The following is a 57671-nucleotide window of genomic DNA, read 5'->3' as shown; positions in this document are numbered from 1 at the left end:
TCGTCCCAGAAAGATACTAACTTCACGTTGTATTTTCTCACAAGATCCTTTTGTTTGATAATTTCTTCCTCGCCACATCTTTGATAGAATCTTTTCACTTTGTTGGGATCGGCATTTCTAAGAAATCGCCTCAAATCGGTCTCTGGCTCCAGCTCGGAAATCTTGAAACCACCATACTGAATCAGGAGTGCTATCTCAAGAGGCGTCATTTTTGTACTCCTCGAGAATTTTCTTTATTTTCTCTTCAACTCCTTGGGGTCTTCCTGGCAAACATCTGTTTATCTCCGCCTGGCCTTTCACTATTGCCTTTGCATAAGCTTCACAACCGGCAAAGCCACAGGCACCACAGTTTATTCCCGGAAGAACGTTGACTATCATCTTCACACGAGGATCTTCTTCAACCTTAAATTTCTGAGCAGAATATGCGAGGAAAGTTCCAAAACCAAACCCCAGAATTGCAAGGAGTAGAGTCGAGTACAAAACTTCCAACTCATTCACCTCCTTATAATTTCACCATGCCTTGGAATCCCATGAACGCTAAGGAGAGTAAACCTGCTGTAATCAAAGCTATGGCAGTTCCTTTGAAAGATTCCGGAAGATCATAAAGATCTAGTTTTTCTCTAATCCCAGCAAATATCACTAACGCGAGGGCAAAGCCTAATCCAGAACCCAAAGCATGAAAAATTGCCTCGACGAAACTGAGTTTCATCAAACTGTTCAAAAGCACCATTCCTAAAATAGCGCAGTTCGTAGTTATAAGAGGAAGGAATATTCCCAGCGCTTCGTAAAGATCCGGACTTGTTTTTTTCAGAAAGAGTTCCACAAACTGAACAAAGGAAGCAATAACAAGGATAAAAACGATCGTTCTCAAGAATTCAAGACCGGTGGAAATAAGAAGTTTATCCAAAAACCAGCTGATCGCCGCGGACACTGTCATAACGAAAGTAACAGCAATACCCATACCGGTTGCCGTTTCAAGTCTCTTGGAAACTCCCAAAAAAGGACATATTCCAAGAAATCTTGCAAGAACGAAGTTGTTCACAAATATAGCTGAAAAGAAAAGCAAAAAGATCTTCATTTAGCTTCACCTCGCTTCTTTCGTTTCGTTCCAATGAAGGTGAAGAATGCAAGAAGGAGACCAAGAGTTATGTAAGCGCCGGGAGGGAGTATCTCAAGAAAGATCTTGACTTTCCATACTTCGTAGCCAAAGATCGTACCGCTTCCAAAGATCTCCCTCACACTTCCAAGAAGCACCAAAGATCCTGTGAAACCAAGCCCCATTCCCAGACCATCTAGTAGTGAATCGAACACTCCATGCTTTGAAGCGAAAGATTCAGCCCTTCCCATTATGATACAATTCACCACAATCAATGGAATAAACAAACCAAGAGTTTTCCAGAGCTCATAGGTAAAGCCATGCATGAGCAAATCAATCAGTGTAACAAATGAGGCTATCACGACTATGAATATCGGAATTCGTATTTTCTCTGGAACAGCTTTTCTTATCATAGAAATAACGACGTTCGACATAGTCAAAACTGCCGTCGTAGCCAGTCCCATTCCAAGGCCGTTGATAGCACTTGTCGTTACTGCAAGGGTAGGACACATACCGAGGACCTGAACATAAGTAGGATTTTCTTTTATAAAACCTTTCGTTAACTCCCGCAAACGACTCATTTCAGCACCTCCTCGGTCAGGTACCTGTACATGAGATTTAAAGCCGTCACAACCGCTCTTGGAGTTATGGTAGCACCGGTCATAACATCGCTTACTTTCACAACTCCTTTCTTTTTCAACTCATCGAGCGTTCCTTTAGGGAGCCCAGCGTCTTTATCCACTTTCAGACCCTCTTTCAAACCTTCTGGCGGGATTGGGAAAAACCTTCTTTGAATCTCTTCTTCTCCAATCTTCGCTCCAAGCCCTGGTGTCTCTTGGGAATAGTCTATGACTCTGATGGAATTAAGAATAAGTCCTCTTTGTGACTCTACAAAGCACGCTACAACTGTTACATTCCCGCCAAATCCGGGTGCATACCCTGAAAGAACGTACGCTTTCTTCCCATCTTCGGTTCTGAACACATATAATGGCCCTAACACAACTCCTTCTTTGTATTCTTTCAAAACAACTGCTTCTATTCCCGTCTTCTTTACCTCGTTTTCTATGTTCTCCTTTCTCACAAGATACTCTCCGGTCATAGGATCCTTAAGGACGAACTCTATGGCCTTCAACTTTGCCGAGTTGTCTGCCTCACGAATCTTATCTTTTACACCGACATAAACGAGTCCCAAGAAAAGACCGGCAACTGCTGTGAAAGCCATGAGTATCAAACCAGTTTTCAATATGTCTTTCATTTTTTCACCTCACCGAAAATTCGTGGTTTGGTGTATCTATCTATCAAAGGAACCAAAGCGTTCATGAAAAGAATAGAGAAGGATACTCCTTCAGGATAAGCTCCAAACAGTCTGATCGCCATAGTGAGAACGCCGCATCCAATTCCGAAGATCACCTGACCCTTTGGTGTGATCGGACTCGTGACCATATCAGTGGCCATGAAAAGTGCTCCAAGCATAAGACCCCCACTGAGAAGGTGAAAGAGAGGATCTCCAAACTTTGAACTCACTAGGTATGCTACAGTGGAAAACACGAAAACCGTGCCTATGTAAGAAAGTGGAATGAAAATTTTAATTCTCTTTCTTAGAACCAAGTAGAGGAAACCAATGAGCAAGAGGAGGGCACTTGTCTCGCCGAGAGAACCCCCTACATTTCCAATAAACAAGTCCCAATACGAAGTGATCTGTCCTTGTTCCTTGAACAGAGCGAGGGGCGTGGCTGATGTCATCACATCTGCTGGTGATTTCCAAAAACCAGCTCCTGGTACAACCCAAGTGGTCATGTATGTTGGAAACGAAATGAGAAGGAAAGCTCTTCCGACAAGAGCTGGGTTGAAGACGTTTTGTCCAAGACCTCCAAACGCATGTTTTCCAACACCTAGTGCAAAAACGAGCCCTAAAACAAAAGCCCAGAATGGAAGCCTTGTGCTTACGTTCATTGCGAGAAGCAAGCCCGTGACAGCTCCACTGCCATCGGGTATGAAGTCTTTCACACCCCTCAGATATTTCATAACGAACACGTCAAAAAGTTCACCGATTATTGCTCCTGTGACACAAAGAAAGAGGGCGTACCATCCGAAAAAATAGGCAGCGCCTATCACTGCAGGAGAAAGGGCTATGAGGACGTCTAACATTATTTTTCTTACGTCATCCTCTTCACGCAAATGAGGAGCGTAAGCACTCAACAGCTTCATTTTCTACCCCTCCTCGTGGCCCGATATACGGTCTTTGCGAGTTTTATGTATCTTACATGTTCTATTTTCGAAGGACACGTGTATGTACAGGAACCACATTCAATACAATCCATGAGACCATTTTCCACAGCCTCATCGTATCTTCTCTTAGAAGAAAGAAGATACAAAAGATACGGTTGAAGATTCATGGGACAAACTTGTACACATTCGCTACATCTGATACAAGGTTTTTGCGGTTGGACTTTTCTTGGAAGAAACGCTGTTACCCCAGATGTACCTTTCATGATAGGAATATCCAAATTCGTGATGGCTATTCCCATCATCGGTCCTCCAAGGATTACACGTTCCGTGTTTTCATCTATTCCTCCGCAGTATTCAAGTATGTCTCTCACAGGAGTGCCTATTCTCACAATCAAGTTTTTAGGATTTTTGACGGCATCTCCGCTCACGGTTAAGCCCCTTTCCACAAGAGGTTTCCCATCTACAACCGCTTCTTTCACCGCTACACAGGTTCCTACGTTCTGTACAACAATTCCAACGTCCATGGGCAGGCCTCCACGAGGTACTCTTCTTTTCGTTATCGCATAGATGAGCTGTTTCTCCGCACCTTGAGGATATTTGGTCTTCAACAAAGCCACATCAACCGGGTATCCTTTGAAAATCTTTTTCAAATTCTGGTAAGCATCCATTTTGTTGCTCTCAACTCCAACTATTGCCTTTTCCGTCCCTAAAACTTTCATCATGATGAGTATCCCCTGTAGGATATCTTCCGCTCTCTCCAACATCAATCTGTGATCAATGGTGAGAACAGGTTCACACTCCGCACCGTTGATTATCAGAGTATCCACTCTTTTTTCTGGAGGAGGAGAAAGTTTCACGTGTGTAGGAAACATAGCACCTCCAAGTCCCACTATTCCAGCTTTTTTGATAACATCCAAGATCTCATCCTTCGACATTTGCTCATAATTCCCCGTTCCCAATCTGACCCATTCGTCTTCAGAAGTCCTTTCTATCACGATCGCTTCAATGGGTTTTCCAACAATTGGGTGAAGAATCTTTTTCAGCTCTACCACCTTTCCCGTCACAGGTGAGTGTAAATAGGCAGATATGAAACCCTCTGGTTCTCCTATGACCTGTCCTGTTTTTACCTCGTCACCAACCGAAACAACAGGTTTGGCAGGATTGCCCGCATGGTTCAGAAGGAAAACATAAACCCTTTCAGGCAAAGGCATTCTTTCTATCGATTTTTCCTTCGACCACTCCTTCAATTGGGGGGGATGGACCCCTCCTTTGAAAGTGAGCACGCTTTCACCTCCAATGTAGATTGTAAATAGGGCCTTTTGGACTTTCATTGTAGTAAGGTCTCGTACAATGGGGACAACCTCTCGTTTTAAAGGCCTCTTCTGGAGCTACTCCCGACCACTCGATGTCAACGATTTCATCATTTTGTCCGAAAATAATGTTCTCAAGAGATATCACGTTTTTCTCGAGAAGGAAAGTCGCCAACTGAATCTTTCTGTAACGCTCAAGAGAAGGCTTCTCTTTTCTCTCCAAGGCGGTACCTTTCAGAGGGGTGAAGGCAAAAAGAGAAAGGGTGATCTCTTTTTCCCTCGTCCAAAGAGCAAATTCAACTATATCTCTATCACTCTCTCCAAGACCAACTATAACATGAGTTGTTACTCTTCTTGGAAACAGCGTTGAAGACTTTTCGAGGATTGAAAGAAGTCTATCATAGTCTCCTCCTCTTAACTTTCTAAAGAGAACTCTGTTCGGAACATCGATTGCTATTCCTATTCTATCTATTCCAAGTTCAAAATATTCAATTACTTCTTTCACACTGATTGGCCTCACGCTTACAGAAACAGGGATTCTGAACTTCGGTATGAGAGAGAGAAGGACTTCTTTGTAACCCGGCTGAGAAACAACTTGAATACACACACGTTTGAAATGATAGTTAATCTCTTCAAGATCTGAAATCTCTTTCCAAACAACGCGAGAAAGACGATCTGGAGGGGCTTTAGAAGATCTTGCCTGAGCACAATACAGACAGTTATAAACACATCTTTCCCCCAGCATGAGATATGCTGTGTCCATCTCGAAAGGAAGTTTTCCCACTATCTTCTGAAGCGTTCCTACTGAGGCTCTGAGAACCATTGATCCACCTCGAACCTGTATTCTCTACCGGATTTCTTTAGAAGGATAATTCCACCTTTCACATGAACATCGAAACCATTGTAACATTTGGGTACTTCTTGATTCACCTCGATTCTCATCGCAATTCCTTCTGCTGTTCTTTTTGCGATTTCCCTTTCTCTATACATCAAAAACTGCTTTTTAGCCCAGACCGAAACACTACAGACCATGAAAAAGACCACTGTTACTATGAACAGTGCGAATAAAACCTCCACAACCAAAAAACCTAGCTGAACAGTAGATAAGACAGCACCAACAAGATTCCCATCACAAGCAATGCGAGGACAACGGCTAGAAAAAAATCCGAACTGGTCGCACTTTGAACAGGTTGTGAGCGTTTTTTTGCCTTCATTGCTTCTTCCTGACTCAATTTTTTCTCCCCCTCTAGTATCTCTCCTATCTTTTCCATCCATTCTTCATCAGATGTTTTCACCCTATTTTGTCCAAGTTTTATTTTTAGATTCGGAGACACTAACGCTTTCCCAACAATCCCATCTTCGAATTCCACCTTCAACAGATACAAATTCCCGTTCTTCCCCTTTAAAACTTCCTTCGATATCAGTTTTCCTGGCAAACTCGCAACGTTTTCCGTACCGAATCTTTCCCTCAAAAATTTTTTGAACTTCTCAGAAATTTCACCGCTTCCATAATTGAGAATCACGAAATCTATCTTCTCTTCAACATCTATTTCCCTTATCGTTACCCCATTCAATGGATCAAGAACAGGAAAGACCTCGGGAAGATTCTTGAGGTCCTCTCTTTGGAGAATCTTGAACACTTCATCCGTTGAGATTTCTTCAAAGTGTTCTTTCACAACCTCGAGGGATACATCTTCAAAATCCAAAGGAGTTGCTACAACTTCCACCTCTACCTTTTCAGACCATTCTCTAAGGAGATCTGATAAGAAAACTCTTAACGCTTCGTGATCACCGTTTTCTGTCAATCTGAACAATTCACTTCCCACAAGCCTCAAATTTTGCCTCCTGGATTGAACCAACCAGAAATCAAAAAACTCATCTGTCATAGTAGATGCTTCTGTCACTTCTTTCATTGCGTTCTCCTTCTTTACCGTGAAGTCTTCAAGGAAATCCTCAAATCCTTGGTTGAGATCGATAGAATATTTTCTCCCGTATCTACCGGGAACAACGAAAAAATCATATTCAGGAGCCTGATTTAGCTTTCCAAGAAAGTAACCTTGCACAACTTCTGATGTCAACTTCGATGTGGCTCGAAATTTAACAAAATAAAGGTCCACTCATCATTCCCCCTTGGCTAAAACGTAATCCCCAGATTCCAAGTGCTGAGTTTTAAAGTCTGTACTCGACACTCCAACTCCTATAACACAATTCTTTCCGATGACCATATTGTCTGGTATTTCCGAATTCATCCCCACCACCGTTAAAAGCCCCGTGTATATCTTAGGATTTAATTTACTCCCTGCATCTTCTCCTACTCCTATTTTCACGTTGTTCCCTACTTTCACGTTCTCAGCGATTATCACGTTCTCCAAATAGCAATTCTCTCCAATTTCTGTTTTGGTCATAATCACGGAGTTTCTAACAGTCGTACCCTTCCCTATTTTTACACCTTGAAAGATCACGGAATTCGAAACTTCCCCGTAAATCTCTGCTCCTTCACTTATAAGCGCGGTAATAGTCTTTGCCTCCGAAGATACATACGCCGGGGGCATTTCCTCAGAATGAGTGAAAAATTTCCAGTTGGGGTCGTAGAGGTTGAAAGGAGGAATCGGAAGAAGAAGTTCCAAATTTGTCTCCCAATAAGATCTAAGAGTCCCAACATCTCGCCAATAACCATCGAATCTGAACGCATAGAGAGAACCCTTGTTCTCCTTCAGAATTCTGGGAATCACATCTTTTCCAAAGTCATGAGAACTAGTTGAATCGGTATCATCCTCGATAAGTACCTCTTTTAAAAACTCGTAGTTGAAGACATAGATTCCCAGCGAAGCCAAGTTTGAGCGTGGTTTTGCTGGTTTCTCTTCAAAGTCTACGATTCTTCCCTCAACATCTGTTATCATTATTCCAAATCTACTAGCTTCCTCTAGCGGTACTTCCATGCAAGCTATCGTGCCGTCTGCTCCCTTTGAAAGATGGTAATCTATAAGATCATTATAGTTCATAGCATACACATGATCACCAGAAAGCACCAAAACCAGTTCTGCATTGTTTTCCTCCAAGAACTCCAAATTCTGATAAACAGCATTTGCTGTTCCTTTATACCAATCAGACTCATTTCTTCCAACGTAAGGTGGTAAAATTTCAACACCACCATCCTTTCTATCCAAGTCCCAGGGTCTTCCGATTCCAATATGTTTGGCTAAAACATGAGGTCTGTATTGAGTGAGAACTCCCACTCTGTATATACCCGAATTTACACAGTTGCTAAGCGTGAAATCTATAAGCCTGTATTTACCTCCGAATGGTACAGCAGGTTTTGCTATTTTTTCGGTGAGAACTCCCAACCGCGTTCCTTGCCCCCCCGCCAATATCATAGCCACCACGTTCCCCACAGAACATCACCTCACAAAACAGCTCTTTTTTCGAAAACGGGAATTTGTCTATCACCTTCGATGATCCTACCCTCTCGAATGATGCAATTCTTGTCAACAATAACATTTCTCAAAACAGCCCCTTCTTCTACAACTGTATTTTCCATAATGATCGAATTTTCAACCACCGCTCCCACTTTTATTCTGACGTTCCTAAAGATCACTGAATTTTTCACAGTGCCAGAAATGATACTTCCATCGGCGATCAACGAATTCTCGACAGTCGTGGTCGATGTAAATTTTGGAGGAGGTAGATCCTTCAGTTTCGTATAAACTTTACCGTTTCTATAGAAAAGTTCATCACGAATATCCTTTTTTAAGATATCCATATTTATTCTGTAATACTCATGAATCCCTTTCTTCACGTTACGCCAGTATCCATCGAATCTATATGCAAACACCTTCAGCCTATCTAGATTGGGAATGATTACGTCCAGCAAAAGATCGTATTTCCCCTGTGGCACAGTTGCATAGAGCAATTCTTTGAGTAACTCTTTGTTCATAAAATAAACACCCAGAAACGCCACATTCCCTTTTGGATGTGAGGGCTTCTCTTCTATTTCAATTACTCTCATGTCTTGATCAATCTGAACGATACCATACTCTCTTAAATTGTATGTTTCATCGAGTTCTTTAACAAGTAATGTAACATCTGCATTCTTCCTAAGATGATAATTGAACATATCTCGGTAGATCATTTTGTATATATGATCACCAGAACCTATGAGAACGTGATCTTCTTCACCCCTTCTCAAAATGGTCATGTTTTGAAAAATGGCGTCGGCTGTTCCTCTATACCACACTTCTTTATTGGGACCCACATACGGTTGAAGAATGAAAAGCCCTCCACTCTTTCGGTCCAGATCCCACTCCTTACCCGATCCTAGGTGATCCATCAAGCTCCTAGGATTGTATTGAGTTAGAATACCAACTTTCTTGATACCTGAGTTCACCATGTTGCTCAACGTGAAATCTATGGCGCGATATTTGCCGAACACAGGAACAGCAGCGCTAGCTCTCACTTTTGTTAAAGGCCAAAGTTTATCACTCTTTCCGCCGGCAAGTATCAAACCTAATACCCTCACGTTTTTTCACCCCTCTCGTCCTCACAATGATTCTATCACCCCCATTGACCTTCTATAAAACCATTTGAAAATTTTTTCAAAATGCCGATTACAGTGTTGGTAGTGGCGTCTGGATAATTTCTCACAACAAGATACACATCCTCACCCACACTTCTCATTGCAGAAAGAAATCCTGCCACTCTGAATACGTGTCCCACCATTTCTGGATAGATCAACGAATTTCTGAAGGAAGGCGCTTCCATCCTTTCGACCTTACGCCCTGGTACATCCAGCATTTCTTTAAAATCCACTTTGTAACGTTTAGAGAAGAGTTCCAGCATAGAACACGAAAGAGCAAAGAGAACCTTTGGGTGCTCTGGAAAGTATTCCTCGAGCTTTTCAAACAAACCAAATATCTGTGATGATCTTGCTTTTTTCAATATGCCCTCGTATTCTTCCAATACTGCCACAAAAATCTTGTAATTTTCTCCCAACGATCTTTCTGGGACAATCGAAGATATCCCTTTGGTGTCTTCCTCCATCAGTTCTACCTTCACGATTTCTCTATCTTCCCATTTTTCCAAGTGATAAGTTAACACCATATGCCTCACCTCCTCTATGGAAAAGACTTAAATAAAGTGTTAGAATTCCTTCAGGGGTGGTTCAAATATGACCATAGCAACGATCGCCTCGAGTTTAAAAGATCTTATTCTGAAAGTAAACTCTCCCTTGAACTTGGAGATATCGGGTATTTCCAATCACACTTCCAAAGTCAAAAAAGGAGATCTGTTCATCTGTAGAAAAGGTGAAAAATTCGATTCTCACGAGATAATACCTGAAGTGATAGAAAAAGGCGCGATTGCTGTTGCTATCGAACGCGAAATCGATGTGAATATACCTTACATTTTAGTTTACGACTCAAAATACTTCGAAGCAAAGCTAGCAAGTCTTTTCTTTGGAGATCCTTGGAAAGAAACACTAACCTTGGGTGTCACAGGGACCAACGGAAAAACCACTACAACACTTATGATATACCACATGCTCTCTTCCCTGGGAGTAAAAGGCAGTGTCCTTACTACAGCTGTAAAGAACATCCTCGGCAAGACATACTACGATGACATGACCACCCCTGATGCCATAAGTATCCTTTCAGCCATGAAAGAAAGCAAAGATAAAGGAGGAGAATTTTTCGCTTTAGAGGTTTCTTCTCATGCCCTCGATCAAAAAAGAGTTGAAGGCGTAAAATTCGATGTGGGAATTTTTACAAACATTTCACGAGACCACTTAGATTATCATGGAACGTTTGAGAACTATCTCAAAGCTAAACTTCACTTGTTCGATCTTCTCAAAGAAGATGGATTTGCTGTTCTACACGAGTCTGTTTCCGAGGCTTTTCAAAAGAAAGTGAGAAAAGTGGTATTTGGAACTTCGAGAAACTGCGATTACAGAATCGGAAATATTGAAGTGAACTGGGAAGGAACTTCTTTCATTTTAGAGACACCGGATGGACTTTTGAAAGGTTTCACAAGAGCTATAGGGGACTTCAATGCTTACAATGCCGCCGCAGCTATAGCTGCTCTTCATCAGTTAGGATTTGATGCGAAAGATCTTGTTGAAACTCTCGAAAGTTTCACAGGTGTTGAGGGAAGATTCGAAGTAGTCAAAGTGGGCAAAAAGATAGGAATCAACGTTATAGTAGATTTTGCACACTCTCCAGATGCGTTGGAAAAACTCCTCAAAAACGCTAGAAAGATTTCTCACGGGAGGATTATTCTAGTCTTTGGTGCGGGCGGCAACAGTGATAGAGGAAAACGTCCTATGATGTCCAAGATAGCCTCTAAACTCGCTGACGTGGTGATCCTCACAACAGACGATCCAAGAGGAGAAGATCCAGAACAAATAATGGAGGACCTGATAAGAGGAATTGATAAGCACAAACCTTATTTGGTATTGTTCGACAGAAGAGAAGCAATAGAAACAGCTCTCACCATAGCCAACAGAGGAGATTGTGTGATCGTGGCAGGACGGGGTCATGAAAGGTACCAGATAATAAGCGATGATAAAAAGATTCCGTTCAAAGACAAAGAAGTAATCGAAGAAATTGTGAAAGGAAAACTGAAGGGGAGGAAATACGCTCAATGAAGGAATTGATAGGAAAAAGATTTGTCCTGAATTCCAAAGAAGTGAAAGAAGGAGATGTCTTTGTTGCTGTGAAAGGTAAAAAATTCGATGGTCACGATTTCATAAGCGAAGCCATCGAAAATGGGGCCTATGCGGTGATCTCAGAAAAGCCAATCCGATCCGACAGAGTCATACTCGTAGATAATGTTGTTGAAACTCTGGCAGAACTCGCTCAAGAGAAACTAGATCAATATCCCAACAAAACAATAGTGGGAATAACTGGTTCCAACGGTAAAACAACGACCAAGGAATTTCTTTTTCATCTTTTGAAAGAGAAGAGAAAAGTATTCAAAACACCAGGAAACATGAACACAGAATATGGAGTACCCTTGGCCATTTTGAACGAGTACAATGGGGAAGAAGTTTTGATATTGGAGATGGCCGCAAACAAAAAAGGTGATATCGCTCATCTTTGTAAAATAGCACCCCCTGATGTTCCCGTTCTTTTAAACGTAGGAAGTGCCCATTTAGAATTCTTTGGAAATAGAGAAAACATCATGGAAACAAAACTTGAAATAGTAAGGTACTCAAAGGAAGATGCTGTCGCTGTTACTCTGTTCGACGATCACGAATTGAAGGAAAGAGTGTCTTCTTATAGAAAAGCTTTATTCTTTGGTACCAACGGTGGTGATGTCATTCTGAAAGATTGGTGGTATCACGAAAAATCAACGATTGCGGAGTACGAAGCTTTTGATTCTCTGTTTACAATAAAACTACCTGGATATTGGAACAGAGGTCAACTACTCAATTTGGCAGCCTCTCTTTGCGTATTAGAACTGCTGAACGATGATGTGAGTATATTGGATCTTACAACCCTGAAACCCGTGACGGGAAGATTCAATGTAAGAGAAATACAAGGTATATGGATTATTGATGATACCTACAACGCGAGTCTTGAATCCTTCCAAATAGCAATAGAATCTCTTCTAAAATTTTCAGGAAACAAATTTGCGGTTGTAGGTTCAATGAAAGAATTAGGAGAAAAGTCAAAAGAACTACACGAAGAACTCGGAAAGTTGTTGGATCATTTGAACGGCGTTTACGTGTTCCTCACAGAACCTGAAGCAAAGTGGATAAAGACGAAAAAGAAAATCCTTGAAACGGAGAATCCAGATGAGATAGCCAGTGATCTTGTTACCAGAGTGAAAAAGGGAGATGTGGTACTTTTTAAGGCATCCAGAGCTGTGGGAATCGAGAAAGTGTTGAGCTCCTTTGAAAGGGAGCTGGGGAATTTATGATAGCAGCAATCTTTCTGATGAATCTCCTTCTATATCCTCTTCTGATAAAACTGCTCGAAAGAAGAAAGATAGGACAGCACATAAGAAAAGAAGGACCAGATCTTCATGGATATAAAGAAGGGACCCCCACTATGGGTGGAATACTCTTTGTTTTGGTCGCTTTTCTGAGCGGTTTATTAACTAAAAACAGTTGGATAAATCTATTTGGAATGATGTGTTTCTTCTTTATAGGTTTTCTGGACGATATCCTCAGCGTTGTAAAAAGAAATTCCACAGGTTTGAAAGCTTTACAGAAAGCGCTTCTTCAGATTCTCGTTGCCTCCCTTTTGATCTATCTAGTGAATCCTGAAACAAAGATTGATCTATTCGGTATAGAAGTTGAGTTGGGTGCTTGGTATTATCTTCTAGCTTTGATAGTGATCGTAGGAAGCTCGAATGCAATGAATTTGACAGATGGACTGGATGGGCTCGCAGGATGGATCTTTGTCAGCGGAAGTGTTCCATACTGGTTTTTTCTCAAAGAAAGAGGATACTCTGAGGATATTCTGATCACTCTCTGTGCTGGTGTTCTTGCATTTCTCGTTTTCAATTCCAAACCTGCTAGGATTTTCATGGGTGATACGGGTTCTATCACTCTCGGAGGAATTGTAGGACTTATTTCTGTTCTCACAAAAACAGAATTCTATCTTCTTCTTTTCTTCTCTATTCCGGTCGTTGAAACTCTGAGCGTTATCCTCCAAGTTGGATCGTACAAGATATTCAAAAGAAGAGTGTTCAAAATGTCTCCTCTTCACCATCATTTTGAGATCTTGGGGTGGAAAGAAGAAAAAATCGTTTCTGTTTTTACTGCTTTCAATCTAATATTCTCTTTGATAGCTTTGGAGATTTTCGGGGTGATAAGATGAAGATTGGATTCCTGGGATTCGGAAAGAGTAACAGAGCCTTGTTAGAGTATATGTTGAAGAAAAGAAACAATAGTTTTTTTGTAAGCGAGGCAAAAGAGCTCGATAACGAAACGAAAGAGTATCTCAGGAGGCGCGGCGTCGAGTTCGAAGATGGAGGGCATACCGAAAAACTGCTCGAGTGCGATATTGTCTATATCAGCCCTGGCGTAAAGCCAGTAGTTGACATTGTGAGAGATTTACACTCTAGGGGAGTAAAGATATCAACAGAGTTACAGTTTTTTCTAAGCAGTGTAGATCAAAAAAAAGTGATAGGAATTACGGGAACGAACGGAAAAAGCACCTCAGTTGCCTTAACACACCATGCCCTTTCGAAGCGTGGTTTGAAAGTATTTCTCGGAGGCAACTTTGGAATACCAGCTGTGGAAGCTTTAGAAGAGGACTACGATTACTATGTTTTGGAGATGAGTAGTTTTCAACTCTTTTGGTCCGAAAATCCACGAGTTTCCAAATTTCTTCTTTTGAACGTGTCTGAGGATCATTTAGACTGGCATTCATCCTTCAAGGAGTATCTTTCCTCAAAACTGAAACCAGCGTTTTTTCAAGAAAGTGAGGATCTATTCGTTTACAACAAACAAATCGAATCTCTTGAAGATCTTTCACGTGTGAAATCAAAGAAAATTCCATTCTGGACACAAGAGAATTTCATAACCGAAAAAGAGATCGTCATTCAAGGAGAGATCCATTCTGTCCCTGAAAACTATCCACATCAAATGAGAGAAAACATTCTCGCAACTGCTGTTTTGTACAAGGAAATGTTCGATGAAATAGATTCGTTTTTGGAATCTCTCAAGGATTTTCGACCTCTACCCCACAGGATGGAATATCTCGGAAAGTTGAAGGGAAGGCATTTCTACAACGATTCGAAGGCAACGTCCACTCATGCTGTTTTGGGAGCTCTTTCCAATTTCAACGAGGTTGTCTTGATAATGTGCGGTATTGGGAAGAAGGAGAACTATTCTCTTTTCATGGAAAAAGTAAAGAACAAATTGAAATACTTGATAACGTTTGGAGATATTTCGAAAGATCTCGAACCATTTTTGGAAAATGTTCCACATAGCGTGGTGAAAGATTTAGAAGAAGCCTTCGAAATGGCATTGAATGTTTCCAAGGAAGGTGATGTGATTCTCTTCAGTCCAGGTGGTGCAAGTTTCGATATGTACGAGAATTACGCAAAAAGAGGAGAACATTTCAGAGAGATTTTCAAAAAGTGGAAAGAAAGGGAGGATGGATTTTGAACGAAAAATCTCTCGCTTTTTTCGTTATCATCCTGCTGTGCGTTGGTTTTATGGCTCTCAGTAGTTTCGAGGTGGTACAGGATTACATAAAACCTTCTAACAACTCTTCAGTTGTCCTCAATCACCTCATAAAGTTGATGTTTGCTATCGTTTTCTTCATCGTGTTCCTTTACACAGATTATAGGCTTCTTTTTTCGAAACATATAATAGCGGGAGGATACATTCTATCCATAGCGCTTTTGATCGCTGTCTTCTTCTTTCCGGAAACGGAAACAGGTGCTCACAGATGGATAGATCTTGGAGTTTTCTCTTTCCAACCTTCCGAGGTCGTCAAAATATATGTGATACTGTTCTTGTCATGGTACGTTGAAAAAAACCAACTTTTTATGAAACGATTTTTCAGAGGATTCTTGAAACCGATACTTCTCATTTCACCATTTCTTATTCTTATTCTCTTGGAACCAGATTTCAGTACCTTCGTTTTAATCTTTCTTCTCGTAATCCTCACATTGTACGTTGCCGAAACAAGGGGAGTATATGTTCTAAGTCTGTTCATGATTATCTTGATTTTCTTCACTTATGCGTACGAATCGGGTTCTTTAGACAAAATACTGAAGGGCTATCAGATCGAGAGACTTGTCTCTTACCTGAAAGGAAACGTTTCGGAGCAGGTAATGAAGGCAGTAGACGCAGTAAGAAGCGGTGGTATCGCAGGGAAAGGGTTGATGTTGGGTGAAGAGAAGCTTTTCGTACCGGTCGTGACCAGTGATTTTGTTCTAGCAATTGTTGGAGAAGAGCTCGGTTTTATCGGTTTGGGAGTGGTCCTCTTTTCATTTTATGGTTTGGTACACAGCCTTGTAAAGGTCGTCTCAAAAATGCAACCCATTCCGGCCGTCAAAACCTTCATAGCAGGTTTCGCGATTTTTATCATGTTGCAAGTGATGGTAAACGTCGGAGTAATCTCAGGGATACTCCCAGTAACTGGAGTTACACTGCCGTTAGTAAGTTATGGAGGAAGTTCCCTTCTTTCTACCATGATAGGGTTTGGAATAGTTGGAAATATGATACTGGAGAGTGGAAGGGAATGATTCGAATCGCTGCCGCAGGTGGGGGGACCGGTGGACACCTCTATCCTCTACTCGCCATTCTCGAAACGCTCTCAAGAATGGTGGAAACAAAAATCTTGTTCTTCGCGGTAAAAGGAAAAATAGATGAAAGAGTTGTAAAAAAAGAACATCCAGAATACGAAACGATATCACTCAACATTCGGGGTCTTTTAAGACCTCTTTATCATCCAAAGAACATCTGGAGAACTGCAAAGTTGATGGATGCGATACTGAAAGTCAGAAAAAAATTGAAGGAGTTCAAACCTGATGTAGTGATACTTACGGGAGGATACATCTCTGGTGTTGTGGGCCTCGCTGCAAAGAGCATGAAAACCTCAATATACGTACACGAGCAGAACGTTGTTCCTGGTCTTGCAGTAAAGACAGTCGCCAAATACGCAAGGAAGATCTTTGTTTCCTTCGAAAAAACTCGAAGTCTATTAGGAGAATGGAAGAATAAAACCCTAGTCACGGGCTGTCCTGTACGAGAACCAGACAACAACGAAGCAGTTCCTTTGAAAGATTTCATTCTCGTCCTCGGAGGGAGCCTGGGAAGTGATAAAATAAACCAACTAATGGAAGAAGTTTATCGCAAGCTTCCCCACATGTTTTTCGTACACTCAACAGGATCTGAAGAATGGTCTAAAAAACTTTCTAAATTTTCGAATGTTGCTGCGTACAGCTACATAGAAAACATGTCGGCGTTTTGGAAAAGAGCTGCTATGTCCATATCTAGAGCGGGAGCAAGCACCATAGGAGAAATGCTGTACTACGGCGTTCCAGGTATTCTCATACCTTGGGAAGATTCAGCAGAATCTCACCAGCTCGAAAATGCCCTCGAAGCAGAAAGATTGGGATACGCTGTTGTTATAAGAGAGAAGGAAGTGAATGCTCAGAAAATAGTTGAGGCTATTGATAAAGTCATAAAAAAAGGTAAAATAAAGAAGATGAAAGAAAATCCTGCTTTAATCATATCGAAAGAAATATTGGGGGAGATACGGTGAAGCTTCATTTTGTTGGTATTGGTGGAATTGGTATGAGTGCGCTTGCTTTGCATGAGTTCTTAAGAGGAGAAAAAATTTATGGTTCTAACATAGAAGAAACAGAAAGAACTACTTATCTAAAAAAGTTAGGAATTCCTATCTTTATACCACATTCCGATGAGAACTGGTTCGACCCAGACGTTGTGATAAAAACCCCCGCTGTCCGAGAAGACAATCCAGAGATAGTTCGTGCCAAGAAAGAAAAAGTACCTGTTGAAAACAGACTTTCTTATTTTAAATTGATTCTTGAACGCGAAAATAAAAAAGAATTCGCAGTCACAGGGACCGATGGAAAAACTACGACAACCGCTATGATCGCGTATGTTTTGGACTATCTGAATGAGTCTCCCACCGTTTTTCTTGGAGGCTTAATGAACACCTTGGAACACGGAAATTACCAACGGGGTAACGGTCCTGTGGTGTACGAACTCGATGAGAGTGAGGAAACTTTTTCAAAGTTTTCTCCGAGCTATTTAATCATAACCAATGCAAGAGGAGATCACCTTGAGAACTATGGGCATTCCATTTTGAGATACAAAAAGGCATTCGAGAAAATAAGTAGTCAATCAGAATTGGTAATCACCTTTGCAGAAGACGAACTCACTTCTCATTTGGGGAATGTAACATTCGGTGTTAGAAAAGGAATGTACACTTTGGAGATGAGAAGCGCTTCTCGTTCCGAACAACGAGCAATCGTTGAAAAGAAAGGGAAAAGGTTCCTCGAGTTGAAACTCAAGGTGCCAGGTTTCCACAACATTTTGAATGCTTTGGCGGTTGTGGCACTTTTTGATACTCTTGGATACGATCTGAGCAAAGTACAAGAAGCGTTGGAAAAATTCCCAGGAGTGTACAGAAGGTTCTCAATATCTTTCCATGATCCTGAGAAAAATGTGTACGTTATAGACGATTATGCCCACACCCCAGAGGAGATAAAGAACCTGCTGAGAACGGCAAAAGAAATTTTTGAAAATGAAAGAATTGTGGTTGTTTTCCAACCTCACCGTTACTCCCGTCTCGAAAGAGAAGACGGCAATTTTGCAAAAGCCCTTCAGTTGGCAGACGAGATCATCGTAACAGAAGTGTACGATGCCTTCGAAGAGAGAAAGAACGGCATTTCTGGTAAAATCGTATGGGAGTCATTGAAATCTTTGGGGAAAGAAACAACATTTATTGAGGATCTCTCGAATTTAGAAAAAACTATCCCCATAAAAGACAATACTGTCTTTCTTTTTGTTGGTGCTGGGGATATCGTGTACTTTTCGAAGAAATTCATAGAATCGTATCAGATCTCCAAGAGTTCGCCTTCGCGAGTTTCAGGATCAAAGAGGTAGACTGTGCTCCTGCCGGAAAGATAACCACATGCCTCGCCGGGGTTGATTATCAGAGTCTTTCCCACTTTTTTTACATCTACTTCGTGTGTATGACCATACATCACAAGATCGAACTCTTGAGAGCGAGCAATCGTGTCAACTAGAACGGGTTCATGCATCATCACGATCTTCAGCCCCGAAACTTCCAAAGAAAATGGTGGTTTTTTTATGCGATCGTTGGATCTTTTGTTCAACAACAGAATTTCCCCGTCGTTGTTTCCAAAAACACCATAAAAATCCACTCCATCTTTCAACAGATTACCCAACACGAACGGTGCGACAAAATCACCACAATGGAAAATTTTCTCAATCTTCTTCTCAACCACTAACTCTCCAACTCTTTTTAAAACCTGCATGTTATCATGAGTATCGCTGAGAATCAACCACATGACACGTCACCTCCAAAGATGATCTGTTGTCAAAATGATAGCAGTTGAGACAACCGTTGAAAAAGTGATGAGCCCACTCGCCAATTCAGCGTCGTAACCCTTTTCGATAGAGTAGACGAGTGTCATGATGGCAGAAGGAAGAAGCGGTGCTAAGAAGAGATTCATTTCTTCAAAAGAAGAAAGGGAAAACAGTTTCACAACAGTAATAGATATAAAAAAGGCTAGAACATATTTTGTAGCTTCCGCAATCGCAATCAAAGAAAATTTCTCGAAAACAGATTTAAAGTTCAAATAGTAACCAACCAAGAAAAAAACCAAAAAGGCATTGGCGTTTTTTACCATTTCAGCAAAGTTGAGCATCATCATTGGTAGAGTAACGTTCAGAAGGTTAAGCAACAAGCTTAATAACAAGACCACAAAAGGAGGAAATTTGAAAACTTTTAAAATTCCCTTGAAACCCGTTCTTTCTGCTATTGCTTTCCCCACTCCAAATATGAAAAAAGAATTCCCTAGATCAAAAAGAGCGTAATTGACAACAGATTCAGGCCCCCATAAACTTTCTGCGAGAGGGTACATAAAAAGACCCGTGTTGAAACCCACAAATGAAAGAAGGATGGGGATTCTTATCCTAGGATCTTTCAATTTGGAAAAGAGCAAAAAGCCAAAGGATATCAGTACAGCGTTACTCAGTAAGCCAGCTACAGTAAAGGCAAATTTAGAGAAATGAAAATGTGAGGTGGTTAAACTGTAAAAAATGGCCGCAGGTAAAGTGAAATTCACAACGAGCTTTGATAAAATCCTGCCGGTGTCTGCTTCAAAGAATCCTTTCGTCAAATATCCTATCATTATTACGATGGTAAATTCCACTAATTGCACCCCTGGTACTATTTTATCAAAGAGATGGGCGCCTTTTTGGCGCCCTCTCTTACCATTTTTTAACACCAAGTTTTCTTTTCACAGTTTTCTTCTTGAACTCACATACTCCCACCGGACATTTATCAGCACCGATATGTGCTTTGAATTCATCTTCGAAGTTGTTGACTATAGAAAGCAGCGGAACAGGTATACTCTGACCCAACCCGCAGAACGAAGTCTCTCCTGCATTCCGCGCTATTTCTCTCAGAAGATCCAAATCACCTTTTCTGCCCTCTCCTCTGCTTATTCTTTCCAATATTTGAACAGCCATTCGAGTACCCTCCCGACAAGGAGTACATTTTCCACACGATTCGTGTTCGAAAAACCTCATAACTGTCAGAGCAAGATCTACCGCACAATGAGTCTCATCTGCAACCAGTATCACTCCGGAACCGAGAGAAACGCCGTTCTTCATATACGAATCGAAATCTAAGGGTACATCAAGTTTGTCAGAGCCTATAAACGTCCCAGCACTGCCTCCTGTTTGTACTATTTTCAATTTCTTTCCGCCTTCTACTCCTCCACCAAATTTAAAAACCAAATCTCTTACGGTAACACCCATGGGAACTTCCACAATTCCCTTTCTTACAACGTTTCCGACGAGAGAAAACACTTTCGTTCCTGGAGAAGACTCGGTTCCAAACTGTCTGAACCAATCGGCCCCGTTCAATAGAATTCTTGGAACATTTACAAAAGTTTCAACGTTGTTCACAACGGTGGGTTTCCCAAACAGACCAAAAGTTGGTGGATAAGGTGGTTTGAGTCTTGGACGTGCAGGTTTACCTTCTATGGATTCTATGAGAGCTGTTTCCTCCCCTGCCACATAAGCACCTGCTCCAAGTCTGATTTTCAGGTCGAAATTGAAACCACTTCCGAGGATATTATTCCCCAAGAAACCGTATTCGTAAGCTTGATCTATTGCCTTTCTTAAAATCTCGATAGAACTGTAATACTCCCCTCTTATATAAATGTATCCCTTTGTAGCACCGACGGCGTAACCCGCTATGATCATACCTTCTATTAGAGAGTGAGGATCTCCTTCCATGATGAGTCTATCTTTGAAAGTACCCGGTTCTCCCTCATCGGCGTTGCACAACACGTATTTTTGATCGGCAGAAGCCTTGTAAGTGAATTCCCATTTCAAACCTGTTGGGAAGCCAGCACCACCTCTTCCTCTGAGCCCACTTCGTTTTATTTCTTCAATCACTTCCTCTGGTTTCATTTGAAGAGCTTTAGCCAACGCAAAGTATCCATCTCTAGCAATGTATTCTTCTATACGTGTAGGATCTATCTCTCCCACATTTTTCAGGACAATACGGGTTTCCTGGGCTACCTTTTCCACTTCCACAGATCTTTTTATTTTATACCCTGGAACCTCGAGTTCGAGTACTCTTCTTCCTTTTAACACATGCTCTTCAAACACTTTTTTCACATCAGCCTCACTTTTCACAACGTAAAAGACGCCATCTGGAAGGATGGAGATAATAACACCTTCAGGATAAGTCCCCATGCTTCCTGTTTCAAGAACATCGACAGTATCTGACAGATTGTACTCCTTCACAAGATCTCTGAGATAGTTGAGAAAATGACGGGCTCCCAGAAGTACACTGTTGGAATCTACTGACACCAACACAGTGATTGGCTTCATTTCACATCACCTCTCAATTTATCAACGAGCTCCTTCACCTTTTCTGGAGTCATGTTTCCGTAATACTCGTCATTTACCATAATGACAGGAGCTACACCACACAACCCCAAACAACTTGTCATCTCAAGTGTGAACATACCATCGGAGGTAGTCTGGCCAAAGTCTATTTTCAACGTCTCTTTAAGTGCTTTGACAACTTCTCTACCACCTTCTACGTGACAAGGTAAACTTTCACAAACTCTTATCACGTATCTACCTTTTGGTTTTGTTGAAAACATGGTGTAAAAGGTGAGAACCTCGTAGATCTTAGAAAGAGGAACATTGAGTTCTTCTGAAAGAATTTCAGCTGCTTCAGGCGGAATAAAATTTTTGAAACGTTTCTGTATCTCATGTAGAGTATTTATCAATATATCCCTCTCTTCCGCCGATTCACGAGCTTTTCGAACGATTTCAACGATTACGTCCCGCATGCGTCCTCCCCCTTTGTCAAAAATTTCACAATTATTCATAGAAAATTATACCACCTTTCTTACGAAATTCAGAAAAGGTTTTTTATCCAGTCAAAAAGTGGTATCAACACAAGAGAGGGCAACAAATTTCCAACCTTGATTTCTCTGAGTTTTAGAATCCTTATAGCAAGACCTAGAATCATTACCCCGCCGGTTCCAACGAAATCTGCGATAAACATCTCATCCATGAGAAAAGTGAGCTCTTTTGCAAAAAGAACGAGCAATCCTTGAACAAAAAAAACAGAAAGCGAGGAAAGAAATACACCCGTTCCGAGAGTCGCCGTGAGTACGGTCGCAGACACGGTATCGAGTGCAGTTTTTATGAGTATCAATTCTGCGTTTCCAGTGAGTCCTATATTCAAAGACCCCACGATGGTCATAGGTCCAACGAGGAACAAAAGAGAAGATGTAAGAAAACTCTCAGCGAATCCTTGTGAATCTCTGAACTTTCTGCCAACACTTTCTATCCTATCCTCTATTTTCAAAAATTCACCGAGTACTCCACCAACTACAAGAGAAAGCAATATCAGCAGGAAATCGTTCCCTTGAGTCACCATCCTGATACCTATTCCCAGTGTGGTAAGGCCAATCACCGTGAACAAGATCTCGTGAAATCTCTGAGGAATCTTTCTTTTGAAAACAAAACCTATGAATGCACCAAGCAGCACTCCCATCGCGTTCAAGATTACTGCGTAGTGAAACACTGTTCGAACCTCCTGCTTTGAGCAAATATGCCAAAGAGCCCACCAGTGTGTACGAACAAAACTCTCTTACCGGAAAATTTGAACATATCCAGCATACCTCTGAACGCCTTTGCGGTGTACACCGGATCAAGAAGTATCGCTTCCTTAGAGGCCATTTCTTTTATGATCTGTACATCCTCTTCAGCAGGAATAGCGTAACCTGGGCCTCTGTAAGAATCCAAAATCTCGAAAGAGGAACTCTTCGTTTTCAAATCCAAATCTTCCATGTCCGCGAGTATCTTGCTCACCTTTTCAGCGAAATAACTTGCGTTTTTCGTGGTTACATTCACTCCAATTACTGGAACATTGTATCCTAAAAAAGTGAGACCAGCTGAAATTCCAGCGATTGTTCCTCCGCTGCCAACCGCACAAACCACGGCATCTAGAGATTCTATGTCGATTTGCTTCTCAAGTTCCATTACCATCCCAAAATATCCAAGAGCACCAAGTGCGTTAGAACCCCCTTCAGGAATCACGTATACTTTCTCACCTTTCTTCTCTCTTTCTCTCTTGTGAATCAAAAATATACGTTCTATATCCTCGTATTCTTCTTCCGAAACTTCTACAAATTCTGCACCAAGAAGGAAATCCAAAAGAAGATTGCCGTTTAAATTCTTTTCACCTTTTCTGAGAAACAACACAGCTTTAAGACCAAGTTTCCGCGCAACGTAAGCTGTTGCCCTTGCATGGTTAGATTGGAGCCCACCACAAGTAAAAACTATGGTGGCGCCTTTTTTCATGGCATCTCCCATAAGATACTCCAGTTTTCTTATTTTGTTTCCAGATCCAACGAGCTCGGTGAGGTCGTCTCTTTTGACGTATATCTCAAATCCGTATTCTTTTGATGTCTTCTTTAAAAATTGAATAGGAGTGGGTTTGAAGGCGAGTTCCAGTTTCATAGTCTTCCCCCCTTGTTTTGTTTGTTAGAATTCTATCATGAGGTGGTGAAAAAATGATCGGAGAAAAGATTGTCTCCTTTGAAACAATAAATTCCACAAATCGCTTTTTAATGGAAAATCATACCAATTATCCAGACGGCACAGTCGTTGTTGCCTTGAAGCAAACGTCGGGCTACGGTAGGAACAAGAGAATTTGGTATTCTCCAAAAGGCGGATTGTGGTTTTCTGTTCTTTTCAAACCCAGAAAACAGATTGAGCCGTCCTTTTACACAAGACTTTTCTCAGTGAGTGTTGTGAGAACTTTAGAAAAATTTAAGATTCACGTGAACATAAAGTGGCCTAACGACATCTATCTATACGGGAGAAAGCTGGCAGGGGTTCTCTCGGAAGGTATTTTCGAAGGAAAAAAACCTGTGGCCATAGTGGTTGGTGTTGGTATCAACGTGAACAACGACATACCAGAAGAACTGAAAACACAAGCAATCAGCCTGAAAGAAATAATGAACAAAGAATTCTCTCTGATGAAGTTGTTAGAAATGATCCTTAAAAATGCCCGAATACTTCTCAGAAAGTATACCAAGAAAAAAGAAGCTTTAACACGCATCTGGAAGAGATACCTGATTCAGAAAGAGGGAGATATTCTGCACCTCCGAGAAGGGGGACAAGAAAAACTGGGGAGAATCGTGAAGATAACATCAGATTACCTTTTGATTGAGATAGATGGAGAAATCAAGAAAATCTATTCAATCTTTCCTCACTGAGGATCTCATATCCACCGTTCCCAACAACTCTCATCAGAATCTTTTTTGTGGGAAGGAAGACTTCTACCAAGTCTCCATCTTTTACTTCGTAGGACGCTTTTGCCGGTCTGCCGTTTACAAGAACCCTTTGACCTTTTAACAACTTCTGTGCCACTGTTCTTCGTTTCACAACGGAGATTTTCAAAAACACATCTAACCTCATCATTGACACACTCCTTTTATGAGTTCATCATCGCTCATCGAGAATGGATTTTTTCCTTCCAAAATCAGTCTTTTCATCACCTTCAGCTTGGCGGTGAAGTAAGATGAATCGAATTCCCTGATGAATTTCTCCTTCGTTCCATCAAAAATCTTCTTTCCTTCCTTTAGAAAAACCACACGATCCACATGGTCTATCACGGTCTCAATGTCGTGAGATATCAATACGACAGTTTTACCGGTATTTCTCCACCGTTCCAAGATCTTTAAAAGGTCTCTCTTCCCCTCTCGATCTAACCCAACCAAAGGTTCATCAAGGATCAAGACGTCTGGTTCGTGAACAATTACAGAAGCAATTGCTACCCTTCTTTTTTCCCCTCCAGATAGGAAAAAAGGTACTCTATATTTGTAGATCTCAAAATCCAAACCCACGAATTCCATAGCTTTTTTCACAAGACGAACTGGATCTTCTTCCGGATAAAAGTTCTTCACAGCAAAAGCAACTTCGTCGAAAACGCTTTCTGCAAAAAACTGATCCTCTGGATATTGAAACGCGATCCCAATCTGTTTTCTCACTTCGTATCCTTTCCTTCGTTCTCCATCGTAAAGCACTTGACCGGCAGTCGGTTCGATCAAACCTGCTATAATTTGAAGAAGAGTAGACTTCCCCGAGCCAGTATTTCCAGCAACGAGGACGCATTCACCTTCTTCAATAACGAGGTTGATTTCTTTGAGCGCCACCCTTTCCAGGGGGGTTCCTTGGTAGAAAATATGTGAAACTCCAACAACTTCGATCTTCATACTGAGAATTATAGCATTTTCATCCTAAACCATCCCTGTTTTCCAGGCACTTGTCAACGATCACTGTGGTAAAATTTAACAAGAGGTGAACAAGATTATGAATTTCCTTGAATCGATAAAGTCTCTATGGAAAAAAACATTGAATACCTGGAATTCCCTGTCTCGAGAGAGAAAATTCCTCGTCGGAGGAATAATGATTGCCATTATTGTCTCTATCGTTCTCTTCTTAATCGTAGCAACCACTCCTCACTATAGACTTCTTGTCGCCGGTCTGAGCGAAGAAGAAGCAGGAACGGTTATCCAAAAATTAGAAGAGATGAACGTTCCCTACAAAGTTACAGCGGGTGGAGATATCTATGTTCCCGACAAATACAACGTGTACGAACTAAGGATGAAACTCGCTTCCGAAGGGACGTTGGGAAGTTCTAGGAAAGGGTTTTCTATACTCAATGAAAATTCTTTCGGTGCCACAAGTTTCGACAAACAAGTGAAGTATCAGATCGCTCTTCAGGAAGAATTGGAACGGAGTATTATGACCATAAAAGGCGTTAAAAATGCGCGTGTTCACCTCGTTCTTCCAAAGTACACTTACTATGTCCGCGGTGAAATGGCCGAACCACGGGCTTCCGTTCTTGTTGTATTAGAAAGACCCGATGCGCTAACACGAGAACAAGTAAAAGGTATCGTCGAACTGGTTTCTGGAGCAGTGGAAGGTTTGAAACCGGAAAATGTAAGGGTCGTGGATAACTATTCTAGATCACTGAGTGACATGCTGAAAACCGATGAAGAAACTTTTCTCGCTTCAAATAAGCTCGAGTTAAAACAACAGGTCGAAAAATATTATGAATCCAAGATAAAGAAAGCTCTAGAAAACGTTTTCGGCCCTGGGAGAGTCGAGGTTATACCTGACGTTTCCCTAAATTGGACAAAAATAGAAACGGAAATGAAAAAATACGAAGCTCCTGCAAGAAGAGAAGGACTCGTCAGAAGCCAAGAAACGGAAACAGAGAAAAGTCAAAATGCACCACCTTCGTCAGGAGGAGAAGTGGGAACAGAATCCAACATTCCTCCTCTCAGCTACCCCTCTATCACCGGCGAAGGAACAAGTACTTACGAAAGAACACACACGATAACAAACTACGAGCTAAACGAGATATATCAAAAGATTCTTCAAAACCATGAAGGTGAAATTTCATCCCTCTCCATTGCTGTGATTATAGATGCTTCTTCAACAGTTTTGCAGAATGGCAACAATTGGAGTGACATTATAAACGATCTAGTTGAAAAAGGCGTAGGATCGATCACTTCTTCGGCTTCTTTGAGCGTTGCTGTCGCATTCTTACCCTTCGATCGAACAATAGAGAAAACGCTGGAGAGAGAGATTGAACTAATCCAAGCAAGAAAAAGGTTCACCATTTATTCGGTTGGAATCGCCCTGTTGGGATTCCTTCTTTTCCTTCTCATCTACATTTTAATCGTTCAGTTTAGAAGAATGAGAGCAAGGAAATTGGCTGAAGAGAGAAGAAGAAGATTGGAAGAAGAGATAAAGGAAGTCCTTCAGGAAGAGTTAAAAGAGGAAGAAGAAATCTCTCCCGAGGAGAAAGAAATCTTGGAGCTCATGGAGGAGTTGGAAAACATATTCAGCCGGTCTCCCTCCGACATTGCAGAGATAGTCCGTTTGTGGTTCTTTGAGAGGGGATGATACCTTGCCCGAGAAGAAACTCGATGGAAAGAGAAAGGCAGCGGTTCTCCTAGTTGCTCTTGGCCCGGAAAAGGCCGCCCAGGTGATGAAACATTTAGATGAAGAAACCGTTGAACAACTTGTAGTAGAGATTGCAAACATAGGGAAGGTCTCTCAAGAAGAAAAAAGACAGGTTCTGGAGGAATTTTTGAATCTCGTCAAAGCTAAAGAAATGATCTCCGAAGGTGGAATAGAGTATGCGAAAAGGGTTTTAGAGAAGGCATTTGGTCCAGAGAAGGCAAGAAAAATTATCGAAAGACTAACTTCCTCGCTCCAGGTTAAACCTTTCAGTTTCATAAGAGACACCGACCCTGTTCAACTTGTAAATTTCCTCCAGGGAGAACATCCCCAGACAATCGCAGTAGTTTTGAGCTATCTTGATCCGCCAGTTGCGGCTCAAATTCTCGGTGCTTTGCCTGAAGATCTTCAATCCGAGGTTCTGAAAAGAATCGCGCTCCTTGAAAGAACATCACCAGAAGTGGTAAAAGAAATAGAGAAAAGTTTGGAAAAGAGACTCTCTGGTTTTGTGAGTCAAACTTTCAGTAAAGTAGGAGGAATCGATACCGCCGCTGAAATCATGAACAACATCGACAGAAGTACCGAGAAAAAAATTATGGATAAACTGGCCCAGGAGAATCCAGAACTTGCAGATGAGATCAGAAGAAGAATGTTCGTGTTTGAAGACATTCTCAAACTTGACGATAGATCGATACAGATTGTTTTGAGGGAAGTGGATACGAGAGATTTGGCTCTCGCTCTAAAAGGCGCATCGGATGAACTGAAGGAGAAGATATTCAGGAACATGTCAAAAAGAGCTGCTGCCCTTTTGAAAGATGAACTCGAATACATGGGACCTGTCAGGTTAAAGGATGTTGAGGAAGCACAGCAAAAAATCATAAATATCATCAGAAGACTGGAAGAAGCAGGTGAGATAGTTATAGCAAGAGGTGGCGGAGAGGAGTTGATCATGTAACATGCTCTTCAGAAAAGACGATGTGTTCTATATAGATCTTCCCAAAAAAATTCAAAAAGAGGAAAAGCAAATCAAGGAAAAAAAAGAAGAAAATTTCCAGGAGATGGAAAAACTCAAGGAACAGGTTATTTCTCAGGCTAAGGAAGAAGCAAAAAGAATTATAGAAGAAGCAAAGAAAAAGGCCGATAGTATCTTAAGAAGTGCATCAAATGAAGCTGCACGAATGAGGAACGAGGCAGAAAAACTCTTGCAAAAAGTGAAGGAACAAAAACAGGAATTTCAAAACTACATCCTTACTCTTAAGAAACGAATAGAAGATCAACTTAGTCAAGAAATAGAGAAAGCTTTCCCCGAAATCTTAGGGGTGCTTAGAATTCTTTTCAGAAAGATTCTTGAAAAAGAAATGGATGAAGATACGGTTAAGAGAAAACTGAAGAGTGTTCTCTCGAGAGTGGCAGGCATAGAAGACGTGAAAATCAGGTTGAATCCGGAAGATGTAAAACGCTTAGATTCTGAAGAATTGAAAAGCGCTAAATTGATACCGGATCCTAACGTTGAAAAAGGCGGGGTTGTAGTTGAGACAGAGTTTGGCATCCTTGACAAAACTTTTTCTTACCAGTGGAAACTAGTAGAAGACATATTTGAAGAGGTGGTAGGGTTTGAAGAACGTATTGAGAGAGTTGAAAAGAAGACTAAGTGAAGAAGATTTCAGCCGTTTCAACGGGCGAGTTACTCGTGTTGTGGGACTCACTATCGAATCGCAAGGTCCCGATGCTTTCTTAGGTGAAATGTGCAAAATATCTCTCCACAATGGGAAAAATGCCCTTGCCGAAGTTGTGGGGTTCAAGGAAGGAAGCGTCGTATTGATGCCTTACGAGGATATATCTGGGTTGAAAATGGGGTGTGAGGTTATAAGAACGAACAAGGTATTAGAGATAGGTGTCAGTAAACATATGATTGGAAGGGTGTTCGATGGTCTTGGACGACCAATCGACGGAAAACCTTTCTTTCCGGAGGATCATTATCCTCTATCAAACAATCCACCTCACCCTCTGAAAAGAAAAAGGATAAAAGATCCCCTCCCGGTGGGTATTCGCGCCATTGATGGTTTCATCACGATTGGGAAAGGGCAAAGGATAGGAATATTCGCTGGAAGCGGTGTTGGGAAAAGCACTCTCCTTGGCATGATTGCTCGAAATACGACCGCGGATGTATGTGTGCTGGCTCTCATAGGAGAACGAGGAAGGGAAGTCAGAGAGTTTATCGAAAGAGATCTTGGAGAAGAAGGATTGAAAAGATCGATTCTCGTAGTTTCAACATCTGATCAACCAGCACTTTCCAGAGTGAAATCACTACTCACTGCCACCAGTATAGCAGAGTACTACAGAGACCTAGGATACGACGTCCTTTTAATGGTCGACTCACTCACCAGATGGGCTATGGCGCAAAGAGAAGTGGGGCTCGCAATAGGAGAGCCTCCAACCACACGTGGATACCCCCCGAGTGTATTCGCCGGTCTTCCAAAGATACTGGAAAGAGCGGGAAACTCCGATGTGGGTAGCATAACCGCTGTTTATACTGTTCTTGTTGAGGCGGACGATTTCAACGAGCCTATCTCCGATACGGTACGTTCGATAGTGGACGGCCACATCGTTCTTTCTAGACAATTAGCCGAATCAAATCATTATCCTGCAATCGATGTTCTCTCGAGTGTGAGTAGATTGATGAACGAAGTAGTTTCTGAAGAACATAAAGAGGCGGCAAACCGCCTCAGATCTATTATGGCTGCTTATGAATCTGCCAGGGACCTCATAGAAATCGGTGCATACAAAAGTGGAACGAATCCTCTTGTGGACAAAGCACTGGAAATGAGGGAAGACATAGAAGCTTTCTTGAAACAAGGTATCTTCGAAAAATCCTCCTTTGAAGAAACCGTTCAGAGACTCCTCGATCTTTATTTACGTTCTCTTGACTAGATGCGTCATATCTCCTATCATCATGAACAACTCATCGATGTTCTTTAAAAAGCCAAGCCTGGTCATTCTCAAATCGTCCCTCTTCACCATCACAAACACGTTATCAAAGTACTCATCGATGTAGGGTTTCAACTCTATTAAATATTGAAGAGCCTCTTTATAGTTCAATTTTTCCAAGGCCTTTAAAACTTTTTCTTTCACTTCGAAAAACTTGTTCATCAGTTTTCTTTCTTCCTCTTTTTCAAAGAGGGCACCATTGAAATCTGTGGAATCGTGGTTTTTCGTTATATTATGAACCCTTTCAAAACCGACAAACAGGTCTTGAAATTCGGGTCTTTCCGAAATTTCTTGAAGTGCCTCCGCTGCCAGAATGCCACGCAGTGGCTGTTTCCAAAGGTGATTCACAGCCCTAGCGACATCAAAAGACACTTCAACTTCGCCAACGAGAAATTGGTAGAATCTTCCTGCAAAGAAATCCACCAGCTCAGAAGATAAATGGTAACCAATCAAAGAAGACGCAAAAGATAGCAATTCTTCAAGTGAGAGATCCCATTCTCTTCTCCTCACAATTCTGAAAACAGTATCCACCTTGTTCTTCAAACCGTATGGATCTTTGGAACTTGTGGGGATATTTCCAACAGCAAAATTCCCGACTATCGTGTCGAGTCTATCTGCTATTCCTAAAATGGAACCAATCACAGTTTTTGGATCTTCTGAATAATGGTCTTCTATGGCAAACGCCACCTCTTCCTCATATCCCTCTCTCAAGGCATAGATTCTACCCATGGTACCTTGTAATTCTGGGAACTCGTATACTACTTTTGAAGCAACATCGGCCTTACATATGGAAGCAGCTCTTTGTACTTTCTCAGAGAACTCATTTGTAATGTTAAGCCTTTCACATATCTTACGGGAAATCTTAGCTATCCTTTCTACCTTATCGTACAGGGTGCCGAGTTTTTCTTGAAAAACGATATCCTTGAGCTTTTCATTCATCTTCTCAAGAGATGTCTCAAGATCTTTGGAGAAATAATAACGTGCATCTTCCAACCGTGCGTTTATCACACGCTCGTATCCTTTTACCACGTTTTCAGAAGGCTGTGGACCATCTTGGAATGCTATAAAAAAGTTGGTCAGACCGCCTCTGTGAGCAATGAAAGAACGCTGATGATGTTTAACCGCTGTGACTATGATCTCTTCTGGAAGTTCCAAATACTTATGATCAAATTGTCCCACAACTATTCTTGGATATTCCGTGATTGCAACGATCTCATCTATAAGATCTTCATCACGTTCGACCTTCATGCCCGTGTTCTTTTCGAAATCATCCAACTGATTCAAAATTATCTCCTTTCGCTCTATAGGTGAGGGTATAACGTACCCCTTTCTGAGGGTTTCATAATACTTTTCTGCACTCGGTATTTCCAAAGTGCCAGAGTGATACCTTTTCCCAAAAGATACACAGGAAGCTTTCAGTCCAAACAATTCCAATTCCAATACCGTATCGTCAATCATAGCTACAACCCAATGAACAGGCCTGACATATTCGTATTCCCCTGTACCCCATCTCATAGGTTTTTTGAAATTCAAGCTCAGAACGAGATCTTTGAAAACGTTTGGTAACACTTCCTCAACCACTTTTCCTTTTATCTCACGGAAAACGTACACATAACCGTCACGTTCTACGACATCGTCTAAAGTAGCGTTGTTCTTTTTCAAGAAACCTTCTAAAGCTTTGGTGGGCTTACCATTTTCATCGTAAGCAACCTTCAAAGGTGGTCCTTTTTTCTCCTCAGTGAAATTCTCTTGCCTTTCCGAAAGACCGAAAAGGAGCACACCGAAACGTCTACTTCCAACGAACGCCTCGATTGAATCACAAGAGACTCTGTTGGACTTCAATAAGTCTTTCGTCTTTACTTGAATCTGTTCCAAGATATTATCGAACTCACTCGCTGGAAGTTCCTCGAGTCCTATCTCAAGCAGAGCTGTTCTCATTCGTTTGCACCTCCAGGAAAACCTTGGCAACTCTTCGAGCCATCGCTTGAATACGTTTTACATAAGTTTGCCTCTGGGAAACACTTATCGCTCCCCTAGCATCCAAAAGATTGAAGGTGTGTGAACATTTCAACACATAATCGTAGGCGGGAAGGTAAAGTTTTTTTTCTATCAGTCGATAAAATTCTCCTTCGTACTCGTTAAACTGTTTGAACAAAAGATCAGTATTTGCTTCCTCAAAATTGAAAACAGAAAACTCCCGTTCGTTTTCCAAGAAAATGTCTCCATATTTTACTTCTTCGTTCCACTTCACTTCAAATACGTTATCAACGCCCTGCAAGTACATAGCAATCCTTTCGAGGCCGTAGGTGATCTCCAAAGGAATTTCTTTCAAAGGGATTCCACCTATTTGTTGGAAGTAAGTGAACTGAGTTATCTCCATCCCATCCAACCATACTTCCCAACCAACACCCCAAGCTCCCAAAGTAGGGGACTCCCAGTTATCCTCTACGAATCTTATGTCGTGTTCTTTCATGTTCACACCTAAGTATTCCAAAGATTCTAAGTACAACTCCTGGGAATTTTCTGGAGAAGGTTTTATTATCACTTGATACTGAAAATATCTCTGAAGCCTGTTGGGATTTTCTCCATATCTTCCATCTGTAGGTCTTCTACTTGGCTGAACGTAAGCAACTTTCCAAGGCCCTTTTTTTAAACTTCCAAAAAAGGTGGCAGGGTGGAACGTACCGGCTCCTACTTCCATATCATAAGGTTGTTCCAAAAGACAACCCTTCGAAGCCCAAAATTCGTTAAGCTTCATTATCACATCCTGAAGATACATTCCTCACTCCCCTTCCTTTACTGCAATAGCTTCTATCTCTATCTCCACATTTTTTGGAAGTTGGGAAACCGCCACAAAAGATCTGGCTGGTTTGTGGGTGTCAAAATATCGTGCGTACACTTCGTTCACTCTTGGGAAGAAGTCTATACTCGTTGTGAATACAGTCACTTTCACCACGTCTTCTAAAGAAAAACCTCCTGCCTCCAGAATCGCCTTTAAGTTTTCAAGAACACGCTCCGTCTTTTCTTCAATTGTACCCTCGATGAGGTTTCCTGTTTTTGGATCGACAGGAATTTGTCCAGAAACGAACATCATGTTTCCCACAACGATCGCCTGCGAATATGGGCCTATCGCTTTAGGGGCTTTTTCAGTCTCGACCACCCATTTCATCATATCCCCTCCACCTGAAAACAGGTTTTCTAGATGCTAGAACCTCGTTAACCCTTCGAACAGGTGTTCTGTGAGGAGCATTTTTAACAACTTCAGGATTTTCAAAAGCTTCTTTTACTACTTTCTCCAATATTTCCGCGTATCTGTCTAAAGTTTCTTTATTCTCTGTTTCAGTAGGTTCTATCATCAGTGCCTCAGGAACTATCAAAGGAAAGTAAACCGTTGGTGGATGAACGCCGTAATCCAGTATGCGTTTTGCAATATCTAGTGTTCTTATTCCTGTTCGTTTGAAAATCTCCTCTCCACTCGCCACAAATTCGTGCATACAGAAGTCATCATAGGGAATTTTCAGGAAAGATGAGATCTTCTTCTTTAAGTAATTCGCGTTGAGAACAGCCATTTCACTGACTTTTCTGAGACCATCTCTTCCCATCGTGAGAATGTAAGTGTAAGCTTTGACAAGAACAGGAAAATTTCCAAAGAAACTTCTCACTCGGCCTATGGATTTTTCGGGCACAAAGAGTTCGTACCGGTCGCCTTCCTTCTTTATGTTGGGGAACGGAAGAAATTCCACAAGATGCTTCTTCACACCTACGGGACCGGCACCAGGTCCACCCATCCCATGCGGAGTAGAGAACGTTTTGTGCAAATTCAAATGCACGATATCAAATCCCATATCACCAGGCTTCACTTTCCCCATGATGGCATTCAAATTTGCTCCATCGTAATAAAGCAAGGCACCACATTTGTGTGTCAATTCTGCTATCTTCAATATATCTTTCTCGAAAAGGCCGAGAGTGTTTGGGTTTGTAAGCATGACGGCTGCTACTTCATCATCGAGAAGAGTTTCCAAATCTCCTACGTCCACCATTCCATTTTTGCTTCTTATTTCCATAACTTCAAACCCTACCATGGAGGCAGATGCAGGATTTGTTCCATGAGCAGAGTCGGGCACGAGTACCTTTCTTCGCTTGGTTTCTCCTCGGTTTCTGAAATACTCCCTCACTATCAGCATCCCCGTTAATTCACCGTGAGCACCCGCTGCAGGCTGTAGAGTCATATCATCCATGCCGGTTATTTCACAGAGCATTTTTTTCAACTCATACATCAATTGGAGGCTTCCTTGTAATGTTTCTTCGGGTTGGTAAGGATGAACGTGCTTGAACCCCGATAAGTTCGCCACTTTCTCGTTCAATTTTGGATTGTACTTCATAGTGCACGATCCCAAAGGATAGATACCCACATCCACAGCGTAATTCTTCCTAGCAAGATCAGTGTAGTGCCTCACAACATCTGGCTCGCTCAATTCCGGTAGTCGCAGAGGAGCTTTTCTAACAAAACGCTCTGGAAGGGCATAATCTGGAATTTGACTTTTCGGAAGCCTGAAAGCTCTTCTGCCTTTCCTCGACCTTTCGAATATGTTCATCCCATCGCCTCCAAGAGCTTGTTTATATCGCTCTCAGAAGTTACCTCTGTAGCACACGCAAGAGCAGAGTTTCCAAGCTCCGGATACATCCTTCCTAGAGGAAGTGGACCTAAAATTTTCTTTCTTATCATTTCTTTCCATCTTTTGGAATAATCGTCGGAAGTTTGAATAACAAATTCATTGAAGAACTCTCCAGAAAACCTTCGAGAGAATCCAACTTCTTCCAATTTCTTTTGAAGATGATGAGCATTATTATAGGAACGTTTGGCAACTTCTCTCAATCCGTTGGGACCCATCACACTCATGTACACAGCTGCCATTAACGCCGCATGCGCATGGTTGGAACAGATATTAGAGGTGGCCTTTGCACGTCGAATATGCTGCTCACGAGTTTGAAGAATCATAGTGTACGCCGGCTTCCCTTCAGCGTCGATCGTCTCACCTATCAATCTGCCAGGCATTTGCCTCACATATCTCTCACGGGTTGCAAAAATCCCAAGGGAATATCCTCCCAACCACATGGGAATCCCAAGCGGTTGACCTTCTCCAACAACTATGTCTGCCCCAAAACTTCCCGGTGGTTCCAAAAGAGCCAGAGAAACCGGTTCTACAACAACTATTATCAACACATCTTTTGTGTGTTTCCGCACAAAATCAAGATCTTCGATTACACCGAAGAAGTTTGGATACTGAACCACCACCGAAGCCACATCATCATGGATCTCACCCAAAGAAACTCGGCCAGTTTCATCGTATCCTACTTCTTCCACCGCGAATCCTCTGTGCTCAAGATATGTCTTCAAAACGCTTCTGTATTCCGGATGAACTGATCTAGCAACGATCACCCTTTCCTTTCCCGTCAAACGAAAACTCATGAGGGCTGCTTCAGCCAGAGCTGTTGCTCCATCGTACATAGATGCGTTCGCCACTTCCATACCTGTCAGCTCGCATACCATAGTTTGATACTCGAAAAGAGCCTGAAGAGTTCCCTGAGAAATCTCCGACTGATAAGGCGTATAAGCAGTTAAGAATTCTGGTTTCATGGTAAGATCATAAACTACAGAGGGAATGTACCTTTTGTACACCCCCGCTCCGAGGAAAACGCTAAAATCTTCGAGTGAGATATTTTTTTCAGAAATTTCTTTCATTTTCTCAAAAACGGTGAACTCGTCTTGTGACTCTGGGAGATTCAACGAGGATTCCACAGAAGTGGGAACAGCGGAAAACAATTCATCGATCGATGATACCCCTATGAAATCCAACATTTTACGGATGTCTTCTTCCGTATGAGGAATGTAAGGGTAATTCACCTCAGGCACCTCCACACCATGAGGAGAAAGTTACTGTTGCTCACAGAATTCTCTATAAGCCTTTTCATCGAGAAGTTCATTCAATTCGTCTTCGTTGGCGATTTCCATCTTGAATATCCATCCCTCTCCTTCTGCTGATTTGTTTATCAATTCGGGCTCAGAATTGAGTCTCTCGTTTACCTCTGTTATCTTGCCACTGACAGGTGCATAAACATCTGCTGCAGCCTTCACAGATTCGATACTCGCAACGACATCACCCTTCTTTACTTCTCTACCCACCTTTGGGAGCTCTACGTAAACCACATCACCAAGCTCTTGTTGAGCATGATCTGTGATCCCAACAGTTGCGATGTTCCCGTTGATTTCAACCCATTCATGCGTTTTGGTATACTTTTTCATTTTCAAACCTCCCTCCTTACACTACCTTTGTAAAAAGGTTTCTTAACAATTTCTGCTTTCACGGAATCATTTGGAAATACAACTTCCAAAAGATCTCCCACCTTCAGTGTTTTTGGAACAAAAGCCAGCGCTATGGATTTGTTCAAAGTCGGTGAGAAGTTCCCACTCGTTACTTCACCTACATTCATTCCATCTTTAAGCACCTTGTATCCTTTTCGAGCAATTCTTCTTCCAGAAAGAACAAGAGCCGCTATCTTTCTAGTAACCCTGTTCTTCGCTTCGAGTAAGGCTTCTTTTCCGATGAAGTTTTTGTTCATTTTTACCACCCATGAAAGTCCCACTTCGAAAGGATTAGTGTTCTCATCCATATCTTGACCATAAAGGAGGTAAGCAGCCTCGAGCCGGCATACATCACGAGCGCCAAGACCTGCCGGTTTCCCACCGATTTCCCCGGCAAGCCTCACCAAGAGATTCCAAATCTCAACGGCATCGTTGGAATTAACCATCAATTCAAAACCATCTTCACCCGTATACCCTGTTCTGGAAACAAGAACGTCAATATCGTTTATCTTAGTTTCTTGAAAAGAGTAATAACTGATCTCATCCAAGTTGATCTTCATCACGCTTTGAAGAGCTTCCTGAGCTCTCGGCCCTTGAAAGGCAATCAAGGAAGTTTCCTCAGAAACGTTGCTCACTCTAACATCGAATCCATCGACGTGAGCTTTCACCCAATTGAAATCTTTTTCGATGTTTGCAGCATTTACGACCATTATCGCTTTCGTTGACTCTATTTTGAATACCACCAGATCATCGATAATTCCTCCTCTTTCATTACACATGACAGTGTACATCGCCTTCCCTGAAGGAATGTTGGAAAAGTCATTGGTAACCAGAAAATCCACAAACGCTTCTGTGTCAACTCCTTCTATCAATATTTCACCCATATGAGAAACATCGAATACCCCAACCGCTTCCCTAACGGCCTTCACCTCTTCAAATATGGAAGTGTAATACAATGGCATGGACCATCCTGCAAAATCAACCATTTTCGCTCCCAGATCGACATGCTTTTCATAGAGAGGTGTCTTTTTCATTTTCGTATCCCCCCAAAATCTTTCTCGCTTCTTCAAGAAAATCTTGAGGTACTTTTATCCGCATGAGAGCTGATGAACCAAAAATGGCGTGAGGAGTTAAATCGTCGCACGCTTCAACAACGTACGGAACACCGTTTTCTTTCAAAAGATTCTCAATCATTCGAATTTCCAATTCATTTCCCTCGATTAAAATTTCCCACCGCAAAAGTTTACGCCTCCTTACATCTGGATTCACAACACGTTAAAGCCCCACAGACATGATAAATTGACATAGAGATTCCAAGTTGATTTTATCACTTTGATGTCCATAATATGCTAAACTCTCAATGAGGTTAAAAGAAAGAATCAAGGAGGATGATCGCCTTGAAAAGGATAGCGGTACTCACCAGTGGAGGAGATGCACCTGGAATGAACGCCGCTGTGAGAGCGGTTGTGAGGTATGGTACCAGAAAGGGTTTGGAAGTCATAGGTGTGAGAAGAGGTTATTCGGGGCTCATAGATGGTGATTTTATCAAGCTCGAGTACAAAGACGTTGCTGGTATCACTGAAAAAGGAGGAACCATTCTCAGAACTTCAAGATGTGAAGAATTCAAAACTGAAGAAGGAAGGGAATTAGCTGCACAACAGATTAAAAAACATGGAATAGAAGGAATTGTTGTCATCGGTGGAGAAGGTAGCCTCACAGGAGCCCATCTTCTTTACGAAGAACACAAGATACCAGTCATTGGCGTTCCCGCAACCATAGACAATGACATCGGTCTCACAGACATGTGCATAGGTGTTGATACGTGTTTAAATACCGTTATGGATGCCATTCAGAAACTGAAAGACACCGCGAGTTCGCACGAGAGAGCCTTCATCGTCGAGGTGATGGGAAGACACTCAGGATACATAGCTCTCATGGCTGGTCTCGTCACAGGAGCAGAAGCCATCATCGTCCCAGAAATTCCCGTAGACTACTCCCAGCTTGCGGACAGAATTCTTCAGGAAAGAAAAAGAGGAAAAATAAATTGTATTATAGTTGTTGCGGAAGGTGCTGCGAGTGCTTACACCGTTGCAAGACATCTCGAGTACAGAATAGGTTACGAGACAAGGATTACCATCCTTGGACACGTTCAGAGAGGAGGCTCACCAACTGCTTTCGATAGAAGACTCGCGTTAAGCATGGGAGTGGAAGCGGTCGATGCACTTTTGGATGGCGAGGCAGACGTTATGATTGCCCTTCAAGGAAACAAATTCACCAGAGTTCCAATCATGGAAGCCCTTTCCATCAAGAAAACTATAGACAAAAAGTTGTATGAAATAGCACACACGCTTTCATGAGATGAGGTGAAAGAAATGAGAAACACCAAGATAATCTGTACAGTCGGTCCAAAAACCGAAAGTTACGAAATGATAGGAAAGATGATAGATCTTGGGGTAAACGTGTTCAGGATAAATACTTCGCATGGTGACTGGAACGAGCAAGAACAGAAAATTCTCAAAATAAAAGATCTAAGGGTAAAAAAAGGCAAACCAGTTGCTATAATGATAGATCTTGCAGGTCCAAAGATCAGGACCGGTTATTTGGAAAAAGAGTTCGTAGAATTGAAGGAAGGCCAAATTTTCACACTTACGACAAAGGAAATTCTAGGAAATGAAAACACAGTATCAGTAAGTTTGAGCACTCTCCCAAAAGATGTAAAAAAGGGTGATACCATCCTTCTCAGCGATGGAGAAATAGTTCTTGAAGTTCTCGAAACAACGGACACTGAGGTAAAGACAATTGTGAAAGTTGGAGGGAGAATTACCCACAGAAGAGGTGTAAACGTTCCTTCCGCAGATCTTTCAGTGGAATCCATCACTGATAGAGACAGAGAGTTCATCAAACTTGGAATTGTACACGATGTGGAATTTTTCGCACTTTCCTTTGTCAGGAGACCAGAGGATGTTTTGAAAGCAAAAGAAGAGATAAAGAAACATGGAAAAGAGATCCCGATTATTGCTAAGATCGAAACGAAAAAAGCACTGGAAAGACTTGAAAACATCATCAAAGTGAGTGACGCTGTGATGGTTGCTCGTGGCGACCTTGGAGTAGAAATTCCTATTGAAGAAGTACCCATAGTTCAGAAAGAAATCATAAGGCTTTCGAAATACCACTCAAAGCCAGTCATAGTGGCTACCCAGATTCTCGAATCGATGATAGAACATCCTTATCCTACCAGAGCAGAAGTCACAGACATAGCGAACGCAATATTCGATGGGACAGATGCACTCCTTCTCACGGCAGAAACAGCGGTTGGTAAACATCCATTGGAGGCTATAAAGGTGTTAGCCAAAGTAGCGGAGGAAGCTGAAAAGAAGACTGAATTTTTCAGAACAATAGATTACAACCCAGACGACATCTCAGAAGCTATTTCGTACGCATGTTGGCAATTATCCAATTCCTTGAAAGCGAAGTTGATAGTTGCTCCCACGATATCTGGGAGCACTGCTATCAGAATTTCCAAGTACAACGTTTCACAACCTATTGTGGCCTTGACCCCAGAAAAAAAGACTTACTACAGATTGTCTCTCGTGAGGAAGGTTATACCCATTCTCGCTGAAAACACTTCGCAAGAATTGGACTTCATAGAGAAAGGTTTGAAGAAAATAAAAGAAATGGGATTAGCGAAAGAAGGAGATCTTGTAGTTCTCACTTCGGGAGTACCTGGGAAGGTGGGAACCACCAACACTGTGAGGGTGTTGAAGGTGGAATAGAAGGGGGGATCGGTATGAAGATCACCTGGTTCGGACACGCATGTTTCTCGTTGGAAATAGAAGGAATAACGATTGTTACCGATCCATTCGACGAAAGCGTAGGTTATCCTATACCAAATGTAACAGCCGATGTGGTCACGGAAAGTCATCAACACTTTGATCACAACGCACATCATCTGATAAAGGGAAACTTCCGAGTGATAAACAGACCTGGAATCTACACGGTGAATGGAGTCAAAATAAAAGGTGTGGAGACATTCCATGACCAAAAACACGGAAAAGAGCGTGGAAAAAACATCGTTTTCGTCTTCGAAGGTGAAGGTTTGAAAGTTTGTCATCTCGGAGATCTAGGGCACGTGCTGACACCAGCTCAGATAAGAGAAATAGGGGCAGTCGACATTCTCTTGGTGCCCGTTGGTGGGACGTATACGATTGGCCCAAAAGAGGCAAAAGAGGTTTCTGAAATGTTGCAGGCAAAGGTTATCATTCCCATGCACTACAAAACGAAATATATGAAATTCAACATCCTCCCAGTGGACGATTTTCTGAAACTGTTCGACAGCTATGAGAGAGTAGGAAATGTTCTGGAGATTTTTGAAAAACCCACTGAAAGAAAAGTTGTCGTCATGGAGGTGCAGGAATGATAAAAGTACTGATAGATGAAGAAACTTTGAAAAAGAGAGTGAAAGAGCTCGCCCAAGAAATAGAAGATTACTACAAAGACAAAACAGATACCATACACGCTGTGTGTATTCTGAAGGGTTCAATCCACTTCTTTAGTGATCTAATGCTGAACATTAGAAATCTGAACGTGAAGTATTCGTTCATCCATGTTTCCAGTTACCAAGGAACCTCCTCTTCGGGAAGAATCAGAGTGAAATCTTGGATCGATGAATCTATTCACGATGAGTATGTTCTTCTTGTGGAAGATATTGTTGACACTGGATTGACACTTCAGCACATAGTTCGATACTTGAAGAAGTACAAACCCAAAGATTTTAAGATAGTGAGCCTCATTGAAAAAACAGTTCATGATCATGGAGTTCCACTAGATTTTGTTGGATTCAAGATGGGAGACAAATTCCTTGTCGGATACGGTCTCGACATAGACGAAAAATACCGAAATCTTCCGTACATAGGCTATGTGGAATAAGGGATTCATTCTCATCTTCGCTCTTATGGTTCTCGCAATCGTTTCGTTTATTCTCTTCCAGATATTCTGCATTCTTTCTTTCCTCACGGGGTGATCTGACAATTCTTCTTGAAGAATTTCTTGGTGAGATAGAGCAAATGTTGAAGAAAGATCAATTGAATGAGAAAAAAATTTTCCAGCTCCTGAAGGAGCTAGATGATCCTTTGTTGGAAAGTGAAGATTTACAGAAAAAATTCGAAGCATTTCTCGACTACGTGAGGAAAATCCCAAATCTTCCAGAAACGAGAAAAAGGTATAGAACGGAAAAATCGTGTGAGATGATAGAAAAACTCAGAAGATGGTATCTGATAGAAAGCGTAAATTGCGCTTCGCGCGAAAAGGTAGATCTTTCAACGGATGTTCAATACGCAAAAGGAGTGGGGCCTGGAAGAAAGAAAAAACTGAAAAAGCTCGAGATAGAAACTTTGAAAGATCTTCTTGAGTTCTTCCCAAGAGATTACGAAGACAGAAGAAAGATCATAAAATTAAATGAATTGGTACCCGGCGAAAAAGTAACGACCCAAGGAAAGCTTTCAAGTGTCGAAAAGAAAAAATTCCAAAACATGAATATGATCATCGCTGTTTTATCTGATGGTTTGGTTCACGTACTGTTGAAATGGTTCAACCAGGATTATCTTCAAAATCAACTGAAACAACTAATCGGAAAAGAGGTGTTCGTAACCGGCACGGTAAAAGCGAATCCCTACACAGGTCAATTCGAAATTCACAACGCCGAAGTACTCCCAAGGGAAAAAGAAACGATCAGAAAAATATTACCGATATATCGACTGACCTCTGGTCTCTCACAAAAACAGATGAGAAAAATTTTTGAGGAAAATATACCTACTCTCTGTTGCTCTTTAGATGAAACTCTCCCGGAAAGAATACTAAAAAAGAGAAATCTTCTCGATATAAAGAACGCCTACTATGGCATGCACTTTCCTAAAACCTTTTATCACCTTGAAAAATCTCGGGAAAGATTGGCTTATGAAGAGTTGTTCAAACTCCAACTTGCCTTCTGGAAAATAAGAAAGGAAAGGGAAAAACACGGTGGTATACCAAAGAAAATTGAAGGTAAACTCGCAGAAGAGTTTGTAAAGTCTCTTCCTTTTGAGTTAACCAAGGCACAGAAAAGAGCTCATGAAGAAATAAGAAAAGATATGATCTCAGAAAAACCCATGAACAGACTTTTACAAGGAGACGTGGGATCCGGGAAAACCGTAGTTGCCCAGCTTGCCATGTTGGATAACTATGAGGCAGGATTTCAGACGGCTTTTATGGTTCCTACATCCATTCTCGCGATTCAACATTACAGAAGAACCGTCGAAAGCTTTTCCAAGTTCGATATTCACGTATCTCTTCTCATTGGAGCAACCTCTCCCTCTGAGAAAGAAAAAATCAAATCTGGTCTGAAGAATGGTCAAATAGATATCGTGATAGGGACTCATGCTTTGATTCAGGAAGACGTACGCTTTAAAAATTTAGGTCTCGTTATTATTGATGAACAACATCGCTTTGGGGTAAAACAAAGAGAAGCCCTCATGAACAAAGGAAAAATGGTAGACACCCTTGTGATGAGTGCCACTCCCATTCCCCGAAGCATGGCTCTTGCTTTCTACGGTGATTTGGACGTCACCATAATAGATGAAATGCCACCCGGAAGGAAGGAAGTACAAACCATGCTCTTGACCATGGATAGGGTGCATGAAGTCTACGATTTTGTGAGGCAGGAAGTACTGAAAGGCGGACAGGCTTTTATTGTGTATCCTCTTATAGAGGAATCGGATAAGTTGAACGCAAAATCAGCTGTGGAAATGTACAAATACCTTTCAGAGGAAGTCTTTCCGGAGTTTCGAGTTGGTCTCATGCACGGGAAACTCTCTCAGGAAGAAAAAGACAAGGTTATGTTGGAGTTTGCAGAGAGAAGGTACGATATTTTAGTCTCAACCACAGTGATAGAGGTGGGGATCGATGTTCCGAATGCGAACGTAATGGTGATAGAAAACCCCGAAAGATTCGGGCTTGCTCAACTTCACCAACTCCGTGGGAGAGTAGGAAGGGGTGGACAAGAAGCTTATTGTTTTCTCGTGGTGGGTGATGTGGGAAAAGAGGCGATGGAAAGGTTAAGGTTCTTCGCTATGAATACAGACGGGTTCAAAATAGCTGAGTACGACTTGAAAACAAGAGGACCCGGAGAGTTTTTCGGAGTAAGACAACATGGTTTGAGTGGTTTCAAAGTGGCAAATCTGTACACCGACTTGAAACTTCTAGAATGGGCAAGAGAAGACGTTCAAGAGATCAATGTTGAGGAGATAGAGTTACCGGAAGAAATAAAGCTCATCGAAGTAGGTTGAGAATTCTCTCGACCACTTCTCTCTCTATCTCAAACAATTTATCATCTAAAAAAGATCCCACCTGTTTCTCTATTCTGAATGCATCGACAATTCTGGAAGGTCTTCCAGAGAGAAGGAGGATCCTGTTTGCAAGAAAAGCTGCTTCCTTCACATTATGAGTGACGAACAAGATGGTATTTTCTTTTTTTCGCCACATCTCGAGTAGAAGATCCATCACGTGAATTTTCATCTTGAGATCCAAAGCATCAAAAGGTTCATCCAATAGCAACAAGTCTGGTTCCACAAGCAAAGCTCTTATGAAGTTCACTCTTTGCTTCATTCCTTCGCTAAGTTGCCACGGGTAATAACTCTCATATCCTTTCAGTCCCAATCTTTCAAGGTAGAAAGATATTCTATCCTGTCCATATCCTACTATTTTGAGGTTCTCTTCGATAGTCTTCCATGGAATCAGTCTAGGCTCTTGAAATACGTATCCTAATCTTTTTGCAAGGACCTCTACTCTTCCTTGAAAATTCTCCAATCCCGCCACGATTCTAAGAAACGTGGTTTTTCCACAACCTGAGGGTCCAAGAAGGGCCATTCTTTCTCCCTTCCTCACTTCAAAACTCCACTTCTCTATCACTGGTACTCCCCTAAAATCCTTGTACAGATCGTTCACCTTTAAGATACTCGCCATTTTCGCCAGACCTTTCCTGTGAATATCTTTACTATTCTTTCAGAGGTAATCCCGAGTACAACTGCCAATATCGTAAGAGCGTACACACGAGGTACGTCCACGTACTGTCTTGCCCAAGATATCAGAACACCAATTCCTCTGTCTCCGCAAAGATATTCTGCCATGATAACAGCTTTCCAAATATTCCCGGAAGATACCTCCAGTATAGAAAGAATGAAAGGCCAAAGAGAGCCGAGGTAGACCTCTTTCAAAACAACGAGTCGGGAAACCTTATACACTCTCATTACTTCGATGAGCTTCTTATCCACACTTCTAACACCGGAAACTGTTGTGAAAACAGCTACAGGGAGGAGCGAGAGGAACGAAATCACAACGGGCCCTTGCCATCCTATACCCCACAGGAACACTACTATCGCAAGCCAAGATACAACGGGAACGGCTTGAACCACAGTTACAAGAGGACGCAATATCTCGTATACTCTGTCATTTATTCCCATGAGAAATCCGATAGGAAGTCCAATAAGAACAACAAGCCCCGTTGAAACAATTCCTTTCCACACTGTACTCAAAAGCGCCATTAACGTTCTCTCGTTCATTATTTCAAGAAATACACGGAGCGTTTCAACGGGACTCGGCAGAAGAAGAGAAGAGGGAAAAAGAAAATGTAAAATTTGCCACAAGACAAGGACAAAAAGAATACCTAAAATCAGCTTCATTCTTCATAGAAACCTTCGTCAGGGACTTTTTGTAAGCCTTCCGGATAAAGCTCGTTCAATTTTTCAAGGAAGATAGAGACTTCCTTTTTACAATCTTCAATCGGAACATAATAGAAAACCATTCTTTCAAGAGAAGATTTGAGAACGTTGTACGGCATTCCTAATTTTTCTGAAGAAAGTCGAACGGTTTCTTCGAGATTCTCTTTCATCCACTCGAGCGATGAAACGAGGGCTTTTTCTACCGTTTCAATTGTTTCTTTACTTATTCCTTCCATTGCGAAAAGGCCAGCAATCGGGATTCTATCGGGAACTCCTATCTCTCGACCCCACTCTTTCTGGAAGTCGAAAACCACTCTTCCTTTGTCCAAACACAAGGTAACGAAAGGTTCAGGAAGAGCTGCGTACTTTATCTTTCCCGATTTGAAAAGAACAACTATCTCTTGAGGTGGTGCGTATAGTATCTTCACATCCTTATCTGGCTCCAAACCCGCTTTCGTGAGGAAGTATCTCATCAAAACATCCACCGTTTGGCCTCTCCCATGGGGAGTGTAAACCTCTTTCCCTCGAAGACTTTCCCAACCCTCGAAAGAGACGTCACTGGCAGCTACGAGATAAAAGACTTTCCACTCGTGAACACCCACCAGTCGAATTCTCACACCCTTGGCGTAAAGATTTGCACCGACCGTTACAGGAAGAATGGCAAAATCTGCTTCTCCAGATACGAGCTTAGCAACCGCTTCTTCAGGGTTTTTCCATATTTCAACCTGTACATCATATGGAATCTTCCCTTCCATTATGGGAAGAACTGGTATCAAAGCCGGCCCAAATGGATTGAGAAGTTTTACTCCAAAGAACACCACAGCGATCAAAAGAAAGAGTGTGATAACACACTTTTTCACATTGATCACCTCCAGAGAAAAAATGAGGAGGGGTTTTCCCCTCCTCATTTTACCGCAAGCTTCTTCTTTCTCGATCTGTCTTCGTAATAAGTGTGAAGGAGCTCATGTGCTTTGTGACTGAGTGGATGTCCAAGATACTCCTCATAAAGCTTCTTTATAGCAGGATTCTCATGAGATTTTCTGAGCGTCATTCTCTCGTCGATCGTGTAGATAGCTTCTGCTCTCTTTCTGAGAATTTCCGGATCTCTACTGTAGGGTTGCCCTCCTCCACCGATACAACCACCGGGACATGCCATGACTTCGACAAAGTGATACTTCACTTCTCTCCTTAGAATTTTTTCTATTAACCTCCGTGTGTTCGCCGTTCCGTGAACGACTGCTATTTTGATCTTTTGGCCGTCCAGATCTACTTCTGCTTCTTTGACTCCTTTCAATCCCCTCACATCTTCAAATACAAGTTTAGGAAGGGCCCTACCCGTCTTCAGTTCGTATGCAGTCCTCAAAGCGGCTTCCATCACACCACCTGTTACACCGAAAAGTGCAGCTGCACCTGTGGATATACCGAGCGGTGCATCGTATTCTTCTTCAGGAAGGTTGGCAAACGGAATACCCTTTATCCTTATCAGTTTTCCAAGTTCTCTTGTTGTGAGAACCACATCTACAGCCGGTACACCGTTCACCATGAGCTGCTTTCTCAATGCTTCGTCCTTTTTCGCAGTACAAGGCATGATCGAAACATGGAAAATATCTTCGGGCCTCACTCCCAACTTCTCAGCGAAGTAAGTCTTTACCATAGCAGAAAGCATTCCTTGAGGAGATTTGGCACTGGAAAGTCTTGTCCTGAGCTCAGGATAGACTTTTTCAACTAGATTTACCCAACCAGGACAACAAGATGTGAACATTGGGAGGTCTTCCAAATCACCTTTTTCGAGTCTTTCGAGAAACTCGTTTCCTTCCTCCATGATAGTAAGGTCCGCTCCGAAGTTCGTATCGAACACGTAATCAAAACCGAGTCTTCTGAGAGCAGCAACCAATTGTCCTGTTGAAATCGTACCAGGTGAATATCCAAACTCTTCACCAATCGCGACTCTAACCGAGGGAGCTGTTTGAACAACGAGAATTTTTTCTTTCTTCTCCAACTCTTCAAGAACGACTTTGACGGCGGAATTTTCCACGATCGCTCCAGTTGGACAGAACGTTGCACACTGACCACATCCAATACAATCAGTCTCATAAACAGGCATGTCGAAGGGGGTTCCAGGATACGTTTTGTAACCTCTCTCCACCATAGAATAGATATGCATACCCTGAATCTCGGAACAGGCTCTCACACATCTTTGACACTTTATACACTTGGCAATCTCCCTAACGATGGCAGGACTGCTTTTGTCCACCAATCCTTCTTTCGAACCGTAGCCGAAAATTGGTTCAACATCGTATTTGTAAATCAAATCTTGAAATTCACACCTTCCATTTGCCTCACAGGTCATACAATCGTTCGGATGTTCGGACAAAAGGAGAGCTAAATTGAATTTTCTAGCAGTTTTGACTCTTTCCGAAGAAGTTTTTATAACCATCCCATCTCTCACTTTGGTAACACAAGCCGGTTGTAGATTCCGTGCACCTTCTATTTCCACCACACAGACTCTACATGCACCTATCGATTCTCCAAGTCTTGGATGATGGCACAAAGCAGGTACTTCAACACCAGCTCTTTCACAAGCTTCTAGAACTGTGAGGTTATCCGGCACGGTCAAATTTCTACCATTTATGAAAATATTCACTTCTGCCAAAGCGAAGCACCTCCCCTTGAAATTAGTTCCATCATTTTGTGATAAATTTCTCAAATTATTTTTAAAAAAACTTCTTCATAAGATATATTACCATACTCACTCGGCAGCTCTTCTATGTTTCAAAGAATTGATACTTTCCGATATCGCTTTCGCTCTTTTTTCGCCGATTCCTTCAACTTTTTTCAAATCTTCAACAGATGCTTTACTGATCTGGTCCAGTGTTTTGAACATTTTAACAACATTGTAACCTATACTGAGAGGAATACGAGCGGCTGTTTTCAACAATCTGTATCCTCTCGCAGAAACAAGAATATCATCCAATTGAGCCGCTTGCTGCACATCGTATCCTAACGCCCTCGAGATGGAAACAGGTGAAGGTTCCCTTCGGCTGATGAAATCCACAAGAATGTTTTTTGCGGCTTCTTCATCCACCTCGTCCGAGGAGTAATCCATTATCAAAAGAATCAACAAATCATCCACGTCCTCGATTAGTTCCCTGAGTTGCATTCTTGCAAGTCTACCTTCTTCTCCAAGCTCTACTATATAAGGCCTTATTTCCTCCGATATTTTCAGAAGTTCTATACCTTTTATCAAAGTCTTCACAACGTCAGCAAGGGTTACTCTGTTCTCAAGCTCAAGCACTTCTAGTTCAGAAAGAAGTTTGTTGAAGTTATCTTTGTATTTCTCTAGAGTGCTGATCGCTTGTGTTACTTTTGATATGAGAAAATCGACTTGATTCACAACATACTTGTAATTTTTGTAATAAAGAGATATTATGTTTCTCCTTCTGGAAACAGCGATGACAACCTTACCCGTTTGTTTTGCCAATCTTTCAGCGGTTCTGTGTCTCGTTCCAGTTTCTCCAGTAGGAATAGTAGGATCTGGGACCAAATGAACGTTCGCATAATATATTCGTGTGAGGTCTTCAGATAAAACTATGGCTCCATCCATTTTCGAGAGCTCATAAACTTTCTCTGCAGAAAAATCCGTGTCTAACCAAAATCCCCCTTGTATGACATCTTCGTATTTTTTGGGATCATCGACAAGGAAAAGGAGTGCACCAAAGTTGGCATTTATGATGTCATCAAGGGCTTTCCTCAGTTCGGTTCCGGGAGATATGAGTTTTATCTTTTCGATCAATTCCTCAGGAACCAAATACCTCACCCCCAATAAGGGAAACCGCCTCTTTCAAATCACGAACGGGTAGGATTCTCTCGGTTTTTTCTTCCACGGGAGGTGCGATGATTTTTCCAAAACTCTTCAGAGAGTTCAATCTTCTATTAATATTGTAAACCTTTCTCACTCTTCCGTCCAAACCAATTTCACCAATAGCCACTGTGTTGTGAAGAGGAATTTCCAAATAGGAAGAAACAATGGCCAGCGCTATGGCGAGATCCGCTGCTGGATCCGTTATTTTGAGACCTCCCACCACGTTCACATAAACGTCGTGAGCCTCTATAGGAAGTTTCAAAAGCTTGCTGAGAACCGCTATTAAAAGCATCACTTTGTTGACATCTATCCCTTTACACACCCTTTTCGGTGAAAACGTTTTGTTCTTGGAAACAAGAGCCTGTATTTGAACGACAAAAGGTTTCGTCCCTTCGAAAACACAAGTGAGTGCGTTCCCCGGAAGATCCGTTTCTTCCTCGGTGAAAGAGGGGTTTTCCACTTGGGAGAAGCCTTTCTCACCAAGTTCAAAAACTGCTACCTCGTCTGAGGGACCAAACCTGTTCTTCGTGATTTTCAGTATTCTCAGGCCGGTTCGTCTGTCTCCTTCGAAATACGCAACAGTGTCCACCATGTGTTCCACAAGTTTCGGCCCGGCTATTTCTCCCTCTTTTGTCACATGCCCAATCAATAACACAGGAACGTTTTTTCTCTTTGCGAAATCAATTGCCTTCATTGTTACATTTTTTACTTGAGACACGCTACCCGGACTACTACCGAGCTCAGAAGAAAAAACTGTTTGAAGAGAATCCACAATTATGAGCTTAACATTTTTATCTTGAAGGGCGGCTATCACCTCATCTACATCGTTTTCGACAGAGAGAAAAATGTTCTCTTTTCGTTTCAAAACAAGTCTATCGGCTCTCATCTTCAATTGATGAGGTGACTCTTCACCAGAAATGTAAATAACTGAACCATACTCAGCGAATTTCTCCGCAAGTTGGAGTGCCAGAGTGCTCTTCCCTATACCAGGCTCTCCAGAAAGGAGAATAACCTGTCCGGGTATAATACCTCCTTTAAAAACCCTATCCAATTCAGAAAAACCCGTGGATATTCTTTCAAGAGAAGTTTTTCCAGCAACCTCTAAGTTTAAAAGCAGGGAGGGTTTCCCCTCCCTGTCTTTCTTTTTCTGCATCACTTCTTCAGCTGTATCGTATTCTCCGCACTGGGGACATCTTCCAAACCATTTTGGAGAAATATAGCCACAATTGGAACACACAAACTTCTTCACTGAACCACCTTCTCCTTCTTTTCTTTCTTCTTGGTAAATCTGAGAGCATTTTTGTAAGCTCTACATACAATGGTGTCCCCGTCTGTAAATTTATTCCTGAGAATCTCTTCCGACAGAGGATCTTCCACATACCTTTGAATAGCTCTCTTCAGCGGTCGCGCACCGTACACAGGATCGAATCCTTTTTCGACAAGAAATTCTTTTGCACTTTTCGTCAAAACGAGTTTCATGTTCTTTTCTGCAAGTCTCTTTCTGAGATCTCTAAGAAGTATCTCGATTATCTGTTCTATATGCTCTTTCCTGAGAGGATGGAAAATAATCGTCTCGTCAATCCTGTTCAAAAATTCAGGTCTGAAGGTTCTCTTCACTTCATCTAGAACGAAATCCTTTATCTGTTCGAATTCTTTTTCTTCATCATCGCCCCCGACAAAACCCAGGGTTCTCTTAGATTTGTTGATGTAGGAGCTTCCAATATTGCTTGTCATTATTATGATCGTATTCCTGAAGTCTACCTCTCGCCCCTGAGAATCTGTGAGCCTCCCATCGTCCATGATCTGAAGAAGCAAGTTGAAAACATCGGGATGTGCTTTTTCTATCTCATCAAACAGTATGACGGAAAATGGTCTTCTTCTGACTTTTTCGGTTAACGTTCCTCCTTCCTCGTAACCCACGTATCCTGGAGGTGCCCCGATGAGTCTCGAGACGGAGAACCTTTCCATGTACTCACTCATATCGAATCTGATAAGCGCCTTTTCGTCACCAAACAGATACTCTGCAAGAGCCTTTGCAAGCTCTGTCTTACCGACACCAGTTGGTCCTAAGAAGAGGAAGACTCCTATTGGTCTTCTCGGATCTTTCAATCCACTTCTCGCTCTTCTTATAGCCCTTGCAACAGCTTTTATGGCTTCGTCTTGAGCAACGATCCTCTGATGGAGAGCTTCTTCAAGATTGAGGAGTTTCTCCACTTCCGTTTCTTCGATCTTCTTGAGAGGCACACCTGTCCAAGAGGAAACCACTTCTGCTATATCGTCGACATCTACTGTTACTATGGAAGTTTCCGCTTTCTTTCTCCATTCAGAGTATTTCTTTCTGTATTCTGCTTCCAATTCCATTTCCTTTTCTTTGAGTTGAGCTGCCTTTTCGTAATCTTGATTCAAGACGGCGAGTTCTTTATCGGCCTTTATTCTTTCGAGTTCGTTTTTCACAAGTTTCAACTCGGGGGGTATCACAAAGACTTTGAGCCTCGCCCGAGCACCCGCTTCATCAATGACATCTATTGCCTTATCCGGCAGATAATGGTCCGTTATGTACCTTTTAGAAAGATAAACCGCTGCTTCCAAGGCTTTATCTGTGTAAATTACTCTATGATGCGACTCGTATTTCTTTTTCAAACCGCGCAAAATTTCGAGGGTCTCTTCTTCAGTAGGTTCTTTCACATATATTTTCTGAAACCTTCTCTCAAGTGCTGCATCCTTCTCGATGTATTTCCTGTACTCGTCGGGAGTTGTTGCGCCTATACAGCTTATTTCACCACGAGCAAGAGCCGGCTTCAAAATATTGGCAGCATCAATGGCTCCCTCTGCAGATCCCGCTCCAACGATGGTATGTATTTCATCTATGAAGAGAATTATGTTTTTGTCCTTTGTTACTATCTGAAGAAGTTTCTTCATCCTCTTTTCGAATTCACCTCTGTATTTGGTTCCAGCAACTAGAGCCGCAACATCTAGGGAAAATATGACCTTGTTCTTCAGTATTTCCGGTACGTCACCCGCCACAATTCTCTGAGCCAATCCTTCTACAATAGCGGTTTTACCGACTCCCGGATCTCCTATCAAGACAGGATTGTTTTTCTTTCTTCGAACAAGAACTTGCATCACTCTTTCTATTTCTTCTTCTCTTCCAATCACAGGATCTAATTCCTTTTTAGCAGCAAGTTCCGTGAGATTCACTCCAAAACCTTCGAGTTGTTTGACCGTTCTGTACGTGTACTCTTCCTCTTCTTCATATTCCAATTTTCTATTGGAAGAATAAGAGTACAGATCTATGATCTCTCTCCTCAGAGTGTTAAGATCCACACCGAGTTTTCTTAGGATGTGGATCGCTATCCCTTCACCTTCTCTCAAGATACCAAGGAGGATATGTTCTGGATTTATCTTATCGCTTCCAAGAATTTTCGCTTCCTCGTACGCAAGTTCTGTCACCCTTTTGGCTCTGGGAGTCATCTGCGGTGAAGGGACAAAACCTCTCATCCCCATGCCCACCATGGAGATGATTTCCGATCTCACTTTTGAATAGGAAGCTCCCATCTCCTCGAGCACTTCGACTGCAGGTCCTTTATCTACTTTCAATATTGCGAGCAAGAGATGTTCTGTTCCTACATAGGAGTGCCCAAGTTCTTTCGCTTCCTCTTGAGCGGTCACAAAAATCTGGGCCGTCTTTTCCGAGAACTTGTCAAACATGATATCACCTCCGAGTCTTCCAATTTCATTATATCACCCTTATGGACACAGAACCTTTCAAAAATGTTCAAAATGTGTTCGAAAAGAAAGCATAAAGTAAAAATTATTCGTACCAAATTCGGATGGTCTCGTCAGTGAAAAAAGGTTACACAAATTCCTATGGTACAATTTAAGTGAACCGAATTCAAGAATAGATTTTGCGGAAAGGAGGGAAAAGATGAAGTGTACCAAATGCAAAAAGACAGCCGTAGTGAAGCTGAGGCACTACAACATCAAGCTTTGTAAAGAACACTTCAACGAGTTTATAGAACAAAGGGTAGAAAAGGCTATAAAGAAATTCAGAATGTTCAAAAAAGATTCGAAGATACTAATAGCTGTTTCAGGTGGTAAAGACAGTGTTTCTCTCTGGCACATATTGAAAAAGCTAGGATACGACGTCGATGCGTTGTTCATCAGGGCTGGAAAAAGCGCAATGGTGCAAAAAGCTCAGGAGATAGTGGAAAAGAATGCGGAAATTCTTAATACAAAACTTCATGTAGTCGATGCCACTCAATATTTTGATGGGCTTTCCACTCAAGAGATTTCCATTATTTTGAGAAGACCCGTTTGTTCGATCTGTGGTGTGGTTAGAAGATATCTCATGAACAAGTTTGCATATGAAAATGGTTACGATGTAGTAGTAACAGGACACAACTTGAATGATGAAGCTTCTGTCCTACTTGGAAACATTCTCCACTGGCAAGAAGGTTATCTTGAAAGACAATGGCCGCTTCTACCCAAAACCCATGAAAAACTCGTTCCAAAAGCAAAACCACTCGTTTTTAATTATGAAGAGGATATAAAACTGTACGCAAAACTCAACGAGATACCTCACTTGGAAATGGCGTGCCCTTTTTCCGTCGGAGCAACTTCCCTCATCTACAAAAAACTCTTGAGAGAACTTGAAGAAGAACAACCAGGTGTCACTTTGAATTTCTACCTCGGTTTCTTGAAAAGGAAGAAAGAACCGAAACACGAAGTGGAAGGTTTGAGAGAATGTGAAGAATGTGGTTATCCCACGACTGCAAAAGTTTGTTCTTTCTGTAGATTAAGAAAACAAGTAGAAAAGAAAAAAAACAGAACCCCCGCATGATCGGGGGTTCATTTCTTATATTTTGTAACCTCTCTAAGAAACGCATGTCTCTTGTTTTTGTCCTCTTCTTCCTCCACACCTTTTGGTGAATAACCATCCACAACTCCGAGAACAGCTCTTCCCTGTGAGGTTATCCCAACTATCACCTGGAGAGGATTGGCTGTTGCAGTGTATATTCTACACACCTCTTGAACATTTTTGATTTGATTCAATATGTTTATGGGATAACCTCCCCTTATGTAAATAACGAACGTGTGACCCGCTCCTATCCTTTTTGCGGTTTCAATAGCCTGCTTCACCAACTCTTCGTCGTTCCCCTCATACCTTACAAGACATGGGCCACTCGCTTCATTGAAGGCGATTCCAAATTTCAAATTAGGATTCGTTGTTACCATCACTTCGTAGAGATCTTCAACAGTTTTGATAAAATGGGAATGTCCTAATATGATGTTAGCGTTCTCTGGAATAGGAACATCCACCACTTCGATCTGTACGCTCATGCTTTCACCTCCTAAAAATATTCTAACATTAGTGAGGTGAAAAGGTGATCGCAATACTTGATATGGGGAGTAACTCGTTCATTCTACTCGTTCTTTCGGAAAACGGAGAAGTGAAACTTGAAGAAGTGTACGAAGTGGGAATAGCTTCAAACGAAAAAGGAATACTTGAGAAAGCCAAAAGGGTGTTTAAAGAATGCGAAAATAAAGCAAAAAAAATGGGGGCACAATTGTTTGCCTTTGGAACTGCTTTTTTTAGAAAGAACCCAGATGTATTCTTCGAGATCACGCAAGGTAAAGGAAAGATACTCTCTGAATCAGAAGAAGCTTTTTACTCTTACATATCGGTAGCAAAAGACTTTAAAAAAGAAAATATACTAGTTGCCGACCTCGGCGGAGGAAGTTTAGAGCTCTCCTGGAATGATGGATACGTGAGTCTGGAACTTGGAACACATGTACTAAACCACACGTTTTCCCTGACACTTCCATACAAAAAACCGATAGACGATATCGTAAGATACGTGGTTAAAACACTTCCGGAATTGAGAAAATTAGAACTTTTCGGGGTTGGTGGAAGTTTCGTGGCGTTAGCAGCGTTGAAAGTTGGGGAGTGGAATCTGAGAAAACTCCACGGATCCGTTCTCAACGCGAAAGAAGTTTCAAAAATTGTTGATAGAATAAAGGATATGAGTTTCGAAGAGGTGAAGAACTTGAACATACTCCCAAAAGGAAGGGAAAAAACGATTCTTGCAGGTGGAATAATCACTTTGGCTCTTTTGAAAAAATACTCAGATAAAATGACGGTGAGTACAAAAGGATACAGATACGGTATCGCTTGGTACTTATTGGAGAAGAGTTGGCGTGCCCGGGGGGATTCGAACCCCCAGCCTCCAGATCCGCAGTCTGGCGCTCTATCCAACTGAGCTACGGGCACGTACAAAAAAACTGGCGGAGAGGGTGGGATTCGAACCCACGGTGGGGAAACCCCCACACTTGCTTAGCAGGCAAGCGCCTTAGGCCGCTCGGCCACCTCTCCACCTGTTTCATATTATAGCAGCATCCCACAGCGCGTTCAAGGGGAGGATAGAATATGTTTCTTCTTGAAAACATAGAATACAGAGATATTCTGAAGATCGAAAAGCTTTTCATTCCAGAAAAAAAGGTCACTGTGATTGTTGGCGAAAGTGGATCGGGAAAGACAACACTTCTGAAAATGCTGAACAAATTGATCACGCCAGACAAAGGAAGAATTTTTTTCAAAGGAATACCTCTTGAAGAAATAGATTCCATTGAACTTAGAAGGAAAGTGGTCATGATACCCCAATTTCCTGTCATTTTCCCGGGTAATGTGAAAGAGAATCTCATCATAGGATTGAAATTTTCTGAAAAACCCATCCCTTCCGATGAAGAACTCAGTAAATTCTTGGATTTTATGAAATTGCGAAAATCCTTAACCGATGATCCGGAAAAGTTCTCGGGAGGCGAAAAACAAAGATTGGCACTCGCACGCGTTCTCATCATGGATCCAGAAGTGTTTCTCCTCGACGAACCAACCTCTTCATTGGATGAAGAAACAGGTGTAGAAATAATAAGTAAGGTAATCGATTTTGCCCACCAAAAAGGGAAAACGCTCGTCATAGTTACACATGCATCAGAGCTGAAACAATTCGCAGACACGATAGTAGAAATCAAAAATGGGAGGGTCTGAAATGGGACCAATAGACATCAGTTTTCTACAGCTGACAACCGCTTATATTTTCGTTCTGATATTGATACTCATTCTGAGAGTAAGGAAAATTCCCAGAGAAAAGGATGTTTTAATAGCGTCTGTTAGAATGACACTTCAGCTCATGATGGCAGGCTTCGTTCTGGGATACATTTTAGAAAATCCCACACCTTTGTTCACAATCATAACGGTTCTTGTAATGGAAACATTCGCAATCTATAACGTGTACAAAAGAACGAAACTGTCCCTTCCAAAAAATGTGAAAACGCGATTGGAATTCTTTATAGCTATTTCTGTGAGTTCTGGTACTCTTTTAAGCTTGGCGTATTTTCTCTACATCGTTGTGAGAATCGATCCTTGGTTCGATCCGAGATACGTCATCCCTCTTGCGGGAATGATAATAGGAAATTCCATGACAGGAGTTTCTCTGGGAGTGAAAAACCTAGCAGAATCCATTTTAGCCCAAAAGTCTATGGTTGAAGGTGCATTGATGCTAGGTGCTCACCCCAAAGATGCAACAAAGATTTTCAGTGACAAAGCTTTCGATTCTGCAATACTCCCGACAATAAATTCCATGCTCGGAATGGGGATCGTCTTTCTTCCAGGAATGATGACAGGACAAATTCTCTCTGGAACGTCACCAATAACCGCCATAAAGTACCAAATTGCCATAATGCTTGGGATACTCGGGGGAGTTTCGATCAGTGTGAATATCTTTCTTGCTTTGGGATACAAAGCCTTTTTCAACAAAGACCATCAACTGATCGTTTGAGACCCCCCTTTAACAAATCAAGGGGGATCAATGCCCCCTCACATTTTTTCTGCTAATCCAGCGGAAAAACTGGTGTCAAAGATTTTGCTTTTTCTTTCAGAGTTTCTATTTCCTCCTCCCGAATCGAAGTACCATGATTTTCGACAATGTCGCACATCCACCACAAGAATTCTTGATGACTCGGGCTCACAGCTGCAGTCACCGGTAGGGACAGCGTAAAACGAAGCGCCATGGAGGCTTCCTCGAAACTATCGACAGGATGGTACCAACATTTCGGCCATTTCTTCTCTTCGTTTTCTTTTAACCGTCTCTTGGCGAGAGCCTTTATTGCTAGAATGCCCATGTTTCTTTCCTTGGCTTTCTCATACAATTTCTGACCAAATCCTTTTCCTAGCCAACTTGCCCAATTTAACGGAAAGAGTACCGTATCAAAATCGAATCTCTCTAGCATAGCTAATGCGGCTTCTTCAGAGTGAGCAGAAAACCCTATGTACCTGATCAGATCTTCCTCTCGAGCTTTCAAGAACGCTTCGATTGCACCACCAGTGGCAAAAATTTGTTCTACTTCTTCTAGGGTGGTTACAGCATGAAACTGATAAAGATCGAAATGATCTGTTTGAAGTCTTTTCAAAGATTCATGCAACTCTCTCCAAGCGCCTTCTCGTGTTCTCTCCATCGTCTTACAAGCAAGAAAGACATCATCCCTGAAGGGCTTCAAAGCCGGACCAAGTTTCTTCTCAGCGTCACCGTAAGAAGGTGCCACGTCGAAGTAGTTTATACCTCTTTCAACAGCCTTCGCCACGATTTTCTTTGCGCTTTCAATCGATTCATTCATAACCACGATTCCTCCAAAACCTACCACTGAAAGTTGTTCACCAGTCTTTCCTAAAGTTCTCTTTTCCATAGGTCATCCCCCCTCACAATTACTCCAAGCTAGCTTATTATACACCAAGCAGAGTTCATGTTAGCCAAAAAATACTTA

Annotated in this window: 58 protein-coding genes, 2 tRNA genes and 1 pseudogene (1 of these 61 running past the window's edge); 21 read left to right on the top strand and 40 right to left on the bottom strand. The window is 41.8% G+C overall.

All coding sequences use genetic code 11. The features are described 5' to 3' along the window. The 13 genes in view from dprA to AS005_RS04380 are tightly spaced (at most 56 nt apart) and all read right to left on the bottom strand, a layout consistent with a single transcriptional unit that may run on beyond the window. Positions 1-209, bottom strand: the start of a protein-coding gene (gene dprA / locus AS005_RS04440; protein WP_101510510.1) for a DNA-processing protein DprA. Its footprint begins 805 nt before the window's first position; the window shows 209 of its 1014 coding nt (coding positions 1-209); the start codon lies at positions 207-209; its stop codon lies beyond the left edge, outside the window. After that, positions 196-489, bottom strand: a complete 294-nt coding sequence (locus tag AS005_RS04435) for an RnfABCDGE type electron transport complex subunit B (protein WP_199203847.1) — start codon at positions 487-489, stop codon at positions 196-198. The genes dprA and AS005_RS04435 overlap by 14 nt, the downstream gene beginning before the upstream one ends. A gap of 13 nt (positions 490-502) precedes the next feature. Next, positions 503-1078: an electron transport complex subunit RsxA gene (gene rsxA, locus AS005_RS04430; RefSeq protein ID WP_101510508.1), complete on the bottom strand. Its 576-nt coding sequence runs from the start codon at positions 1076-1078 to the stop codon at positions 503-505. Next, the gene (gene rsxE / locus AS005_RS04425; RefSeq protein ID WP_101510507.1) at positions 1075-1677 is read right to left on the bottom strand and encodes an electron transport complex subunit RsxE; all 603 of its coding nucleotides are present in this window, start codon (positions 1675-1677) and stop codon (positions 1075-1077) included. The genes rsxA and rsxE overlap by 4 nt, the downstream gene beginning before the upstream one ends. After that, positions 1674-2351 (bottom strand): RnfABCDGE type electron transport complex subunit G, encoded by a 678-nt coding sequence (locus AS005_RS04420; protein WP_101510506.1) that lies wholly within the window; start codon positions 2349-2351, stop codon positions 1674-1676. The genes rsxE and AS005_RS04420 overlap by 4 nt, the downstream gene beginning before the upstream one ends. Then, complete coding sequence (locus AS005_RS04415) at positions 2348-3304, bottom strand: RnfABCDGE type electron transport complex subunit D (protein ID WP_101510505.1); 957 nt, start codon at positions 3302-3304, stop codon at positions 2348-2350. The genes AS005_RS04420 and AS005_RS04415 overlap by 4 nt, the downstream gene beginning before the upstream one ends. Further along, entirely contained in the window at positions 3301-4608 is a 1308-nt protein-coding gene (rsxC, locus tag AS005_RS04410) for an electron transport complex subunit RsxC (protein WP_199203846.1), read from the bottom strand. The genes AS005_RS04415 and rsxC overlap by 4 nt, the downstream gene beginning before the upstream one ends. A 4-nt stretch (positions 4609-4612) precedes the next feature. Beyond that, the gene (locus AS005_RS04405) at positions 4613-5458 is read right to left on the bottom strand and encodes a radical SAM protein (protein WP_101510503.1); all 846 of its coding nucleotides are present in this window, start codon (positions 5456-5458) and stop codon (positions 4613-4615) included. Next, on the bottom strand, positions 5437-5667 hold the full coding sequence (locus tag AS005_RS04400) for a hypothetical protein (RefSeq protein ID WP_233186244.1): 231 nt from the start codon (positions 5665-5667) through the stop codon (positions 5437-5439). The genes AS005_RS04405 and AS005_RS04400 overlap by 22 nt, the downstream gene beginning before the upstream one ends. Before the next feature lie 56 nt (positions 5668-5723). Continuing rightward, positions 5724-6752: a DUF4899 domain-containing protein gene (locus tag AS005_RS04395; protein ID WP_101510502.1), complete on the bottom strand. Its 1029-nt coding sequence runs from the start codon at positions 6750-6752 to the stop codon at positions 5724-5726. 3 nt (positions 6753-6755) lie between these two features. Beyond that, positions 6756-8027 carry a glucose-1-phosphate adenylyltransferase gene (locus AS005_RS04390; protein ID WP_101510501.1) on the bottom strand — a complete coding sequence of 424 codons (1272 nt, stop codon included), beginning with the start codon at positions 8025-8027 and terminating at the stop codon, positions 6756-6758. 11 nt (positions 8028-8038) lie between these two features. Further along, positions 8039-9151 carry a glucose-1-phosphate adenylyltransferase subunit GlgD gene (glgD, locus tag AS005_RS04385; RefSeq protein WP_101510500.1) on the bottom strand — a complete coding sequence of 371 codons (1113 nt, stop codon included), beginning with the start codon at positions 9149-9151 and terminating at the stop codon, positions 8039-8041. A 35-nt stretch (positions 9152-9186) separates the two neighbouring features. Further along, positions 9187-9732, bottom strand: a complete 546-nt coding sequence (locus AS005_RS04380; RefSeq protein WP_101510499.1) for a hypothetical protein — start codon at positions 9730-9732, stop codon at positions 9187-9189. Between the two features lie 67 nt (positions 9733-9799). Between AS005_RS04380 and AS005_RS04375 the strand changes: the two genes are divergently transcribed. The 7 genes from AS005_RS04375 to murC are packed head-to-tail and all read left to right on the top strand — an operon-like array spanning position 9800 to position 18229. After that, positions 9800-11272 (top strand): UDP-N-acetylmuramoyl-L-alanyl-D-glutamate--2,6-diaminopimelate ligase, encoded by a 1473-nt coding sequence (locus AS005_RS04375; protein ID WP_101510498.1) that lies wholly within the window; start codon positions 9800-9802, stop codon positions 11270-11272. Next, positions 11269-12549 (top strand): UDP-N-acetylmuramoyl-tripeptide--D-alanyl-D-alanine ligase, encoded by a 1281-nt coding sequence (murF, locus tag AS005_RS04370; RefSeq protein WP_101510497.1) that lies wholly within the window; start codon positions 11269-11271, stop codon positions 12547-12549. The genes AS005_RS04375 and murF overlap by 4 nt, the downstream gene beginning before the upstream one ends. Continuing rightward, entirely contained in the window at positions 12546-13454 is a 909-nt protein-coding gene (gene mraY, locus AS005_RS04365; protein WP_101510496.1) for a phospho-N-acetylmuramoyl-pentapeptide-transferase, read from the top strand. The genes murF and mraY overlap by 4 nt, the downstream gene beginning before the upstream one ends. Continuing rightward, positions 13451-14749, top strand: coding sequence for a UDP-N-acetylmuramoyl-L-alanine--D-glutamate ligase (gene murD, locus AS005_RS04360; RefSeq protein ID WP_101510495.1), 1299 nt, complete (start codon positions 13451-13453; stop codon positions 14747-14749). Before mraY ends, murD begins: the two co-directional genes overlap by 4 nt. Further along, positions 14746-15837 (top strand): FtsW/RodA/SpoVE family cell cycle protein, encoded by a 1092-nt coding sequence (locus AS005_RS04355; protein WP_101510494.1) that lies wholly within the window; start codon positions 14746-14748, stop codon positions 15835-15837. Before murD ends, AS005_RS04355 begins: the two co-directional genes overlap by 4 nt. Continuing rightward, positions 15834-16859: an undecaprenyldiphospho-muramoylpentapeptide beta-N-acetylglucosaminyltransferase gene (gene murG, locus AS005_RS04350; RefSeq protein ID WP_101510493.1), complete on the top strand. Its 1026-nt coding sequence runs from the start codon at positions 15834-15836 to the stop codon at positions 16857-16859. Before AS005_RS04355 ends, murG begins: the two co-directional genes overlap by 4 nt. Next, positions 16856-18229, top strand: coding sequence for a UDP-N-acetylmuramate--L-alanine ligase (murC, locus tag AS005_RS04345; protein ID WP_101510492.1), 1374 nt, complete (start codon positions 16856-16858; stop codon positions 18227-18229). Before murG ends, murC begins: the two co-directional genes overlap by 4 nt. Here murC and AS005_RS04340 read toward each other — a convergent pair. The 6 genes from AS005_RS04340 to AS005_RS04315 all read right to left on the bottom strand — a co-directional run bounded on the left by AS005_RS04340 (position 18181) and on the right by AS005_RS04315 (position 23371). Then, positions 18181-18657, bottom strand: a complete 477-nt coding sequence (locus AS005_RS04340; RefSeq protein ID WP_101510491.1) for a metallophosphoesterase — start codon at positions 18655-18657, stop codon at positions 18181-18183. The two genes, murC and AS005_RS04340, sit on opposite strands and share 49 nt — an antisense overlap. A gap of 6 nt (positions 18658-18663) precedes the next feature. Continuing rightward, positions 18664-19524, bottom strand: coding sequence for an AEC family transporter (locus AS005_RS04335; protein ID WP_101510490.1), 861 nt, complete (start codon positions 19522-19524; stop codon positions 18664-18666). Between the two features lie 58 nt (positions 19525-19582). Next, the gene (gene nuoF / locus AS005_RS04330) at positions 19583-21220 is read right to left on the bottom strand and encodes an NADH-quinone oxidoreductase subunit NuoF (protein ID WP_101510489.1); all 1638 of its coding nucleotides are present in this window, start codon (positions 21218-21220) and stop codon (positions 19583-19585) included. After that, a complete protein-coding gene (gene nuoE, locus AS005_RS04325) occupies positions 21217-21690 on the bottom strand; it encodes an NADH-quinone oxidoreductase subunit NuoE (RefSeq protein WP_101510488.1) in 474 nt (157 codons plus the stop codon). Before nuoE ends, nuoF begins: the two co-directional genes overlap by 4 nt. Positions 21691-21758: 68 nt before the next feature. Beyond that, on the bottom strand, positions 21759-22433 hold the full coding sequence (locus AS005_RS04320) for a DUF554 domain-containing protein (RefSeq protein WP_101510487.1): 675 nt from the start codon (positions 22431-22433) through the stop codon (positions 21759-21761). Beyond that, positions 22415-23371, bottom strand: coding sequence for a D-cysteine desulfhydrase family protein (locus AS005_RS04315; RefSeq protein ID WP_101510486.1), 957 nt, complete (start codon positions 23369-23371; stop codon positions 22415-22417). Before AS005_RS04315 ends, AS005_RS04320 begins: the two co-directional genes overlap by 19 nt. 53 nt (positions 23372-23424) lie before the next feature. Between AS005_RS04315 and AS005_RS04310 the strand changes: the two genes are divergently transcribed. After that, positions 23425-24132 carry a biotin--[acetyl-CoA-carboxylase] ligase gene (locus tag AS005_RS04310; RefSeq protein ID WP_101510485.1) on the top strand — a complete coding sequence of 236 codons (708 nt, stop codon included), beginning with the start codon at positions 23425-23427 and terminating at the stop codon, positions 24130-24132. On the opposite strand, the gene AS005_RS04305 is transcribed toward AS005_RS04310, so the two are convergent. Further along, positions 24101-24334, bottom strand: a complete 234-nt coding sequence (locus AS005_RS04305; protein WP_101510991.1) for a S4 domain-containing protein — start codon at positions 24332-24334, stop codon at positions 24101-24103. The two genes, AS005_RS04310 and AS005_RS04305, sit on opposite strands and share 32 nt — an antisense overlap. Further along, positions 24334-25131 carry an energy-coupling factor ABC transporter ATP-binding protein EcfA2 gene (gene ecfA2 / locus AS005_RS04300; RefSeq protein WP_101510484.1) on the bottom strand — a complete coding sequence of 266 codons (798 nt, stop codon included), beginning with the start codon at positions 25129-25131 and terminating at the stop codon, positions 24334-24336. Before ecfA2 ends, AS005_RS04305 begins: the two co-directional genes overlap by 1 nt. 97 nt (positions 25132-25228) lie before the next feature. On the opposite strand from ecfA2, the gene fliF reads away from it, so the two are divergent. Genes fliF through fliI form a run of 4 tightly spaced genes read left to right on the top strand, consistent with a single transcriptional unit; the run spans position 25229 to position 29821 of the window. Continuing rightward, on the top strand, positions 25229-26833 hold the full coding sequence (fliF, locus tag AS005_RS04295; protein WP_101510483.1) for a flagellar basal-body MS-ring/collar protein FliF: 1605 nt from the start codon (positions 25229-25231) through the stop codon (positions 26831-26833). 4 nt (positions 26834-26837) lie between these two features. Continuing rightward, positions 26838-27845, top strand: a complete 1008-nt coding sequence (gene fliG / locus AS005_RS04290) for a flagellar motor switch protein FliG (protein ID WP_101510482.1) — start codon at positions 26838-26840, stop codon at positions 27843-27845. A 1-nt stretch (position 27846) separates the two neighbouring features. Further along, positions 27847-28545, top strand: a complete 699-nt coding sequence (locus AS005_RS04285) for a FliH/SctL family protein (RefSeq protein WP_101510481.1) — start codon at positions 27847-27849, stop codon at positions 28543-28545. Next, positions 28505-29821 (top strand): flagellar protein export ATPase FliI, encoded by a 1317-nt coding sequence (fliI, locus tag AS005_RS04280; protein WP_101510480.1) that lies wholly within the window; start codon positions 28505-28507, stop codon positions 29819-29821. Before AS005_RS04285 ends, fliI begins: the two co-directional genes overlap by 41 nt. Here fliI and glyS read toward each other — a convergent pair. The 8 genes from glyS to AS005_RS04240 are packed head-to-tail and all read right to left on the bottom strand — an operon-like array spanning position 29804 to position 37448. Then, entirely contained in the window at positions 29804-31816 is a 2013-nt protein-coding gene (gene glyS / locus AS005_RS04275; RefSeq protein ID WP_101510479.1) for a glycine--tRNA ligase subunit beta, read from the bottom strand. The two genes, fliI and glyS, sit on opposite strands and share 18 nt — an antisense overlap. Further along, on the bottom strand, positions 31797-32657 hold the full coding sequence (locus AS005_RS04270) for a glycine--tRNA ligase subunit alpha (RefSeq protein WP_101510478.1): 861 nt from the start codon (positions 32655-32657) through the stop codon (positions 31797-31799). The genes glyS and AS005_RS04270 overlap by 20 nt, the downstream gene beginning before the upstream one ends. A gap of 3 nt (positions 32658-32660) precedes the next feature. Beyond that, positions 32661-33047 (bottom strand): RidA family protein, encoded by a 387-nt coding sequence (locus AS005_RS04265; protein WP_101510477.1) that lies wholly within the window; start codon positions 33045-33047, stop codon positions 32661-32663. Continuing rightward, entirely contained in the window at positions 33025-34473 is a 1449-nt protein-coding gene (gcvPB, locus tag AS005_RS04260) for an aminomethyl-transferring glycine dehydrogenase subunit GcvPB (protein ID WP_101510476.1), read from the bottom strand. The genes AS005_RS04265 and gcvPB overlap by 23 nt, the downstream gene beginning before the upstream one ends. Beyond that, positions 34470-35783, bottom strand: a complete 1314-nt coding sequence (gcvPA, locus tag AS005_RS04255; RefSeq protein WP_101510475.1) for an aminomethyl-transferring glycine dehydrogenase subunit GcvPA — start codon at positions 35781-35783, stop codon at positions 34470-34472. The genes gcvPB and gcvPA overlap by 4 nt, the downstream gene beginning before the upstream one ends. A 30-nt stretch (positions 35784-35813) precedes the next feature. Further along, positions 35814-36188, bottom strand: coding sequence for a glycine cleavage system protein GcvH (gcvH, locus tag AS005_RS04250; RefSeq protein WP_101510474.1), 375 nt, complete (start codon positions 36186-36188; stop codon positions 35814-35816). Further along, the gene (gcvT, locus tag AS005_RS04245) at positions 36185-37276 is read right to left on the bottom strand and encodes a glycine cleavage system aminomethyltransferase GcvT (RefSeq protein ID WP_101510473.1); all 1092 of its coding nucleotides are present in this window, start codon (positions 37274-37276) and stop codon (positions 36185-36187) included. The genes gcvH and gcvT overlap by 4 nt, the downstream gene beginning before the upstream one ends. Beyond that, positions 37254-37448, bottom strand: coding sequence for a putative signal transducing protein (locus tag AS005_RS04240; RefSeq protein ID WP_233186243.1), 195 nt, complete (start codon positions 37446-37448; stop codon positions 37254-37256). Before AS005_RS04240 ends, gcvT begins: the two co-directional genes overlap by 23 nt. Positions 37449-37639: 191 nt before the next feature. On the opposite strand from AS005_RS04240, the gene pfkA reads away from it, so the two are divergent. From pfkA to recG, 5 genes are all read left to right on the top strand, one after another. Further along, positions 37640-38599, top strand: coding sequence for a 6-phosphofructokinase (pfkA, locus tag AS005_RS04235; RefSeq protein WP_101510471.1), 960 nt, complete (start codon positions 37640-37642; stop codon positions 38597-38599). A gap of 15 nt (positions 38600-38614) precedes the next feature. Continuing rightward, positions 38615-40015: a pyruvate kinase gene (pyk, locus tag AS005_RS04230; protein ID WP_101510470.1), complete on the top strand. Its 1401-nt coding sequence runs from the start codon at positions 38615-38617 to the stop codon at positions 40013-40015. Between the two features lie 14 nt (positions 40016-40029). Beyond that, entirely contained in the window at positions 40030-40659 is a 630-nt protein-coding gene (locus AS005_RS04225) for an MBL fold metallo-hydrolase (RefSeq protein ID WP_101510469.1), read from the top strand. After that, positions 40656-41168 carry a hypoxanthine phosphoribosyltransferase gene (gene hpt, locus AS005_RS04220; protein WP_101510468.1) on the top strand — a complete coding sequence of 171 codons (513 nt, stop codon included), beginning with the start codon at positions 40656-40658 and terminating at the stop codon, positions 41166-41168. The genes AS005_RS04225 and hpt overlap by 4 nt, the downstream gene beginning before the upstream one ends. Positions 41169-41263: 95 nt before the next feature. After that, positions 41264-43561: an ATP-dependent DNA helicase RecG gene (gene recG, locus AS005_RS04215; RefSeq protein ID WP_101510467.1), complete on the top strand. Its 2298-nt coding sequence runs from the start codon at positions 41264-41266 to the stop codon at positions 43559-43561. On the opposite strand, the gene AS005_RS04210 is transcribed toward recG, so the two are convergent. From AS005_RS04210 to AS005_RS04180, 7 genes are all read right to left on the bottom strand, one after another. Beyond that, complete coding sequence (locus AS005_RS04210; RefSeq protein WP_101510466.1) at positions 43545-44237, bottom strand: ABC transporter ATP-binding protein; 693 nt, start codon at positions 44235-44237, stop codon at positions 43545-43547. The genes recG and AS005_RS04210 overlap by 17 nt on opposite strands. Further along, complete coding sequence (locus AS005_RS04205; RefSeq protein ID WP_101510465.1) at positions 44222-44953, bottom strand: ABC transporter permease; 732 nt, start codon at positions 44951-44953, stop codon at positions 44222-44224. Before AS005_RS04205 ends, AS005_RS04210 begins: the two co-directional genes overlap by 16 nt. Continuing rightward, positions 44950-45852 (bottom strand): ABC transporter substrate-binding protein, encoded by a 903-nt coding sequence (locus AS005_RS04200; protein WP_101510464.1) that lies wholly within the window; start codon positions 45850-45852, stop codon positions 44950-44952. Before AS005_RS04200 ends, AS005_RS04205 begins: the two co-directional genes overlap by 4 nt. A gap of 44 nt (positions 45853-45896) precedes the next feature. Then, the gene (locus AS005_RS04195) at positions 45897-47645 is read right to left on the bottom strand and encodes an NADH-dependent [FeFe] hydrogenase, group A6 (protein WP_199203845.1); all 1749 of its coding nucleotides are present in this window, start codon (positions 47643-47645) and stop codon (positions 45897-45899) included. A gap of 96 nt (positions 47646-47741) precedes the next feature. Further along, complete coding sequence (gene disA, locus AS005_RS04190) at positions 47742-48800, bottom strand: DNA integrity scanning diadenylate cyclase DisA (protein WP_199203844.1); 1059 nt, start codon at positions 48798-48800, stop codon at positions 47742-47744. Continuing rightward, the gene (gene radA / locus AS005_RS04185) at positions 48790-50103 is read right to left on the bottom strand and encodes a DNA repair protein RadA (protein ID WP_101510461.1); all 1314 of its coding nucleotides are present in this window, start codon (positions 50101-50103) and stop codon (positions 48790-48792) included. Before radA ends, disA begins: the two co-directional genes overlap by 11 nt. Continuing rightward, a complete protein-coding gene (locus tag AS005_RS04180) occupies positions 50100-52562 on the bottom strand; it encodes an ATP-dependent Clp protease ATP-binding subunit (protein ID WP_101510460.1) in 2463 nt (820 codons plus the stop codon). Before AS005_RS04180 ends, radA begins: the two co-directional genes overlap by 4 nt. Before the next feature lie 217 nt (positions 52563-52779). On the opposite strand from AS005_RS04180, the gene AS005_RS04175 reads away from it, so the two are divergent. Then, positions 52780-53694: an ATP-binding protein gene (locus tag AS005_RS04175; protein ID WP_101510459.1), complete on the top strand. Its 915-nt coding sequence runs from the start codon at positions 52780-52782 to the stop codon at positions 53692-53694. An 8-nt stretch (positions 53695-53702) separates the two neighbouring features. On the opposite strand, the gene AS005_RS04170 is transcribed toward AS005_RS04175, so the two are convergent. Further along, positions 53703-54194: an adenosine-specific kinase gene (locus tag AS005_RS04170; RefSeq protein WP_199203843.1), complete on the bottom strand. Its 492-nt coding sequence runs from the start codon at positions 54192-54194 to the stop codon at positions 53703-53705. Positions 54195-54256: 62 nt separating this feature from the next. Here AS005_RS04170 and AS005_RS08880 point away from each other — a divergent pair. Further along, positions 54257-55027: pseudogene (locus tag AS005_RS08880) on the top strand (guanosine polyphosphate pyrophosphohydrolase); the annotation flags it as partial. 21 nt (positions 55028-55048) lie between these two features. Here the strand turns inward: AS005_RS08880 and AS005_RS04160 are convergent. Both AS005_RS04160 and AS005_RS04155 read right to left on the bottom strand, forming a co-directional pair. Beyond that, a tRNA-Arg gene (locus AS005_RS04160) sits at positions 55049-55125 on the bottom strand. A 12-nt stretch (positions 55126-55137) separates the two neighbouring features. Further along, positions 55138-55227, bottom strand: a tRNA-Ser gene (locus tag AS005_RS04155). Positions 55228-55281: 54 nt separating this feature from the next. Between AS005_RS04155 and AS005_RS04150 the strand changes: the two genes are divergently transcribed. Both AS005_RS04150 and fetB read left to right on the top strand, forming a co-directional pair. Further along, positions 55282-55899 (top strand): ATP-binding cassette domain-containing protein, encoded by a 618-nt coding sequence (locus tag AS005_RS04150; RefSeq protein WP_101510458.1) that lies wholly within the window; start codon positions 55282-55284, stop codon positions 55897-55899. 1 nt (position 55900) lies between these two features. After that, the gene (gene fetB / locus AS005_RS04145) at positions 55901-56689 is read left to right on the top strand and encodes an iron export ABC transporter permease subunit FetB (protein WP_101510457.1); all 789 of its coding nucleotides are present in this window, start codon (positions 55901-55903) and stop codon (positions 56687-56689) included. Between the two features lie 52 nt (positions 56690-56741). On the opposite strand, the gene AS005_RS04140 is transcribed toward fetB, so the two are convergent. Continuing rightward, complete coding sequence (locus AS005_RS04140; protein WP_101510456.1) at positions 56742-57593, bottom strand: aldo/keto reductase; 852 nt, start codon at positions 57591-57593, stop codon at positions 56742-56744. Between the last annotated feature and the right edge of the window lie 78 nt (positions 57594-57671).

It is taken from the genome of Thermotoga sp. KOL6, assembly GCF_002866025.1.
Lineage (GTDB): Bacteria > Thermotogota > Thermotogae > Thermotogales > Thermotogaceae > Thermotoga.
The sequence above is the reverse complement of the archived record's forward strand: the minus strand, read 5'-3'. Positions and strand labels throughout refer to the sequence as shown.

Bases quoted from the DNA above. Each gene is read 5' to 3' on its own strand.
- AS005_RS04305 (WP_101510991.1), bottom strand. From the start codon at position 24,334: ATGAGGTTAGATGTGTTTTTGAAAATCTCCGTTGTGAAACGAAGAACA.
- AS005_RS04380 (WP_101510499.1), bottom strand. From the start codon at position 9,732: ATGGTGTTAACTTATCACTTGGAAAAATGGGAAGATAGAGAAATCGTG.
- AS005_RS04225 (WP_101510469.1), top strand. From the start codon at position 40,030: ATGAAGATCACCTGGTTCGGACACGCATGTTTCTCGTTGGAAATAGAA.
- AS005_RS04150 (WP_101510458.1), top strand. From the start codon at position 55,282: ATGTTTCTTCTTGAAAACATAGAATACAGAGATATTCTGAAGATCGAA.
- murD (WP_101510495.1), top strand. From the start codon at position 13,451: ATGAAGATTGGATTCCTGGGATTCGGAAAGAGTAACAGAGCCTTGTTA.
- AS005_RS04180 (WP_101510460.1), bottom strand. From the start codon at position 52,562: ATGTTTGACAAGTTCTCGGAAAAGACGGCCCAGATTTTTGTGACCGCT.
- fliF (WP_101510483.1), top strand. From the start codon at position 25,229: ATGAATTTCCTTGAATCGATAAAGTCTCTATGGAAAAAAACATTGAAT.
- AS005_RS04270 (WP_101510478.1), bottom strand. From the start codon at position 32,657: ATGTATCTTCAGGATGTGATAATGAAGCTTAACGAATTTTGGGCTTCG.
- AS005_RS04170 (WP_199203843.1), bottom strand. From the start codon at position 54,194: ATGAGCGTACAGATCGAAGTGGTGGATGTTCCTATTCCAGAGAACGCT.
- AS005_RS04265 (WP_101510477.1), bottom strand. From the start codon at position 33,047: ATGAAATGGGTGGTCGAGACTGAAAAAGCCCCTAAAGCGATAGGCCCA.
- gcvPB (WP_101510476.1), bottom strand. From the start codon at position 34,473: ATGAACATATTCGAAAGGTCGAGGAAAGGCAGAAGAGCTTTCAGGCTT.
- AS005_RS04205 (WP_101510465.1), bottom strand. From the start codon at position 44,953: ATGAAGCTGATTTTAGGTATTCTTTTTGTCCTTGTCTTGTGGCAAATT.
- AS005_RS04140 (WP_101510456.1), bottom strand. From the start codon at position 57,593: ATGGAAAAGAGAACTTTAGGAAAGACTGGTGAACAACTTTCAGTGGTA.
- nuoF (WP_101510489.1), bottom strand. From the start codon at position 21,220: ATGAAGCCAATCACTGTGTTGGTGTCAGTAGATTCCAACAGTGTACTT.
- AS005_RS04340 (WP_101510491.1), bottom strand. From the start codon at position 18,657: ATGTGGTTGATTCTCAGCGATACTCATGATAACATGCAGGTTTTAAAA.
- murG (WP_101510493.1), top strand. From the start codon at position 15,834: ATGATTCGAATCGCTGCCGCAGGTGGGGGGACCGGTGGACACCTCTAT.
- AS005_RS04285 (WP_101510481.1), top strand. From the start codon at position 27,847: ATGCTCTTCAGAAAAGACGATGTGTTCTATATAGATCTTCCCAAAAAA.
- rsxE (WP_101510507.1), bottom strand. From the start codon at position 1,677: ATGAGTCGTTTGCGGGAGTTAACGAAAGGTTTTATAAAAGAAAATCCT.
- glyS (WP_101510479.1), bottom strand. From the start codon at position 31,816: ATGAGAACAGCTCTGCTTGAGATAGGACTCGAGGAACTTCCAGCGAGT.
- pyk (WP_101510470.1), top strand. From the start codon at position 38,615: ATGAGAAACACCAAGATAATCTGTACAGTCGGTCCAAAAACCGAAAGT.
- AS005_RS04405 (WP_101510503.1), bottom strand. From the start codon at position 5,458: ATGGTTCTCAGAGCCTCAGTAGGAACGCTTCAGAAGATAGTGGGAAAA.
- gcvT (WP_101510473.1), bottom strand. From the start codon at position 37,276: ATGAAAAAGACACCTCTCTATGAAAAGCATGTCGATCTGGGAGCGAAA.
- fetB (WP_101510457.1), top strand. From the start codon at position 55,901: ATGGGACCAATAGACATCAGTTTTCTACAGCTGACAACCGCTTATATT.
- hpt (WP_101510468.1), top strand. From the start codon at position 40,656: ATGATAAAAGTACTGATAGATGAAGAAACTTTGAAAAAGAGAGTGAAA.
- rsxA (WP_101510508.1), bottom strand. From the start codon at position 1,078: ATGAAGATCTTTTTGCTTTTCTTTTCAGCTATATTTGTGAACAACTTC.
- AS005_RS04400 (WP_233186244.1), bottom strand. From the start codon at position 5,667: ATGGTCTGTAGTGTTTCGGTCTGGGCTAAAAAGCAGTTTTTGATGTAT.
- mraY (WP_101510496.1), top strand. From the start codon at position 12,546: ATGATAGCAGCAATCTTTCTGATGAATCTCCTTCTATATCCTCTTCTG.
- ecfA2 (WP_101510484.1), bottom strand. From the start codon at position 25,131: ATGAAGATCGAAGTTGTTGGAGTTTCACATATTTTCTACCAAGGAACC.
- nuoE (WP_101510488.1), bottom strand. From the start codon at position 21,690: ATGCGGGACGTAATCGTTGAAATCGTTCGAAAAGCTCGTGAATCGGCG.
- AS005_RS04210 (WP_101510466.1), bottom strand. From the start codon at position 44,237: ATGGCGAGTATCTTAAAGGTGAACGATCTGTACAAGGATTTTAGGGGA.
- AS005_RS04315 (WP_101510486.1), bottom strand. From the start codon at position 23,371: ATGAAACTGGAACTCGCCTTCAAACCCACTCCTATTCAATTTTTAAAG.
- AS005_RS04175 (WP_101510459.1), top strand. From the start codon at position 52,780: ATGAAGTGTACCAAATGCAAAAAGACAGCCGTAGTGAAGCTGAGGCAC.
- murF (WP_101510497.1), top strand. From the start codon at position 11,269: ATGAAGGAATTGATAGGAAAAAGATTTGTCCTGAATTCCAAAGAAGTG.
- AS005_RS04310 (WP_101510485.1), top strand. From the start codon at position 23,425: ATGATCGGAGAAAAGATTGTCTCCTTTGAAACAATAAATTCCACAAAT.
- AS005_RS04420 (WP_101510506.1), bottom strand. From the start codon at position 2,351: ATGAAAGACATATTGAAAACTGGTTTGATACTCATGGCTTTCACAGCA.
- AS005_RS04375 (WP_101510498.1), top strand. From the start codon at position 9,800: ATGACCATAGCAACGATCGCCTCGAGTTTAAAAGATCTTATTCTGAAA.
- AS005_RS04415 (WP_101510505.1), bottom strand. From the start codon at position 3,304: ATGAAGCTGTTGAGTGCTTACGCTCCTCATTTGCGTGAAGAGGATGAC.